The organism is Metabacillus sp. KJ11-3 (genome assembly GCF_055808295.1).
The window spans coordinates 1211099-1268769 of record NZ_CM147865.1 but is presented as its reverse complement, the minus strand read 5'-3'; the positions used below and the strand labels follow the sequence as shown (position 1 = coordinate 1268769).

The window sequence follows — 57671 nt, the reverse complement described above, 5'->3', positions numbered from 1 at the left end:
TTGTCCAATATGAATATGTAAGTCAGCAAAATAACTGTTCATTTATGTAACATCCCTTTTTTAGTCTACTACTTTTTTAAAGCTTCCTTTAATAGTAAGTATTGTACTGCATATGCTGTTTTTGCATCATAAATTTTGTTGTTTTGAATCATTTCTTGAGCTTCCTCTAGTGTTACCTCCAATACCTCAACAAATTCATCTTCATCTAATTCTGCAGCCTCTGTCATTTTCTCTAAATTCTCAGTAATAAATAAATGAACTAATTCATCTGCAAAGCCGGGTGACGTATAAAAAGAAATAAGTGGCTTTAAATCCGCGCAAGTATAGCCTGTTTCTTCTTCCAGTTCCCGTTTAGCTGTTATGATTGGCTTCTCACCCTTTTCAAGCTTTCCGGCAGGTATTTCTACAATCGTTCTCTCTAATGGTTTTCTGTATTGCTCGACCATTAGGATTTTATTTTCAGGGGTTATCGCAATTACAGCCACTGCTCCCGGGTGCTTTACAATTTCTCTCGTACTCGTATTTCCATTCGGAAGCTTAACATCCTCTAAATATAAATCAATGATTCTCCCTTTAAAAATTTCTTTTGAAGCTAGTGTAGTTTCTTTTAAATGATCCATTTTCTCACTCCTGTTCTATAAACTTTCGTATCTTCATACATTCTATCATATCTTAATGGAAGGGAATGGATCCTTGCATGAAAATCTATCGATTGGATAAAGGGATAATTCTAGTTGGAAAAGCGTGGGAAATTCGTACAAAATTAAAAGAATATAGCCATTTGTACGGAACTGTCTATGAATGGATCAACGTTGAAAACAAGCCAACTTCGAAAAGCACTTCACCTTTCCATCTTAAAAAGCATAAGTAAGCATGCCTTAAATACCTATCAAATACCAAACTGTTGACCTTTGGTAAGCTTTATACTACTCTCGATGATAAGAATACTCAAATTTAAGGAGTGGTATTTTTGCAAAAAAGACAACTCGGACATTCAGATTTATTTGTTAGTGAAGTCGGACTTGGCTGCATGTCACTTGGTACGGAAGAACAGCATGCACATTCACTAATTGACCAAGCGATTGACTTGGGTATTAACTATTTCGATACAGCAGATTTATATGATGCAGGTGTGAACGAGGAGCTAGTTGGTAAAGCCATTAAAAATCGTAGGCATGACATCATTTTAGCAACAAAAGTTGGTAACCGTTGGAAAGAGGATCGATCCGGATGGACGTGGGATCCTTCTAAAGCCTATATTAAACAAGCAGTTAAAAGCAGTCTGCACCGTCTTAAAACAGACTATATCGACCTCTATCAACTACATGGCGGGATGATTGAAGATCATATTGATGAAACAATCGAAGCCTTTGAGGAATTAAAACAAGAAGGTGTCATTCGTTACTATGGCATTTCTTCTATTCGTCCCAATGTCATTAAAGAATACTTAAAAAAGTCCAATATTGTTTCTATCATGATGCAATATAGCCTGTTAGACCGCAGACCAGAGGAATGGTTTTCGCTCTTAAAAGAACATAATGTCAGTGTGATTGCACGCGGTCCTCTGGCAAAAGGTCTTCTAACCGAAAAGCCCCTTGAAGAAAAACTGAAATCAGAAAGTTACTTATCCTATTCAAAAGAAGAACTTATACAGGTTTTATCTAAACTCGAGGCTGTGGATCCAACCCATTCAATGACCGGGTTAGCCCTGCAATATTGCTTATTTGATGAGGTAGTAGGCGCAGTTATCCCCGGGGCTAGTAAGGTACAACAATTAATAGAAAATGTGAATGCCGGATCTGCAGAAAGACTATCTTCTCAAGTTTATCATCAGCTTCAAGATCTTACTAAATGTGAAAAATATGAGCAACATCGCTAGAATTTATTTAAATTAAAAGCGGAGCCATATGCTCCGCTTTATTATGGTCTATTTAAAATCCTTCCAAGTTAAAGAACTTTCATTTAAGAGCTCTTCAAAGCTTTTATTTTTTCTCGTTGTTTTCTCTCTGCTATTCTTTGCTGTTCAAGAGCCGCCTCTTTCTCTTCTTGCTCCTTTGATAAATTCTTTTTAACAGACTTTAGCTGCTCTAATAAATCACTGTTTAAGTGATCTGATAATGAGACTGCTTGATTGTCCTTGCTTTTCTTTGATCTTTTCATCTTAGTTGCCTCCTCTTACCGACTGCCTTTATCAAATTATAGTAAATATATTCATGGGGATTCAAGTATATTTTCTTGTGTTCGTCATTTGTATAATTTTTGATGCAATATGACATTTTAAGATGGAGAAAGGAGAGATTTTAATGGCAAAGCAGCGTGGACAAAAAGGGAAGCCGAATGCTGACACAACCAATAATAAAATGGCAGCTGAGGAGATGGAAAAAGCGATTCACCCAACAAAAAGACAAAATTCTCCTCAATAATTAAGAAGACAGGCAACCTTGCTTGTCTTTTCTTATTCTATTCCTGTCAGTAAAATCGTGCTTTTAGTTATGATGCTACTTGGATATAGCCTCATCGTTCATGTACAATAAAGATAATGCTCATTCAAGGAGGTTGCCAAGTGAAAAAAGCTTTTATTCCACTCCTTATTCTTCTATCCTACATATTGATTGTCGGCTTTTTCTTCACAAATAAACTGATGTTTATCAAAAAGAAGGACAATAAGGACATTATTGATCGTGATAGTAAGTTTGGACTTTTTAACCAACAAGATTATGACTCTCTTGATAGAAGAGATTTCTCGATTGAATCTCAATTTGGTTATTCAATTAAAGGTTCTGTTTTTGAGCCCCATGCTACGAACAAATATATGATTATTTGTCATGGTGTTACCGTAAATCGGCTAAACTCTGTCAAATACATGAATTTATTCCTTCAAAAAGGATGGAATGTTCTCATTTATGACCATCGCAGACATGGTGAAAGTGGCGGAAAAACAACCAGCTACGGCCATTATGAAAAATTTGATCTTCAATCAGTTGTTGATTGGTTAAAAAAAGAGGTTGGAGACAACATTTTTTTAGGTGTTCACGGTGAATCCATGGGGGCTGTTACAACACTTCTTTATGCCGGAATGGTTGAAGACGGTGCAGACTTCTACATCGCAGACTGCCCTTTTTCCGAACTCGAGGCGCAACTATTGTATCGACTTAAGGTTGAATTTAACATACCTAGTGTTTTAGTTATGCCAATTGCAAAGCCGTTTGTTCAGCTGCGCGATCGTTACTCCATTAAAGGAGTCTCACCCCTACAAGCTGTTCCAAACATCAAAAGCCCTATCCTTTTTATACACAGTAAAGATGATGATTACATACCTTCAGACATGTCAAAATTACTTTATGAGAAAAAGAAAGGTGCCAAGAAACTATTTATAGCTGAAAAAGGCTCTCACGCTATGTCATATGCAGAAAACCGTGAGGAATACTCTAAGGTCATTGATGAATTTTTTGTAGATATAGGCGTAACAGAAGAAAACAGAGGATGACTCAAAAGTATTATTACTCTTGAGCCGTCCTCTGTTTAACCTAAAACATCCGAAATATTTTCCATGTTTTTTTCCATCCAATGAATAGCTTCATCAATTGTCGGAAATTCTTGTGCTTCAAATGACATTTCATCTTGAAGCAACCATACATCCTTTGTTTCATCATGAACTCCGCCTATTGACCAATGGAGAAGACTGTACGGATGGTTTTCATGTAAAAATGACACCCATGTTTTGTTTAATGCTACATTTTTTATCGCCTTTAATCGATCCTTCATTTTATTCAATCCCTCACTTTACAAGTAAACTCATCCGTGGATTTAGAATTTGTGAAGGACTTTTTAACATGAAGCTGTTGGCTGTTTCATTATAAGAAATGGTGAGTTGTTCATCTAAAAAGACCATTTTGTTTTTTTCTACTAATAGAGGTACGAGATTTGTATCAAGCTTTACATCTCCATGGTCCTCTTTCTCCACTAGCCACATCGCTGTTACCCCGCTCATTACACATCCGCAACCATCTGTATCGTATTTTAATTTTAATAACCTGTCTTTATTGTCATGTAATTTTGGTGTTAACTGTTCTATCGCTTCTTTTGAGAATGTTACTTGCATGATAAAAACTCCTCACTGCATCTTTTGAGCTTAGTGTACCATATGGAGTTTTTTTCTGCATGTTATTAGGTTACAATCATTCAATTTTATCTCTTTGTGTTTGCATCATTTTTTATACTTTTATATTTATCAATACTGTATAACGTTTGGACATTTACAGTAACATCGGAAAGGTTTATGTTTTTTTGTTCTTCTTTATATTTTTTCCAATCTTTCAAGTGATATCGATATGCATGATCCTCTAGTTGAAAAATATCTGCACCTAACTTTTTAGCCGTTTTATACGTTTTTTCTACTTCTTCTTTAATAAGGTTTTCGATTTCTTTCTTTATATTATTTTGGGTAACATGTTGGTCAACACTTTCTTTTATTAATGCCGTTAAATCGACCTCAATATTGTAACTTCCTTTTGCCTTTTCTGGTATCAGCTTCAAATTGGGTTCCAGCAACTCCACAGCTAGAATCTTCCCCTTTTCCGGCTCAAATTCAGTAATAGATCTTTCTGATTTGTTGTTCGTCCAAATAAATCCTGTTAATTCTTGTATTGAAAGCCATCCCTTATATGTTTTGTCCTTGAAAAGATGTGCACCATCGATTACTGCTGCTGGTTCTTTTGTCTTTTCCTTCATCATTAGATCTTTATTTAATTTAATTGAAGGAACAATCGTTGTTTTCGTTTTTTCGTTTAATTGCATAACAAATTCTCTTAGTGAGATAGCTTGAACGGTTGCACTTTGTTTACTGCCTTCATCTGGTTGGTTTAGCCTTGAATATGAAAAAGGAAAATCAAAAATGATCGATGACGTAAAAACATCTTCCAGTCTTTCCTTTGTTATGTAACTCCAGGCTGTTAAACGAACGGTAAAGCTCGAAGTAAATGTATTAAAAGCCTCTTCAAGTTGCTCTGTTGAGGCAATCATGTTCTCTCCAAACAAGACCAAATTTAATTGTTCAAAATTCACTCTCATTTGAATTGTATTAAATATATCATTTAATGCTGTTTCTATTGTTCTACCTTTCCCCTTTGCCATCCAGACTGGAACCGGTTCTGCACTTTTTTGCTGATCTGTTTTTGCTACATTACTAAAATCTAAAAACTGTAAGATTATATGATATTCACCTTCTACATAGTCAACCCCCATCCCTACTGCATAGGCTTGATTATGTATTTCTTTTACATTATGACAACTTGTTAATATCGCTAACAAACTAACCAAAAATAATGCTCTTATCTTCTTCATTACCTGTCACCTTGTCTGGTCGAATCATTTGTGTCCAATTCCGGGGCCCGTTTATCCTTTATTATCTCTGGAAGTTTCACAAAGATTGAAAATAAGTCTTTCCATGTGAGATCTTGATAATAGGATAAATACGGGTAGCCGAAAGATCTGATTGTTGACAAATACATGATAACCGAGATAAAACCAATAATAAATCCAAATATACCTGCAAAAAAACTTAACGCCACAATATATAAACGAACAACAAAAAGATTTCCAGATAACGATTGATTGACTAAAGTAAAACCTGAAATTGCCGTTACTCCTATTACAACGAGCATTGTCGGAGATGTAATACCTCCTCGAATGGCCGCATCCCCTATAATTAACCCTCCCAAAACAGCCACTGTTTGCCCTACTCCCTTAGGAAGGCGGGCACCTGCTTCTTTAAATAACTCAAACATCACAAGCATAAGGATAACTTCAATAAATGATGTAAAGGGTAATCCTATTCTTGAAACCGATATGGTTGCTAATAGTGGTAATGGCAGTTGACCTACATTATGTGTTGTTAACGCTGTAAATAATCCCGGTAAAAAAACGGTAATAAACAAGCCTATTACGCGGAGCAATCTTTCCACAGATGCAAAAATAAAGCTTGTATGCTGATCTTCAGATGTTTTTATTAAAAAGGCCAGATTTGCAGGTGCAATTAAGGCTGTTGGAGCTCCATCTACTAATAGAGAAAACCTTCCTTGATTTAGCGAATCTACCACAAAATCAGATCTTCCTGTGTGATTTACCAAAGGGAACAGAGAGAAAACTTGTTTATCAACAATTAACTCTTCCATTTGTGAACTGCCTGTTAAAACATCAGTTTCGATTTTATTTAACTTCTCTTTAATATTCTTTAATAGCTCTACATTTATTATGTCTTTTATATAGAGAAGCGCTACCTTTGTTTGTGACCGTCTGCCAACTATGTATTCTTCTACAATAAAAGAAGAGGTTTTTAACCGTTTCCTTACTAGTCCAAGATTGACATTAAGTTCTTCAACAAATCCATCTTTCGGTCCTCTCACTGAAACCTCTGTTACCGATTCATCAGGCGATCTTGTTGGTACTTTGCTTATATCATAAAAATAAATCAGATCAATTTCGTTTGTTGTCATCATAAGCTTTCCCGAAAAAATAGAATTGCTCAGATCTTCACTTGTTATATCTTTTTTATCTTTTTTTTGTACCTGAATCAAACTGCTTATGTTTTCTAAAGTTTCCTCTATAAAACACTGATTTACCTTTGGCAAAACAACTTCATCTAGAAATACAGAGTCAACTAATGGTCCACAGTATACTAATAGAAACGTTTCTTTACTGTCACCTTTTTCCATTGTTTTAATGGTGATATCAGAGGATGAAGAAAATAACTGCTTCATTCCTGCCATTGTATACTCCATGTCTGAGTGTTGAAGCACTTTTTCCAACTATCCTACCTCCTCAATCTTCTTTTTTCGATTTTTAATATGCAAGTAGACAAATATGATTGTTATTTGAATAACTAATACTCCTAATGCAATCGGCATAAAATAAACGTAAAGAAGTTCATAAAATGTATTCTGATCAACTCGATATAAACAAAATATAACAAGACAAAGATAGCAGATAATGACGGAATATTCCCCTTTTTCTTTCCTAACTAGCAGTTGATTAGCTAACAAAATGTATAAGCTGGTTCTAAGTACTCCCCCTGAAAGCCATTGATATATAGCAAAAAAATCCACATGTGAAAAATAATTACCTATTGTTAGAATTCTCCACTGTTCAAATGCCGGATACCTAAATTCAGAGGCTTGCAATGGACCGAATTCTGCTATTGCCCCAATTGTTGGTCCGAGCATTAGTCCTATTATAATGCCCCCTACTATGAATAGTTTTCCAATCCCGATTTTGTGTTTATGTATAGAAGGTATAATCAAAAGAATAAACAATTCCACTATAGGAAGTAATGTATATATTAAACCTTGAAATACGGGGGGCCACCCATGCTCAATAAGTGGTAATAATTGTTCATATTCTTTTTTCTTTACATTAACGGTCATAACAAAGAAGCCTAATGCCGAAACAAGCGGCAATAAAATCCCACTTAATATCGCCAAAGACTTAACTCCTGACCTTGTCCCAATGAAGCATAAAAACAAAAATGCAACAACGATTATGCCGTAATTGATATCCGGAATGTATGATATATGACTCCACATGACAATATCTTTTGTCGTTATATACGCTGATAGGAATAGGTACACAATAAGAGGACTAACAAGGAGATAGTATTTTACCGGTGATAGTGTTCTCTTCCATTCCGTCACACTCATTTTTTCCATTAATTTTAATAGCTTGCTTAATCCGAACAGCCAGATGACTGTTGGTACAATCGTTATGATGATTGTCAGCCAAGCATCTCGACCGGTAACAGATAATAAAGCAGGGATGGTTTGGACATGTGCAAATAAACCTATTGTCAGCATCAGCATAAAAACTAATAACGGAAATTTTATTGGTCCCATTTTCTTCCTCACCCACTTTCATCGTTATTATTTGTACTGGTTTTTTTTTCTATACTATGAAGTTGTTATTACATTGGGGAACTGTGTGTTTCAAATGAGGAAACGTCTTTGAAAAGAATATGTTAGGTGAGAAAATGAGTCAGAGGATGATCATAAGGATTCATCCTCTTATTTTTGTTTAACATCAATGATATCGTGAAGAGGTAATGTAAGTTGATTTCCTGATTGTTCATCAACAATTCGTAATGTATGCCGAAAGGGATCTATATAGTGCACATACCCTAAGCATGTATGAAAGAAATGATTTTTATAATAAGTAAAAACAAGCTCCATATGCTCCTCCATCGCCATGCAAATTGTTTCATTAAACTGCTCTAACTGTTGTTCATCAAGCTCCGGTCTTTCTTGATACGTATCTTCTTCAGACCAGTCTCTTAGCAATTTAACATGTTCGGGAAGCATCATCGATGTCCATTTGATATTCCCTCTATCTCGTATCATGATTTACCCCTGCCTTCACTACTATTATTCATTAAATTCTTTTGGATAGCCTAATTGAACCAATGTATTTGCCATCTCTTGATATCCCAAACTATTTGGGTGAATACGATCTCCAGACAAAAGATCTTCTTGCCTATCTTTAAATACTGTATAAACATCAACAACTCTAATTGTTTTTTTGTTATCAAAGCTGCTTAACTGTTGATTAAACAATCGAACCCACCTATCTGCCAATGTGATTTGTGGTAACGGATTGTATAGGTTCAGTAAATACACGATAAATGGTACACCACAATCTTTTTTCAGTTCATGAATTGTCTCCATTATTTTCATCATATTGCTGTGACACTCTTTGACTGATTGTGCAATTTCTGTTTGATCACGTGATTCAATAAAGTCTTTACTTGCTTGGATAAGATCATTTCCACCGGCAGTGATGGTGATGATATTGGCACGATTTATTTTGTCATGCAGTGGTTCACTGCTTACAATCTCCAGTACACCACTACTTTCAATTCCCGATTTTGCAAAGATATTCGTTATCACACGTCTTTCTAGAGTTTTTTCAGTTAATCTCGCATAGCGCCCGACAAATCCGGGTGTTAAAAATGATGCTCCAACTCCGACTGTCAAGGAATCACCTAAAGCCACATATGATAAACACGATTGATTCATTTCCACATGATATCCTCCTTCAAAAGCAAAATACATTTTTATACAATATTCGAAGGAGAGACAAACGCAGCTTTTCCTTTGGTGAAATAGGCGGAAGCCATATCTGCTGATTTCTACCTACGCTTTATGGCCTCCAACAAGCTTCGCGCGATGCTTTGCTGTTCCAGCCGGAGTATAAGATACAGCACGTAAGATAGCATCTGAGCCATACTTATGCCGAATTGAATCTACAACATACCCCAGTGTTCGCTGATTTACACGGTTTGGCCGGAACAAATCAAGCTGCATTTCACAGTCATTCTCAATGTTTGAAAGTGCAATTGAAATTTTTCTCACCGTGTTGTTTGCATAAAATTTTTCAAACAATTGCAGACATGTTTCATAAATATCCATGGTGATATTGGTCGGCTCATCAATTGTTTTAGAACGGTAAAATCCTCCGCCAAACTCATCGCGGCTATATCCAATTCCAAGACTGATTGTTCGGCCTGCCTTTCGATGCTGACGTGCTCTGCGGGCAACCTCTTCACTGATCTCTAATATGACATGCTTTACTTCTTCCGGATCCGGGTAATCACGAAGTAAAATTTGGCTTTTTCCAAAGCTGATTTGCCCTTGCATGATCGGGGCTCCAATTTCAGATAAATCCACGCCCCACGCATGATAGTAAAGCTGGTTTCCCATCACCCCAAACTTCTTTTCAAGCAGCTCAAGAGGATAATTTGCAAGCTGGCCCACATTAGAAATTCCCATTCGGTTTAGTGTTTTTTGTACTCTTGAGCCGATTCCCCACATTTCGCTTAATGGCTCGAGCTTCCAAAGCTTCTTTTTCACATCTTCGTATGTCCATTCTGCCACACCTTTCTTTTTCGCTTCAGTATCTAGACAAACTTTAGCTAACAGCATATTAGGACCGATACCAATTGCGCTTGGAAGGCCAAATTCACGCTCCATGTCATCACGAATTTTTTTCGCAATTGTCTGTGCGTCCCCCCAAATATGTTCCACACCGTCAACTTCAATAAAGCTTTCATCCACACTATAAGTATGAATAGCATCCTTTGGCACATAGCGGTGAAACAACTTTGTTAATTCTGTTGAGATCCTGATATACATCCCCATTTTCGGGTCCACAATGGTGATACGGGGGTCATTTGGTACTTCAAAACGCCTTGAGCCTGTTTTAATGCCAAATTCCTTTTTTAGCCGTGGGGAAGCTGCCAAGACGATGCTTCCCTGCCGATCCGTATCACCTACAACAGCTAAATAGCAAGTTAATGGATCTAATCCCAGTAAAACGGCAGCACAGCTTGCATAAAAGCTTTTCATATCAATGCAAAGAATCTTCCGTTTCGGCAATTGATCGTAGTTTTCAATCATAGCCACTTCCCCTAAATTAGAATATATGTTCGTGTTTATTATATTCTATATACTAAGGGAATATACGTTCGATTTCAATGGTAGTTTTCCCCAAGAAAACGACAAATTTCAATGGTAAGCAAGATCGAAAAACACATACAAAAACGGTATACTACCAATAGTGGGGTGGAAAATGGAAGACAAGATATTAAAAAAGATGCTTAAAAAAGGCTTTCTCCAATACGGCCGAAATCTGGATATAGACCCTCTTTCAGAGAAGGATAACATCTACTTAATACAGAAAATTACAGTTGATAAAAACGAGGAAAGTGAATGGTATGAGGTCGTAGAGGATGTTGTATATAGCTATTTAACGAATCAAGAATAGAAAATAAGAGCCTAATGAGATAGGCTCTTTAATGTTAACAACAAACAAGGATTTGTCTCGAAAAGCTCCCTTTTTTAGCCACACACCGATCTGCAATAGTAAAACCAGCCCTTTCAATTAAAGGGTCAATTGTTTCAGTCGTAATAACAACAACTTTTCCAGCAAATCCCCGTGCACTTTTAAGCATTTCAAACTGTGTTTCCGGCTCTAAAACAGAACAGAGATTATAAGGCATGTCAATAATCGCAACATCATACCTTTCGGTCACATCCCGTATATCTCTTAATAAAACCTTTGCTTTATAACCAAAATGAGCAATGTTTTCACGAGCAGGTCGGGTAACAAGAGGGTTCAAGTCACTTCCTACAATATCAATCCCCATCGATAATGCTTCTATCATCACAGTTCCGGCCCCACAGCAAGGGTCAATGACTTTTGTATCCTCAATCGTTGGAACAGCAATGTTTACGACTGCTCTAGCCACCCGGGTACTCAGGGCAGTCGAATAATTATTAGGCTTTTTTTGATGAAATAACCAAATGGGTTCACTTTTTGTATAATGTCCGAACACCCAGTAATCTTTTACCTTTATAACGGCAAAAAGCTGATCAGGATTTTGTAAATCTACTTGCCCTGATAATTGCAATCCAATTTCCCGTTCAATTTTACGTCTTTTCTCAAAACCTATTTTTTGGAAATCGGTAGCTTGACTATGTTCAATTACGATTACTTTAAACGTCTTTTCAACCTGATAGCCACTCACCTTCTGACCGAGATCTTCTAAACAATCTTCCTTATAAATGACATCAATTCTTTCTTTTATAAACGGACTTCGGCTTGGATTAATTTGCAAGGAGCTTTCTAGTATGTTAGTTCCTGTGTGAAACCCAAATAATGACTGCATTTCTAATTGACATAAAGAAATCTCGTCTTCATGACATGAAAATGTGTAAATAAACATCTGTTTCTGATCAACCAAGCGTTTTCCACCTTTACTGGGCTTTTCTCCTGAGTTAAGACTTGTGTGTCCTAACTTAATACTTTATAAGTCTTCTGCCATTCATGAGCTAATATACTCATCTCCCAAAGGCTCCAATATTGATTTCCTATTTTTCTACATTCACGAAGTAAACCTTCCTTTTTAAACCCTGCTTTTTCATAACAAACAATAGCTGACGTATTAAAGTCAAAAACGCCAAGGCTTACTCGATGCAAATCCAACTGTTCAAAAGCAATTTTCAATACCTCTTTCATCATCAAGTATCCAATCCCTTTACCACGGACACGCTGATCCCCAATTAATACTTTTCCCACTCTCGCAGACTTATGCTCTCTATCAATATTCGTTAAAGCAATATGTCCAATCACTTCTCTTGTTTCTTTTAACAAAACGCTGTAAACAAATGAAGTAGAACGATCTGAATTGGCATTCTCAATGTACTTTTCAATTTGCTGTTCAGTCAACGGAAAGCGAAACGTCGGTCCTGCCCATTGGAGTAGAAACTCCGGTGTCTCAATCCAGCTTATTAGCTGAGGTATTTGACTACGGTTAAAATCGTGTAACTCAATCATAGAAGAACTCCTTTTATATGTAACTTTCCTTATGTAACTGTTGAAAATCAAAAGTTATTTCTTAAAAAACGCATTACCAGCCAGTTTTTCAAACAGCTTTGGCATAATTTGATAGATTGTACTGCCCGCATTCATCCATCCAGGCAAATTTATTTCCCGCTTTGGGGTAAGCATTGAAGCAACGATAATACGCGCAACCTTATCAGGATCAAGCATCCAGCGTTCTACATTTTTCACATAATTTCCTTCCTTATCGGCAATAGTGAAAAAATCTGTTTTAATCGGCCCCGGGTTAACCGAGGTGACGAACACATTGTGTGGCTTTACCTCCATACGAAGACTGTTTGTAAACCCCAATACTGCATGCTTACTCGCAGAATAAAGACTTGATTTAGGTGTAGCAATTTTAGCAGCTTGTGAGGCAATATTAATAATATGACCTCTTCTTCTTTTCACCATTGAAGGCAACACCATCTTCGTACTGGCAATTAAGCCAAACACATTTACTTCAAACATGTTCTTCATTTCATCAAGTGAAGAATGAAGAACTTCATTAAAAATACCGAATCCGGCATTATTGACAAGTACGTCAATTTGTCCAATCTCTGATTCAATGGTTGAAAATACTTGTTGTATCGAGTGAATATCCTGAACATCCAGTAAATAATAGTAACACGATACACCATAATCATTCTGAATCCGTTCAGAAAGTTTCGCTAAAAGCTCTTCTCTTCTCGCCAATAAAACTAAATGTGCCCCCTGTCTCGCACATTCAATTGCAATCTTTTCTCCAATTCCGCCGGAAGCACCAGTAATTGCAACATAGCATCCTTGTAAACGTGCATTCAAATGGATCACCTCTTACCGCTTTAGATAGCATAATAATATATGTATTTTTCATTTGTATCATCGATTTTAATTTGACCGATTTCTTGTAAATAGTCAAGCTGTCCAGTAGTTTCCGACATTATCATCAGAAACTGCTTTAACGTAATTGACAGGTGCAAACATCAAAAACAGTCCTCGGTTTGTCAACAATTTTTGTGTAGTAGTCCCTCTAAAACAATCAACCTTTAAGCCATTCATCTATAACAAAAAACATTCGATAGACATATTTTACAATGAAGACACTCTTTTAGTCATTATATTCAAATAATTTGCAGATCCATACACCTTTAAAAAGCTTGACAAGGACCTGTCCATCACTGCATAATGAATAAAAATTTAATTTAATGTATAGAAAATAAGTTTAGCGTTGATTGGGACTAGTAGAAAAAATGGCGTAATAGAGATTGGAGTTCTAAGGCTGAAAAACTCCATTGCCCACCATTTTTTTGAACCTACCCTAGGAGCTGTTAGGTAAACCTAACCGTATGTCTGCGATAAAGACTTAAAAGCTGGGAGTATGATTCACTCCAATCAAGGTGGTACCGCGGAGCCATTCCGTCCTTATGTTGTAAGGGCGGAATGGCTTTTTATTTTAAACGTAAGGAGCATAAAAATGGATAAAATAGGGTTTATCGGAGCGGGTTCCATGGCTGAGGCTATGGTTGCAGGGCTCATTAAAGGTAAAGTATTTACTGCCGGGCAAATAATAGTGGCAAATCGATCAAATTCAGCAAGATTACATGAATTTTCTCAAAAGTATGGTGTTGAAACAACCCATGATAAACAAAAATTAGTGAAAGATGCATCAATTATTGTTCTAGCCATGAAGCCTAAAGATGTGAAAGCGGGACTGGATGGTGTTCAGCATTTGATCGATAAACAGGTTATTGTGTCTGTATTAGCGGGAATCTCTATCGATACAATTGAAAATATACTTGGAAAAGAAGCAGCAATTGTTCGGGCGATGCCAAATACTTCTGCAGCCATTCTTAAGTCAGCAACCGCCATTGCTGGCAGTCAAAATGTTACACCTAATCAAATGACTAAATGTAAAACTCTCTTCGAAGCAATTGGCATATGTAAAATTGTTGAAGAAAAACAACTTGATGCTGTTACAGGTCTATCAGGAAGTGGTCCTGCTTATATTTACTATCTGGTAGAAGCAATGGAAAAAGCGGCAGTTGACGTAGGACTAGATCCTTTTGTTGCTCGTGATTTAATAGTTCAAACACTACTTGGGGCATCTGAAATGATTGCTGTGTCAGACAAACATCCTTCCCAGTTAAGAAAAGAAGTAACGAGCCCAAATGGGACAACAGAAGCAGGCATCTCCATTCTCAAAGAAAGAAAGGTTGAGGATGCGGTTATTTCATGCATAAGACGTGCTACTGAAAGATCAGAAGAGTTAAAATCCATGTTTTCAGAAGAACTTATATCGTATAAAAAATAGCCGGAGTGCTTACAAAGCACTCCTCATTTATTCCAGTATTGTGTCACTTCTTCAAATTTATCGTTTGATCCCGATCTTTCAGAATACATGCTAAGCATATGCAACGATCCTTATTACTTCCAGAAAGAGCAAGTACCTTTTCTGGTACCGTTATGTTCATACACCAACAAGATTCCTTTTCATCCAAAATTCCACAGTTATTTTCAGCATTACATATCGGACATTTATTCATTTTTTTACCTTTCTTCCATGCTATCAGTATTTTTCCAAAATAAAAGTTGAACATCTTCGTTCTTCCGCAGAAAACTGGCCTTAGTCTCTAAGGAAGAGAATAAATCAAATTCAATAGAACAAGCTAACTATAGTGTTATATTAACACTATTCTTAATGTGGAGGGATCAATTATGAATATGTTATTTAGCTTATTAACTACAATGTTTCTTGCAGGGCATAAGGCAGCTTCAACTTACCGCCATTTACTTACAAGAATAAAAAGTCTGGTTAGTGTGCCTCAGTTTATATAAGCAAAAAATATTCATTACGTATCTCAGGTTTCACATTAACTTAGAACAGGATGGTAAGTACTTTACTGCTTACTATTCCTGTTTTATTTTTTCTCGGCTTCTCATTCTGATCAATAGAATTACACCACCCCCCTCCCTTAAAACCATTAGGAGAAATTAATCAAGCAAGAAACATGCTGAACAGTGCTGCAACTGTTATAATTTTTTCAAACAAAGTATTTATAATGGGAGGATATAAGATGAAGACGAAACTATTCCAGCCTTATCAAATAAAGAATGTTACCCTTAAAAACAGTATTGTTATGTCCCCGATGTGTATGTATTCATCAACAGGTGAACAGGGGTATATAGAGGATTTCCATTTCACACACTATATAAGCCGTGCAGTGGGGCAAGTTGGCCTAATAATGGTTGAAGCCACCGCTGTTACACCTCAAGGCCGAATATCTGCGAAAGATCTTGGAATTTGGAGCGATGACCATGTTCCAGCCCTTCAAAAATTAGTAACAAGAATGAAAGAATACGGTTCAGCAACAGCTATACAGCTGGCACATGCAGGGAGAAAATCGACAGTTGATGGAGAAATTATTGCACCATCATCTATTCCATTTGACAATACATACAAAACTCCGAAAAGCATGACAAAGGAAGACATTAAAGAGACTGTTCAAGCTTTTCAGGATGGAGCTAAAAGGGCAAAGAAAGCAGGCATCGACATTATCGAGATTCATGCAGCCCACGGTTACCTTATCAATGAATTTTTATCCCCTCTTTCTAATAAGCGAGATGATGAATATGGTGGTTCTGAAGATAATCGATACCGATTTTTAAGCGAAGTAATTGATGCAGTGAAAGAAGTGTGGGATGGACCACTATTTGTTCGTATTTCAGCATCGGATTATCATCCCGAGGGATTGGATATAAAAGATTATGAAGGTTACGCAAGTAAGATGAAAGAGCAAGGGGTTGACTTGATCGATGTTAGCTCAGGAGCTGTTGTTCCTGCAAAGATTAATGTATTTCCAGGCTACCAAGTAAGATTTGCTGAAAAAGTTAAAGAAATAGCAGGTATTGCTTCAGGAGCTGTTGGATTAATCACAAGCGGCATACAAGCAGAAGAAATTTTGCAAAATAATCGAGCAGACCTGATTTTTATCGCAAGAGAACTTCTTAGAGACCCGTATTTCCCCAGAACTGCAGCTAAAGAGCTGGGAGAATCAATTGAAGCTCCAAAGCAATATGATCGGGGATGGTAATCACAAAAGAGAGTTGATCAGATTCAACTCTCTTTTCTTATATATTTGAACGTTTTTTTGGAATGTCAATTTGCATGAAATCTGCTGCAATAACAGTTGGCGGAAAAACGGATTTCGCTTCTTCAACTAACGCGTCGAGTTGTTCGGGTGATTGATATCTCGAACTAATATGGGTTAAAACTAATTTTTTCACATTTGATGCTTTAGCGATATTGGCAGCATCTTCTGTTGTAGAATGAAAATAGTCATAAGCAAGATGATGATCCTCTCTTGAAAAAGTTGCTTCATGAATTAATAAGTCGGCATTTTCTGCAAGCTCAATACTTTTATCTGTGTACCGAGTGTCACCAAGAACAGAGATGATTCTCCCTTTTATTGAGGGGCCGATGAAATCACTTCCATGAATAATCAAACCGTTCTCTAATTGAACAGCTTCTGCATTTTTTAGTTTTTGATAAACCGGTCCTGGTCGAATACCGATCTTTTTAAGTTCATCGACAAGTAGTGTTCCCGGCAAATCCTTTTCTATCACGCGATAACCATAGGATTCAATACCATGTTCAATTTTCTTTGCCTTAACTTGAAAGGATGAATCTTCAAAAATAATTCCTTCCTCTACATCTACGAATTCAATTGAATATGTGAGGAAGGTGTGACTAACAGATAAAGCAGTTCTTACAAATTGCTCTGTACCTTTTGGTCCATATATGGTTAACGGTGTTTCTCCTCCTTGAAAGGAACGACTGCTAAGTAGGCCGGGCAAGCCATATATATGATCACCATGCAAATGAGTAATAAAAATTTTTTCAATCTTCCTCGGTTTTATAGAGGTATGTAAAATTTGATGCTGAGTTGCCTCCCCGCAATCAAATAACCATATTTCATTTCTCTCTTCTAATAATTGAAGAGCTATACTTGTCACATTCCGGGCTTTGGCAGGCATTCCTGCACCCGTTCCAAGAAATGTTACATTCACTTGCGCTTTCCTCCTCCGTTATTTTCTTTAAGCATACACGAATGCTGCAAATAGCGAAATAACATCGATTTTATTTTTTCACAAATTCTATAACAAAATCATCACATCATCTTGACCAAATTTAATATTATGTCTAAAATAGACTGAATTATAGAAAGATTTCTACAAAATAGGTGCATAATAGACGATAATTTTTCCATAATCGTTTATAATAAACTATGTAGAAAGACATTATAGGCTATAATGTTTGATTTAAAGGGAAATTACCTTTAAAATTAAGTATTTGTATAGGAGTAATTTCCAATCAGTATAAATAAGAAATTCGATGCCATTATTTATTTTCTTTTTCAACAATCGATTTCAATTCAAAATACTGGTGAAAAAATAAATGTATTAATGACAAAGTGAGGTACGAACGTGAATACACAAGAACATCCTAAATCAGTTATTGTCATCTTTGGAGCAACTGGTGATCTGGCGAAACGAAAATTGTTTCCATCTATTTATCGCCTTGTTCAAAACGAAAAAATCGGTAAAAATTTTGCAGTTGTAGGGGTTGCAAGAAGACCTTGGACCACTGAAGAGTTTCGTAGCAATGTATCAGATTCTATTCAAACATCGATGAAGGAATCAAAAGATTTAGAAGAATTCACTTCTCATTTCTATTATCATCCTTTTGATGTAACAAATCCTTCCTCTTATTTAGAGTTAAACGGATTGTTAAATGAGCTTGATGGCTCCTATCAAACAGAAGGAAACCGTATCTTTTATTTAGCAATGGCACCGGAATTCTTTGGTACAATCGCTCAAAACTTAAAAAAAGAAGGCTTAACAGCTACTCAGGGCTGGAGCAGACTTGTCATTGAAAAGCCGTTTGGACATGATCTACCTTCTGCGCAAAAATTAAATCAAGAAATTCGCGAAGCATTTAACGAAGATCAAATCTATCGTATTGACCATTATTTAGGAAAAGAAATGGTACAAAATATTGAGGTTATTCGTTTTGCCAACGCTCTGTTTGAGCCATTATGGAATAATCGTTACATATCTAATATTCAAGTTACTTCCAGTGAAATATTAGGTGTCGAAGATCGTGGAGGCTACTACGAAAAATCCGGGGCACTTCGAGATATGGTTCAAAATCATATGCTTCAAATGGTTGCCTTACTTGCGATGGAACCGCCAATTAAATTAACAACAGATGAGATTCGAAGTGAAAAGGTGAAGGTACTAAGAGCATTAAGACCTGTGAGTGACGAGCAAGTTGGAGAATATTTTGTGAGAGGTCAATATGCAGCAGGGAAATTTAATGATAAAGAGTTCATTGGTTACCGTGAAGAAGGAAATGTTGATAAAAAATCTGAAACAGAAACATATGTAGCAGGCAAGTTAATGATTGATAATTTCAGATGGGCTGGTGTTCCTTTCTATATCCGTACAGGAAAACGTATGGCTGCTAAATCAACAAAAATTGTTGTACAATTTAAAGATATTCCAATGAATCTTTACTACAACAAAGGTGAAACCGTACCTCCTAACTTACTAGTTATTAACATTCAGCCAGAGGAAGGGATCACCCTGCAATTGAATGCGAAAAAAGATGAATCTGAAGGTGGTTATTCAAAACCTGTTAAATTTGATTTATCAAATAACCTCTATGACGGGATTAATACACCTGAAGCGTATGAAAAACTATTATTTGATTGCATGCGTGGCGATGCGACTAACTTTACACATTGGGATGAAGTTGCACTATCCTGGAGCTTTGTAGATCCAATTTCTGACGCATGGAAAAACGGTAAAGCATCACTTGCAACCTATCCTTCCGGTTCCATGGGACCTAAAGAAGCTGACGAGCTTCTTGAAGAAGACGGTAACCAGTGGTGGCCTGTTAATTAATTAACTAATTGTATTGGAATCGATATCTTATTTTATTACGTATTTTGCCAATTGAGTCCTTGTATTCAATTGGCTTTTTATTTTTTTCTAAAAATTGTGCGAATGAGCTCGTCTATTTGCCTCATACAAAATAAATTCAGTAGAATAAACTAGTTAGTGCAAGAAGCAACCCCTTGTGTCTCCTTAACTTAAGCTATCACATTTGTGATAGCTTCTTTTTATTCCCTCTTACACACGTTTAAAATGGGCGTAGATAACTCTGTACTGTCTTTATCCCCCTTAACCTTAATTGATCCTTATATAGCCCTTAAAAGGCTTATACAGTTCCGCTTGATTTATATTCAATACAAAAAAACAAAGCTCGAATTTGAGCTTTGCTTTTTTAAACCTATTATTTTTCCATCCATTCAGTGTGGAATACCCCTTCTTTGTCAACACGTTGGTAAGTGTGAGCACCGAAATAGTCACGTTGAGCTTGAAGAAGATTTGCTGGAAGTGTTTCAGTACGATAGCTATCATAGTAAGCAAGTGCAGATGAGAAGCATGGTACTGGAACTCCATTTTCAATCGCAACCGTTAAGATTTGGCGAAGCGCGCCTTGGTAACCTTCAACGATTTCTTTAAAGTAATCATCAAGTAAAAGGTTTGCTAATTGTGAATCTTTATCATATGCATCTTTAATTTTTTGAAGGAATGCGGCACGGATAATACAACCACCACGGAAGATCATTGCAATATCACCGTATTTTAAATCCCAATTATACTCTTCTGACGCTGCTCTCATTTGAGCAAATCCTTGAGCATAAGAACAAATCTTACTCATATATAATGCTTTACGAACTGCTTCAATAAGCTCTTCTTTGTTTCCTTCGTATGATTTTGCAGAAGGCCCTGAAAGAATTTTACTAGCTTTTTGGCGTTCTTCTTTCATTGCGGAAATAAAGCGGGCAAAAACAGACTCTGTAATAATTGGAAGTGGTACTCCTAAATCTAGAGCACTCTTACTTGTCCATTTTCCAGTTCCTTTTTGACCGGCAGTGTCAAGAATGACATCAACCATAGGTTTGCCAGTTTCTTCATCTTTCTTCGTGAAGATGTCAGCAGTAATTTCAATTAAGTAGCTATCAAGTTCACCTTTGTTCCATTCTGCAAACACTTCATGAAGCTCGTCAGCTGTTAAACCTAATACATTTTTAAGTAAGAAGTACGCTTCAGAAATTAACTGCATATCTCCATACTCAATACCATTGTGAACCATTTTCACATAGTGACCTGCACCATCCGGACCGATGTAAGTACAGCATGGATCACCATTGACTTTTGCAGAAATTGCTTCAAGAATCGGTTGTACTAAATCAAATGCTTCTTTTTGACCGCCAGGCATGATAGAAGGTCCTTTTAATGCTCCTTCTTCTCCACCTGATACACCTGTTCCGATGAAGTGAATTCCACTTTCCGCCAACTCTTTGTTACGACGTTGTGTATCTGTATATAATGTGTTACCACCATCGATTAAAATATCACCTTTATCAAGATGTGGTAAAAGCTGTTCGATTGTAGCGTCAGTTGGTACACCCGCTTTAACCATTAAAAGAATTTTGCGTGGAGTTTCCAATGATTGAACAAATTCTTCAATGCTGTAAGTTCCAACCACATTTTTCCCTTTTGCTTCAGTTAAAAATTCTTCTGTTTTTCCTGCTGAACGGTTAAAAACTGAGACTGAAAATCCACGACTTTCAATATTTAACGCTAAGTTCTTACCCATTACAGCCAAACCAATAACACCAATTTGTTGTTTCGACATTCCCTTACGTCCCTTCTAATCCTTATAGTATGTAAAACTAAACAAATGAAAAACTCTTCTATCATTTTGTGATAGCATAAAAAGTTTAGTTTTCCGCCAATAACTGCTAAATTGACACATAATTCGAATTATTTCATTTGACTACAACTTTAAAAATACACATTTTTCTGTAACATTTCAAGTGACTTAACTTATGTAATCGTTTTCTATGTAAAAAAATCTTTACTAAAGCTCGTTCCTGGAGTTGGAGATTCTTTTCCCTTTCCTTTGACACCTTTTTTTAATAGCTGTTCTCCATATTTTTGATTAATTTGATCAATAATCGAAAGAATCGGCTCATCCTTTGCGTCTTGTTCATATGAAAAGATGTCTAACTGTTTAACAGCATCATCCTTTTCAACTAGATCTTGTCCCGTAATACCCAATAATCGAATTGGTTCTTCATTCCAATGAGAAAAAAAGAGCTCTGTTGCTTCATGAAATATATCTTCTTCTTCACCGATCGGATTGTTCAGCTTTTTACTTCTTGTTATCGTCTTTAAATTTCCATAACGAATAGTTACAAGTAATTTTGTTGCAAGAACTTCTTTTCGCTTCAATCGAACAGACACTGAATGAGATAATTTTTTCAATACTTCTCTTATTTCATTTTCCTTCGTCGTATTTTTAGCTAAAGTTGTGGAATTCCCTATGCTTTTAAAATCATAAATTGCATTAGGATTAACCTCTCTGTTATCAACACCATTTGCTTTTTGTACAAGTCTTTCCCCGTTAACTCCTAACAGTTTTTTCACCTGCACCTCATTAGCATGAGCTAAATCATAAATAGTATGAACACCAATTGTGTGAAGTCTTTCAGCTGTTTTTCCTCCTACTCCATGCATTTCATGGACTGGTAGAGGCCATAAGGTCTTTTGCATATCTCTTTTTCTTAATATGGTAATCCCGAGTGGCTTTTTCATATTTGAAGCCATTTTAGCTAAAAATTTATTCGGGGCTATACCGATACTACATGGCAACAATAATTCATCAAGTAATCGTTCCTGAATTAACTTCGCTATTTCCAAAGGTCTTGAGCCTTCAAATTTACTTAGATCCATATATCCCTCGTCAATAGAAACAGGCTCAACTAAATGAGTGTATTCTCTGAGTAATTCAAACATCGCTTGTGAGGCTGTACGATATCGTTCAAAATTGGGCTTACGTATGATAAGGTCTGGACAAAGCCTACGCGCCTGCCAAAGTGGCATTGTAGCCTTTACACCTTTGGCGCGTGCTTCATAGCTACATGTCACAATAATTCCTTTTCTCTCTTCCGCATTTCCAGCAATCGCCAAAGGCTTTCCCTTTAAAGATGGATCATATGCCATTTCCACTGATGCATAAAAGCTATTCATATCAACATGCAAAATAATTCTCCGACTTATAACCTGCTCCACAACCCACACCACACTCACATAGTTCATTCTCTTACTAGTCTACCATTTTTTCTGTAAGAAATGCTTTTTAAAAATAACATTAGAAACAACAAAAGCCACTCTACTGGTGGCTCATCATCTCTTCCTTCACAATAGCAAAATGATCAAGGCTTTCTAATAACAGATTCGGGTTAATAATGGTAATCAAACGTTCCTCTAAGCTTGCTACTGCAGAAAAATATTTAGTCGATTGAAATGCACCGACCGTAATTGTCTTTAATTGAATCTCTTCAATATCAATAATTTCTTTTGCTTCTTTTACAATTAATGCTGCTGAAATCTCATCAGATTGAATGACTATTAATTTCACGTCGTTATCAATTGGTATATTTTGATGATAAAAAATCTGATACGTATCAAGGACAGGTATCAGTTCTCCCCTTACCTTTACGACACCTTTCATATAAAAGGGCATATTAGGAATGGTATTTATATCTTCCAATTTCTCAATCGAAATAACATGTTCAATAGGAATTCCATATTCTTCATTACCTGTTCGGAAAACGACTAATTTTGAAACATTCATGTTATCATCTCCTCCATCAATACTTGAGGTGAAATACTAAGACTATCATACTATGAATGTTTTAGTATTTAAAGATACTATTAGTATTTATTCCGGTTTGTCATGAAAAATGGTTACCACTTCCGCCATTCGATCATCTCCTTGTTTTCTAAATGGTGACGAATAACCTCTTCACATACAGAAAAGACTTCTTCAATCTCCGGGGTACTAAATGCTAAAACCCTCATGGATAGTCCTTTTACACTAAGGGCACTAATACCAAATCGCGAGTGTTTTACAGAACGTAATTCTTCACTTATTTTTTCAATTACATTTTCATCAACCTGAGGATGAATCATAAACAATGTTCCGATATGTGTGTAGCCTTCAAGCTGCATCAATTGTTGCAAATTTTCTCCGGGCATCAATAATTGATGATCAAATACTTGTAATTCACCATCAATAAATAGTTTTAGTTTAGAAGAGATCTTCTTATACTGAAATAACTTCCCATCTTCACACCAACCTGGTGTAATAATATCTGTATAATAAAAAATAGATGTTGACTCCATATAGACATTCGTAATTTGAGAAAATTGTGCGTCTTTATATGCTATTAACGGGTCTTGTTTAACAAGTAATTCACTTCCGGCTTGTAAAAAGTAATCCATTTCCTGACGGACACCCAATTGAAGTGACTTGTAAATTTTAGTAGAAGCTTGTGTAGTTAAGGCGAGTTTCGCACCTTCTCCAACAACTACCTCTGTTTTATAGGAGTCTCCATCAACATAACCACCACCAACATGGATAAGCGTTAATAAAGGAAGACCTTCAGGAAGGTATGTTGGTCTTGTAATTTTTAAAACCCCGTCAAAAAAGCTATTGCTTATGACAGAACGGTTATGCTTTTTTTCTACCGTTAACTCCAGGTAGCCGGTATATGTCATGCCTCAAGACCAACTAAAAAGGCCTCTTTGCGTATCCAATCAACCACTTCCTTTACCCCGGTTCCGTCTTTTAGATTTGTAAAAATAAAAGGGCGATCACCACGAGATACTAATGTATCTTTCCGCATCACTTCAAGATCTGCTCCTACATATGGTGCTAAATCAATTTTATTTATAATAAACAAGTCAGATTTAATCATCCCCTGACCACCTTTACGGGGAATTTTCTCTCCCTGGGCCACATCAATTATATAGATGGAAAAGTCGACTAATTCCGGACTGAAGGTAGCCGCCAAATTATCCCCGCCACTTTCCACAAAAATCAGATCAAGATTTGGGTGGCGTTCATTCAATTCATCAATGGCATCAAAATTCATTGAAGCATCCTCACGAATTGCTGTATGTGGACATCCACCTGTTTCAACACCTATGATGCGATCTTCTGGCAGTGCACCATTTTTAATTAAAAATTGAGCATCCTCTTTTGTATAGATATCATTTGTAATAACCGCAACCTCAAGATCTTTCATGAGCTCTCTTGTCAACTTGTCAACTAATAACGTTTTCCCTGCTCCAACAGGGCCCCCGATTCCTATGCGTATTGGTTCACTCATTTTTTTTCATCCTTTCTTCACCTTCATTTTTATGACATAAATAAACGAACAGAAAGCTGTTCATGATGCATTTGGGCTATTTCAAGGCCTGGTGCACCTGCTCCAAAATCTTCTTCATTTAAAACCAAAATGTCATTCACTTTTTCTATTAAGTATGGTTTTAATGTAACTAATATTTTTTGCCCATCTGTCTGGCCAATCGGAATTCCTCTTATTGCGTTTTGAACAAGTGATGAAGTGGTAGCAAAAAGATAAGTAGAAAGCGTTGTTTCTAAATCAATATCCAGTTCAAGACAGACCATTGCAAACACAACTGAGCTGTGTCCACAAACTTGTTTATTTTTGATTTTTACTTGGTACATATTCAAATGCTCATTTGGGAAAAGCTGATTCATGACCTTTACCATTTGTCTGCCAACTCTACGATTACCTTCACGAGTTTCTCTCGCCATCGCAAGTGCATTCAGCTCTTTATCTATCATCCAAACCGAATCAATTTTGTTTGCTTTAATAGATTCATAGACTAACCTGCATGCCAGACCGTCAGTGTATACAAATTGTGCTTGTAAGTATTGTTTTAATGCAGCCAGGAAGGTTTCTTTATCTCTTATTTTATTTTCCTGGATATACGTTTCTAATCCAAAGGAATGTGAAAACGTCCCAGACGGAAAATTGGAATCGCAAATTTGAAGAAGGTGAAACAGTTGATTAGTCATGGGAATGTCCGATATGTTTAAAGGCTTTGCTCATTTTACGTTCTTCTCTTGTGTACGGTACTTCCAACTCTACTAATAATCTTTCTACAAGATAATCATATTGAACAATCATTTCATTTTCTTCAAATTGTGCAGGTAAATGTCTATTACCAAGTTGATGAGCGATTTCTCCCATTTGCAAGATGCTAGTTGGCTTAATGACAATCACATCATCTGCAAGCACACTTATAATGATCGAATTTTTTTGGTCTTGGTATAGAATGTCACCATCTTCCAACTCTTTCCCCTGCTTAAGTCTTATACCAAGCTCTTTTCCATGATCTGTTTTCACACGCTGGATTTTCTTCACTAAGTCATCACTTCTTAAATACACACGTTCTACATGATGTGGAGCTTTTTCCAATTCTTTTACGTTTCCTATAATTTGTTCAATAATCATCTTTTCACCTCAGAATAAAAAATATCGTTGTGCCAATGAAACCTTTTCATCAGGCTCACAAGTAATTAACTCACCGTCAACCATGACCTCATAAGTTTGCGGATCAACTTCAATCGTTGGTGTTTCTCCATTTAACTTCATATCCTTCTTTTTAAGCTGGCGAATATTCTTGACAACACCAATCTTTTTTTCAAGCCCAAGCTCTTCATGTATGTGATTGTCAAATGCAGCTTTTGAAAGAAATGTCATTGATGTTAAATGCTTAGCCTTGCCGAAATTCGCAAACATCGGGCGATATAATACTGGCTGCGGAGTTGGAATAGATGCATTCGGGTCTCCCATCACACTCCATACAATCATCCCACCCTTTACAACTAATTCAGGTTTTGCTCCAAAAAAGGCCGGATCCCACAAAACAAAGTCAGCCATTTTCCCTACCTCTATTGATCCAACATACTCTGAAATTCCATGTGTGATAGCTGGATTAATCGTATATTTGGAAATATATCTTTTCGCTCTTGCATTATCATTTTCTTCACCTTCAACAAGTTTCCCACGTTGGCGCTTCATCTTATCTGCTGTTTGCCATGTTCTTGAGATGACTTCACCAACTCTCCCCATTGCCTGAGAATCAGAGCTAATCATACTAAAAACCCCTAAATCGTGAAGAATGTCTTCAGCTGCTATCGTTTCTTTTCGAATACGTGAATCTGCAAAAGCCAAATCCTCTGGAACCGAAGGATCTAAATGATGACAGACCATCAACATATCTAAATGTTCCGCTATCGTATTAACTGTAAATGGGCGCGTCGGGTTTGTTGAGGAAGGAAGTATATTTGGGTACGATGCCGCCTTTATGATGTCTGGGGCATGCCCCCCACCGGCACCTTCCGTATGGTATGTATGAATGACACGTCCATCAATAGCCTTTAATGTATCCTCCACAAAACCACCTTCGTTAAGGGTATCGGTATGTATCGCGATTTGAACATCATATATATCAGCAACTGATAATGCTTTATCTATGTTTGATGTCGTTGTTCCCCAATCTTCATGAAGTTTAAGTCCAATTGCCCCTGCTTGAATTTGCTCAATTAAAGCCTCTTCATTAGAAGAGTTACCTTTCCCGAGAAAACCTAAATTAACCGGAAACTCATCAGCTGCTTTCAGCATTTGGTGAATGTTCCATGCACCAGGCGTGCAAGTTGTCGCATTCGTACCGGTTGCAGGACCAGTTCCACCTCCGATCATCGTTGTAACACCTGATTCAATCGCCGTCCGGATTTGTTGAGGGCAAATAAAATGAATATGTGCATCAATCCCCCCTGCTGTAACAATCAGCCCCTCTGCAGCGATTACTTCTGTAGAAGCTCCTATGACAATATCAACATGATCCATTATAAGAGGGTTTCCAGCCTTTCCAATCGATGTGATCATTCCCTCTTTAATACCGATATCCGCCTTGTATATTCCTGTATAATCAAGAATTAGAGCATTCGTTACAACAAGGTCAACAGTTTCTTTCCTTGTTGCTAAAGGATGTTGTCCCATTCCATCGCGTATGACTTTACCACCACCAAATTTCACCTCATCACCGTAAGTCGTATAATCCTTCTCTACTTCAATGAAAAGTTCCGTGTCTCCTAGTCTCACCTGGTCGCCAACTGTTGGACCAAACATGTCTGCATATTGATGTCTCGACATACGAAAGCTCATATCTACACTCCTTTATCTAGTGCATCATTTGTTAAATTATTAAGTCCGTAAACTTTTCTTTCTCCCGAAAAGGAAATGAGCTCGATTATTTTTTTATCACCAGGTTCAAACCGAACAGCCGTACCTGCCGGAATATTCAATCTTTTTCCATAGGATTTCTTTCGATCAAACTCAAGTGATCTATTAACCTCATAAAAATGAAAATGGGAGCCAATTTGAACAGGACGATCACCATTGTTTATTACTCCCAGTTTCATCGGTTGTTTTTGTTGATTACAAAGGATGGGTTCTTGTTTGAGCTTAAGCTCACCAGGTATCATTTTTCCACACTCCTAACTAAAAACTATTGTATTGGTTCATGAACGGTCACTAACTTTGTTCCATCCGGAAACGTTGCTTCAACCTGTATGTCATGAATCATCTCCGGAATACCCTCCATCACATCATCTCTCGATAGGATTTGACGGCCATACTGCATTAGTTCTGATACTGTCTTACCATCACGGGCTCCCTCTAATACCTCATAAGTTAAAATAGCGATAGCTTCCGGATAATTAAGTTTTAAGCCTCTATTTTGTCTCCGCCTGGCTAAATCTGCCGCAACAACAATCATCAGTTTTTCTTGCTCACGAGATGTAAGCTTCATCGTACCTACCTCCTTATACCGCTAAGTGCCTTTGAAGATCCTCTTCTTTTATTTCATCACAGCTTCCACTCATCACCATTCGCCCTCTATCAAGTATATAAAATTGATCCGCACAGGATAATACTGCATCTAAATTATGTTCCACCAGCATAACCCCCATCTCTTTTTCCTTAGCAATTTGAACAAGAACATCTTGAATCAACTGAACAATAGAAGGTTGAATCCCCTCCATCGGCTCATCTAATAGCAATAGCTTCGGATTTGAAATTAAGGCTCTAGCTATAGCCAGCTGTTGCTGTTGCCCTCCACTTAGATCCCCGCCTTTTCGATCAATCATTTCTTTTAAGACCGGAAACCATGTAAAAATTTCCTCAGGTATGGTTGTCGAACGTTTAGATTTAGGTAATGCTTCCATTCCTAGTAGAAGATTCTCTCTAATCGTTAGATCAGAAAAGATGTCCCTACCTTGTGGTACATACGCAATTCCTGATCTTGCACGATGTTCCGGTCTTTCCTTTTTTAGTTTTTTCCCTTCATACTGAATGTTTCCACCCTTAATAGGCAACAAGCCCATCAACACTTTCATTAAAGTTGTTTTCCCTACACCATTACGTCCAAGAAGACCTACAATCTTCCCTTTAGGCACTACAAAATCTACATCCCTTAAAATAATGGTCTCATCATATCCCGCTTGCAGGTGTGATACGTGAAGCATTTTATCCGCTCCTTCCCAGATATACATTTTTCACTTCTTCATTTTCCTGAATATCCTTCATCTCACCCTGACAAAGTACCTTCCCTTCATGCATAACCACCACTTGAGTAGAATATTTCCGCACAAAATCCATATCATGCTCCACAATTAAAACAGAACATTCTTTTGAAATTTCTAAAATTAATTCACCTGTTTTTGTTCTTTCTTCACCAGACATTCCTGCGATCGGTTCATCTAATAATAATAAAGTCGGTTCCTGTATTAATTGCATTCCGATTTCCAGCCACTGCTTCTGCCCATGTGATAAAGATCCGGCTTTTTCATGTCTAACTTCAAATAATCCAATTTTCCTTAACATCGTATTAATTTTGTCTTTTTGTCCATCTGTCAATTTCGCAAAAAGAGTTGAAAATAATTTTTTCTTTTGTTTCATAGCAATTTCTAAATTTCCGAAAGGAGTCAGGTGTAAAAAAATACTTGGAGCTTGGAACTTACGAGCAATGCCTGCTTCAACAATTTTTTGCTCTTGAAGTTTTACTAATGAAATCTCGTCTTTAAAGGTAATTTCTCCTCCTGTAGCTCTGGTTTTTCCACAAATCACGTCTAATAACGTTGTCTTCCCGGCGCCATTTGGACCAATTAAAAACAAAACTCCGCTGTTTTCCACATCCAAATTAACTCCTTGCAAAGCCTTAAAGCCCGAAAAATCAACAACTACATTATGACACGAGAGTATCGGCTTCACTTTGTTTCGCCCCCTTTACCTTCTCTTTTTTAGAGAATTTCATTCTCAATTGTTCAACTAAACCAGCTAAGCCATTTGGTAAATATAGAACAACAATTAAAAATAATGCACCTAGGAAGATCGTCCAGAAATCCGGATATGATTCACTCAAAAAGCTTTTGGCTGTGTTTGTCAAAATAGCACCAATCGCGGCACCTAAAATGGAATAACGACCTCCAATTGCAACCCAGAGGACCATTTCAATTGAAGGGATGATCCCCATCATTTCCGGGGTTATAATGCCAACTTGTAAAACAAAAAGTGCTCCGGCCACTCCTGCAAATGCTGCTGATAATGCGTAAATAAACACTTTATAAAATGTAGGATTATACCCGAGGAATCGAAGGCGGTTTTCCCCATCCCTGATCGCTATAAGCAATCGTCCAAATCGAGACTTTGTTAATAATAGTGCAACCCCCATAATGATGGCTAGTAAAGCAACTGTTACAAAATATAGTGTTTGCTTTGTAGTTGGGTCTGCTAAAGGCACTTGAAAGACTGTAAAAAAGTTCGTCAATCCACTTGTACCGCCGGTAATGTGTTGTCCGCCGATAAATAAAGTAACAGTTACCACCACAACAGCTTGAGAAATTAGCGAAAAAAATACTCCCTTAATACGATTTTTAAATGTAAAATACCCGATTACAACAGCAATGATAAACGGCAACAATACCGCTGCCAATATCGCAAAAATAGGATTTTCAAACAACGTCCACACAAAAGGTACTTCGGTAATCCCGTTCCATTCCATAAAATCCGGGATACCTGAAGGTGATGCTTCAAGCTTTAAATACATAGCCATACAATAAGCACCTAACCCGAAAAAAACACCATGACCCAGGCTTAAAATACCTGTGAACCCCCATATCAAGCTTATTCCAACCGCGATCATTGCAAAGCATAAAAACTTTGCCAACAAACCCATTCTAAACTCGGAAAGAAGCAATGGAGCTACAAGTAACATGAGGAAAAAGACTCCATAATAAGCCCCTTGGCTATATTTTTTAATCATATTGCACCTCCGTTAGTCTAATGCACGAACCTTTACATTGACGAGACCAGTTGGCTTCCACTGTAGGAAAATGATAATAAATGCAAAAACAATTACTTTTGCAATTGTTGCACTAGTAGATAGCTCGACAAATGTACTTAAAACACCTAACATAATAGCTGCCAGGATTGTTCCTTTTAATTTTCCAACCCCACCTAATATAACAATCATAAAAGCATCTACTATATATGCTGTCCCAAGCGTTGGACCAATTGAACCAATTAACGTTAATGAACAACCGGCAATCCCGGCAAATCCACTTCCGAGAGCAAAAGCTGTACTATCTACCCTTCTAGTTGAAACTCCCAGACAAGACGCCATATCACGATTTAACGTTACTGCTTTCATTCTTCTTCCTGATGAGGTCTTATATAAATAAATAAACAATAAAAGAATACTAATGAGTACAAGAGCAATAATAAATAGACGTTTGTAAGGAAAAGTAAGTCCAGCTATAGCAAGGCCTCCATTTAACCAATCTGGAGCTACAACCGCAACATTTGGTGCACCAAAAATCGACCGGGCTGTTTGCTGTAATATAAGGCTGACTCCCCAGGTTGCCAGCAGGCTATCAAGTGGTCTTTCATACAGAAATCTTACAATTGTTTTCTCCATAATAAGACCAATAAGTGCGGCAACTATAAAGGACAATGGTATGGCGAGAAGAAAATAATAATCAAATAAAGGTTTCGGAAGATATTGAACAAACACTTGTTGGAGTACATATGTTGTGTATGCTCCAATCATGATAAATTCTCCATGAGCCATGTTTATAATATTCATAAGTCCAAAAGTGATCGCAAGACCTAGTGCAATCAATAATAAAATCGATCCTAGGCTTAGCCCGTTAAATAATTGTGAAATAATAATCGACAAGGATTTTTCCTCCTTTACTGTGAAGATAACAGGTAAGTATGACAATTGATGAAGTCAGATTATCCTTTGAGGACATGCATCATTTCTCCGGCCCTATTTCGCTTGTTACCTTCTTGTCATTTTAGATACCTAGCCAATCTAACAAGCTAGGTATCTATTACATTACTTATTCTTGACTTAAACCTTCAGCCCAGTCATACGATTTTAAGTATGGATCAGGCTTTACTTGCTCACCTGAGTTCCAAACCTCTTTGAATAGACCATCTGCCTGAATTTCTCCGATTCGGACAGTCTTATAAATATGCTGTGTTTCACCATCAATTTTCACAACACCACCAGGTGCTTTGAATTCAATTCCTTCAGAAGCTTCTTTAACTTTTTCCACTTCAAATGACCCAGCTTTTTCAACTGCCTCTTTCCATAAATAAACAGCAATATAAGCAGCTTCAATCGGGTCACCTGTTACTCGGTCTTCACCGTATTTAGCTTTATAATTTTCTACAAATGTCTTGTTTTCCGGTGTATCTGTTGTTTGGTAATAGTTCCAAGCAGCATAATGACCTTCTAATACATCTGTACCAATCCCGCGTATTTCTTCTTCAGCAACACTTACTGACATAACCGGAATATCTTCTGGAGTTATCCCTGCATCTTTAAGTTGCTTAAAGAATGCAACATTACTATCTCCGTTTAACGTATTAAAAATAGCATCTGGTTTTTCGGCTTTAATTTTGCTAATAATTGTGTTGTAGTCTGTGTGTCCAAGAGGTGTATATTCTTCAGCAACTACTGTTCCGCCTTTTGCTTTTAATTGTGCATTTACAATTTTATTTGCTGTACGAGGAAATACATAATCAGATCCTACCAAGAAAATATTCTTCCCTTGATTTTCTAGCATCCAGTCAATTGCAGGAACGATTTGTTGATTTGTTGTAGCCCCTGTATAAAAAATATTTGGAGATTGTTCCATCCCTTCATACTGAACCGGATACCATAGTAAACCGTTATTTTGTTCAACAACTGGAAGCATCGCTTTGCGGCTTGCAGATGTCCATCCGCCAAAAATGGTAGCTACTTTATCTTGTTGAAGAAGTTTTCTAGCCTTTTCAGCAAAAGTAGGCCAATCAGAAGCACCATCTTCAACAATTGGTTCAATCTGCTTTCCAAGTACTCCTCCTGATGCATTAATTTCCTCAATGGCCATTAGTTCTGCATCACGTAAAGAAACCTCACTTATTGCCATTGTTCCGCTTAACGAATGCAAAATGCCGACCTGAACTGTATCACTTTCAGTACTCACTGTTGCTGATGAATCACTTGTGTCATTTCCTGAAGATGGTTCACTCGTTTGGGCTGCACAAGCACCAAGCATAAATACAGACATCACCATCGCTAAAAAACCTTTTTTCATTTTCAACACAACAACACTCCTTTTTTGCATTCTTTACAATAAACGTCATAAATACCAACTCTTTATGTAAGAAAAGTTAACATCTATATAATCAAATTATACATTTTTCTCCTAACTTAACAATATTTTTTTGAAAATTTTTAAAATTTTTTATTGTAAACGCTATTAATTTTGTTCGTTATATCCGCTTTCGTTTGTGTTAAATACAGCTTTTATGGGAAACTTTTTAATTGTTAGATTTTATAACACGAATAAAAAGGCTATCTATAATCAGATAGCCTCAAGTCGAGTTATTTTCCTATAAACATTTGTGTCCAGTGATGTCCATTAGAGTCATAACCAATTCCAATATGCGTAAAATCTTTACTTAAAATATTCTTTCTATGCCCTTCACTATTCATCCAAGCTTGAACTACTTCTTGTGCTGATCGTTGTCCTTGAGCAATATTTTCCCCAGCCGTTTTATACGTTACACCAAAATCCCTCATCATATCGAACGGTGAACCGTAGGTTGGACTCGTGTGTGAGAAATAATTATTTTGTCGCATATCTTCCGATTTTTTCTGAGCAACACCGCTTAATTGTGTGTCAGCTTTAAGAGCTGGTAAACCATTCTTTTTTCTTTCAGCATTTGTTAAGTCAATGACCTGTTGTGCAACTTGACTAACACCTTGAGCCTGAGACTCATCTTTCTTTGGTGCTTCAGCAGCTGGTTGTTGTTGTTGAGGTTGAGCTGGTTGAGCTGGTTCTTGTTTTTGCTGCTGATCAGTTGCTTGCTCTTGTTGCTCAGCAGGAGCTTGATTTTGCTGTTGTTGATTATTTTGCGCTTGTTGTCTATCAGTAGGTGCTTGCTGTCTGTTTGCTGACTGTTGTTGCTGTGATTGATATTGCTTTGTAATTTGATTACCATATTGTAGAGCTTGCTGCTTTTGCTGATCAATAAATTGTCTTGCCTGCTTTTCAGCTTCTTCTTTTGAATTTGCTTTTATAAATTTATATTTAGCGTCTTGGACAGCAATGGCTCTTGTATGTGGATAATCTTTACTTGATAACTCTGTTTTTGAACTGGATATTGTCATACCATTTGGATCTTTCGTTAGCATCCGGTCTGGTACATTACTGAAATCATCATCGTTCATGTTGTTGTCAGGATTTCTCGTATCGATATCCCGAGCAAGCGGACCATAGTTACGCCCATTGTAATTTACATTTTCTGCAACATCAACATTATCTCTATATTCACCATCTAATGCACCTTCATTGTTGTTACACGCTACTAGACCAACAATCATTACACTAGTTGCAACTAATCCGAATTTCTTTTTATCAACACAAACCCCTCCTTTTATAAAATCACCTACCCTTTTATTTTCTTTCTTTTTCTTAAAAGTATTGATGGTAATAATCTTGTGAAATGGAGGAATTCATACATTTTGGGTAATAAACACCAAAAAGACTGTCTCATATAAGACAGCCTCTTGTTTTTATGGTTGTGCCACTTCTTGAATGATAGCCAAAACTAGTTCAGCTGTTTTCTCAAGTTCTTCAATTGGCATTTTTTCGTTTGTTGTATGAATTTCTTCGTACCCAACAGCTAAATTGACAGTTGGAACCCCATTCCCCGCAATGACGTTTGCATCACTGCCACCACCACTTGTTTGAAGCTCACTTTCACGACCTATTTTAGCTGCAGCTCGTTTTGCCACCTCAACAACATGATCGCCATCACCAAATTTAAATCCAGGGTACATAACATCCACTTCTACTTCAGCTCTTCCACCCATTTCAGAGGCAACACTTTCAAATGCTTCTTTCATTTTTTTTACTTGTGCTTCCATTTTTCCCGGAATAAGCGATCTTGCTTCAGCTAAAATATGAACAAGGTCACAAACAATATTCGTCTGTGTCCCACCCTCAAAACGACCGATGTTCGCTGTCGTTTCGTGATCAATTCTGCCTAATGGCATTTTTGCAATAGCCTTTGCAGCGATTGTGATAGCAGAAACACCTTTTTCCGGTGCTACACCGGCATGTGCAGTTTTTCCATAAATCGTCGCTTTTACTTTGGCTTGAGTTGGTGCAGCTACAATGATTGTACCTACTTTACCATCACTGTCGAGCGCATATCCATATTTGGCAGTCATAAGGCCAGGATCTAGCGCTTTAGCACCTACAAGCCCTGACTCTTCACCAGCAGTAATCACAAATTCAATTTTACCATGTGCAATATTTTGTTCCTTCAGGGTCTTGATTGCCTCAAGCATAGCCGCTAGTCCAGCCTTATCGTCTGCACCTAGAATTGTCGTTCCATCTGTCACTACATACCCATCTTTAATGCTAGGTTTGATGCCTTTACCTGGAACAACTGTGTCCATGTGTGATGTGAAATAAATAGGATCGATATTTTCAGTTGTTGCTTCAAGTGTACAGATTAAGTTTCCAGCTCCATGACCTGTTGTTTTCATGGAGTCATCTTCAATCACTTCTAAGCCTAGTTCTGTGAATTTAGTTTTAAGTACTTTTGCAATCTCTGTTTCAAATTTTGTTTCCGAGTCAATTTGAACAAGCTCTAAAAATTCATCAAGTAATCGTTGTTTATTGATCATCATTCATTACCTCCAATTAAATTAAAGGGGAATATTCCCATGTTTTTTTGCTGGTCTACTTTCTTTTTTGTTTTCAACATGTCGAGAGCTTGAATAAGCTTTATTCTAGTATCTCGCGGATCAATGACATCATCGACCATTCCTTTACTTGCTGCAATATAAGGATTTGCAAACTTTTCTCGATACTCTTCAATCTTTTGGGCTCTCGTTAATTCTGGATCAGAGCTTTCCTCAATTTCCTTTGCGAAGATAATATTAGCTGCACCTTGCGGACCCATTACTGCTATCTCTGCGTTAGGCCAAGCAAAAACAAGATCTGCTCCTATTGATTTGCTATTTAATGCAACATATGCACCACCATAAGCTTTCCGCAGAATAACTGTTAATTTCGGAACAGTTGCTTCAGAGTATGCATATAAAATTTTCGCACCATGTCTGATAATTCCACCATGTTCCTGTTTAACGCCCGGAAAGAAACCTGTAACATCTTCAAATGTGATTAGCGGGATTTGGAATGAGTCACAAAAGCGAATAAATCTAGCCGCTTTATCAGAAGAATCAATATCTAAACCCCCTGCCAAATACTTCGGCTGATTACAAACAAGGCCAACGACCTCTCCCTTTATCCTCGCTAATCCAATCACAATGTTTTTGGCAAAGTTTTTATGTATTTCAAAAAAAGACCCTTCATCAACCACCTGTTCAACAACAAGGCGAACATCATACGGACGAACAGTATCAAATGGAATGAGTTCCGTTAAATCCGGGCGATAATCGGATTCCCCACTATACTTAGATACAGGTGGCTTTTGTTCATTATTTTGTGGTAAATAACTTAATAAATTTCGTACTTTTAATAAGACGTCTTCTTCAGAAACTCCTGAAAAATGGGCATTACCACTAATTGTATTATGTACATTAGCTCCACCTAAATCCTCAGAGCTTATTTTTTCACCGGTTACCGTTTCTATCACTTTTGGTCCTGTAATAAACATCTGACTTGTCTTTTCCACCATAAATACAAAGTCAGTAATAGCAAGCGAGTAGACCGCTCCACCAGCACAAGGTCCAAGAATGACAGAAATTTGGGGAATTACTCCTGAATAGATCGTATTTCGGTAAAAAACTTGTCCGTAACCATCTAATGATACCACACCTTCCTGGATTCTCGCACCGCCCGAGTCATTTAGACCGATAAAGGGTGTTCCATTTTTTGCGGCAAGGTCCATTACAGCAGCAATTTTTTTTGCATGCATTTCTCCAAGCGCTCCACCAAAAACAGTAAAATCCTGTGAAAACAAATAAATAGGTCTTCCATTTACTTTACCATACCCGGTAACAACACCATCGCCAGGACCCTTTTTAGAAGAAAGTCCAAAATCATTGCATCTATGCTCGATAAAAGGATTTATTTCCACGAAAGATCCCTCATCAAGTAATAGGTCAATTCTCTCTCTCGCTGTTAGTTTTCCCTTTTCGTGCTGTTTTTCTACTTTTTTGTCCCCTCCTCCAAGCTCCACTTCACGTCTTTTATCATATAATTCATTAATTTTGTCATAGATATCATGATTCATCTCGATCACCACCATGGCTTTTTTCACATAACTCAACTAATACATTTTTAGCTGCTTTAGGATGGAGAAACGCAATTCGGTTATTAGCTGCTCCTTTTCTTGGAACTTCATCAATAAGCGGAATGCCGCCTTTTTTTAGTTCTTCCAACCGAATAGAAAGATCATCCACTCCGAATGCTATATGATGAATCCCTTCACCTTTCTTTTCCAAAAATTTAACTATTGGGCTATCAGCTGACATTGGTTCGATTAATTCAATCTTTGTATCTCCTCCAGCTGATAAAAAAGCAACCTTTACCTGCTGAGATTGCACCTCTTCCATTCCCAAAAAATGTAGTTGTAAAATATCTTTATAGAAAAACAACGCCTCTTCAATTGAATGCACAGCAATACCGATATGATCAACTTTTCTTACCATTGGTAACATCCACTCCCTTTTTGTAAACGTTATCAAGATATAATAATCTTCTCTTTCTTCAAAAGAAATCCCTCTATTTTTGACGAATTAATTTCATATTTTAACGGTTGTCCGATCGATCCATTCACGATAGAATAATACTTACAAGGAGTGAAGAAAAATGTCCCGTAAAACACAAAAAGTTGTTGTTTATTTAATGATTGGAGTTATGCTGATTACGACCTTACTTGCAGGCGTTTCTGTTTGGTTTTAGGAAATATTCATCTCCATTTCTAATGCAAAATGGTTATAGCAAATTTCACTTAATAAGAGCCTTCGTTTTACTTATACGATCTAATATAAAGTTTTAGACTATCCGAGCATTCAAAAAAGAGCCTGACCTCAATTTATTAATGAGGTGCAGACTCTTTTTGTATTGCTCCATTTTCGATAGCCAGCTGTTCAAACGATCGCTTAGAATTTGTAATGAAAACTTTAGTACCTAGAGGAATATTTTCATAAATAGCTTCCACTTTTTTATTTTGCAATCTTACACAGCCCTGTGTAACATAGGAGCCTATTGATTTATCATTGTTTGTCCCGTGTATTCCATATGTTCGTCCATCTGTTCCTTCAGCATCAAACCCAATCCACCTGGTCCCAAGCGGATTTCTTTTGTCACCGCCAGGAATGTCCTTCTTACGATAATATGGATCAACTGCTTTAACTGTTACGGTAAATTCCCCTTCAGGAGTAAGCTCTTCTGTTATACCAGTCGCTACTTGATAGATCTCTTTTATTTCATTTTCATGCACAAATGCCATCTCATTTTTTTGTTTATTAATAATGAGATAAGGATCACCAGGAATGGGATTTTCTCCAAGAGGCCAAATTGGGGATTGAAAGATAAAAAGAAAAAGAATCAAAAACCTCATGACATCAGCATCCTTTTTCTCTTAATATGATCACTACTTTAAGGTTCCATTCCTTTAAAATGACTTTTAATAATAAGATATTGCTCCATCTCTCTTATAAAATGATACAAAGCTGCTCTTGCTTCAAATTCCTCTCTGGTTTTCGGTAAATCCATTTCTTCAAAAGACTTCTTCATGTTAAGTAGCTGGACTAAAAACTTATGAGCAGTATTGCCCGGATGGATATTTACCTTAAGTTCATGTAGAAAGTCAGCAATCATTTTACTTTGCTCGACCGCAATATGTATAGATGTAATACTTGGAATGACGCGTTCGATAATTTCAAATTGTTTTTCTCTCATTTTAAAATAGTGATAATATGAATTTTCATGACGTAAAAAATGATTTTCCACATCACGAAATGCCAATGTTTTTGCCTCATTTATCAGCTGTGCAGTTATGGTAATTTCTTTTCCATCCCATTTTCTATCCTTTTGAATCAAATAAAGTTCAATTTCATGAAAAATACTTGCTAAATTATCTTCAATTTGAATTTGATAGTTTTTTAATTTCTTGTCAACACTCGGCATATACAAATTCATCACTAGTGCAATCCCAATCCCTATTGTCACTAGTAAAAATTCATTCCCGATTACTTGAAAGGTTATGTGATTTGTACTAAATAGATGAAAAATAACGACTGTACTTGTTACAATGCCTTGAGTTGCTTTTATGATGACAGTAGCAGGTATAAATATTAATAATAATAAGCCTATAATTAACGGATGATAAGCAATTCCCTCAAAGAAAATAAAAGAAAAAACCATGGCAAGCGAACAAGCTAGAAATCGTTCCCACGAACTCCTGAGGGATTTCTTCTTTGTCACTTGTATGCATAAAATGGTGATAATTCCTGCAGATGTATAATACTCCAAGCCGATAAACTGCGCCAGTATAATCGAAATCGTAGTACCTAAAGCAGTTTTTGCCGTACGGTAACCTATTTTGAACATAAAAAACTCCTTAACATATCATTCTGTTGAATAGTTTACACTAATAAACAAGAAAAGATTAGAAAAACTTGGCTTGTCGCCAATTCCTCATGGCGAAAGTGTTAGTTTTTCTTATACTATCATCCATTAATTGTATATACTTTTTGATGGTACGAAAAAAGATGATCAATATGACCACCTTTTTTCAAGTATATATCTTTTTAAAGCATCTTCTCTAAGAATTCCTGTGCACGTTTTGTCTTTGGTGCAGTGAAGAAATCACCAGGAGGTGCGTCTTCTACCAATAATCCTCCGTCTAAGAAAAGAACTCGATCTGCGACTTCTTTTGCAAAGCCCATTTCATGTGTAACAATTGCCATCGTCATCCCGGTTTGCGCTAAATCCTTCATTACTTCCAGAACCTCTTTTACCATTTCCGGATCCAGTGCAGATGTTGGCTCATCAAATAACATAACATCCGGATTCATTGCAAGTGCTCTAGCAATAGCGACCCTTTGCTTTTGTCCTCCGGATAAACGATTAGGATATGAATCAGCCTTTTCTAGAAGACCTACTTTTTTCAATAAATCTTTCCCTTTCTCCTCAGCTTCTTGTTTGGAGAAACCCTTAACCGTTATTGGTGCATACGTAATATTATCCAGTACGGTTTTATGAGGAAAAAGATGAAAATGCTGAAACACCATTCCTACATTTTGTCTAACTTTCGCAATATCTGTTTTACGATCCGTTATATCGATACTATTGATATAAATTTTACCATCAGTAGGTTTTTCTAATAGATTCAAGCAACGTAAAAAGGTTGATTTCCCTGAACCAGAAGGACCAATGATAGCAATTACCTCACCTGAAGCAATTGTCGTTGATATTCCTTTTAATACGTCTAATTTTCCGTATGATTTATGCAAATTGTCTACTTTAATCACTTCGTCTCATTCTCCCTTCTATTCCTTTACCAAGAAGTGTTAAGAACATGACTAATAGATAATAAATTAATCCTGCAAAAATTAATGGTGCAAAATAATTATAAGAATCTGCCCCCACTTGATATGCTCTTCTCATAATATCTTGTACACCGATCACCGTTACAATAGCGGATTCTTTTGTTAGTGTAATAAATTCATTCATTAATGCAGGCAATATGTTTTTAAATGCTTGTGGTAAGATAATGTCCTTCATCATTTTTGAATACGGAACACCTAATGCCATTGATGCCTCTTGTTGACCTTTATCTATTGCATTAATTCCAGCACGAATAATCTCTGAAATATATGCCCCCGAATTTAATGTAAAGGCAGCAACTGCAGCTGGATATGGGTCTATTGGAAACCCAAGAATTTGCGGTAAACCAAAATAAATAATCAATAATTGCAGAACTAGAGGAGTCCCTCTGAAAATAGAAGTATACGCATCTGCAATCCACATTAATGGTTTAATTCGACTTATTTTAAATAAAGCAAGGATAATTCCCCACACAAATCCAAGCAACAATGATAAGACAACAATTTTTAACGTTACCCAGATTCCCTCAAGAATAAAGGGAAGTGAAGGAACAATTGAAGAAAAATTCAAAATATCCATTTCCTTCTCTAACTCCTTTCCATTTCAATAATTAGTTCTGATAAAAGAAACTGTCATCCATAAAAAAGGGCTGACTCAAGCTTAAGGGAATCCCTTCTGAGTTAGCCTCTCTCTATTAATTCCAATTTACCCTTATTCCTGCCCACCGAACCATTTTACGATTAACTCGTCAAGCTCGCCGTTTTCTTTCATTTCATTTAGCGCTTTATTAAACTCTTCTGTATATTCGCTTCCTTTTTGGAATGCAATCGCTGAACCAGCTTCTTCAGCTGAATCAAGTGTAAATCCTGTTAATTGATCATCTTTTGAAAAATAACCTTCAGCCACTTTATCTTCAATAATAGCAGCGTCAATTCGGCCTGATTTCATTTCTTGAACTAATTCAGAGATTTTATTGCGATTTTCAATTTTTACATTCACTTCTTCTGAAATTTCAGTTGCTTTTTCTTCTTGGATAGATCCTAATTGAACTCCAATTGTTTTACCTTCTAATTCTTCAACTGTTTTTATTTCTTTGTCTTTAAGTGAAACAATCATGTGTTTTGCATTATAGTATACATCTGAGAAATCTACATTTTCTTCACGCTCTGGTGTTGGTGTCATACCTGATAGAACGATATCAATTTGTTTTGCTTGTAATGCAGGAATCAAACTATTAAAATCCATATCTTGAATTTCAACTTCATATCCTGTTTTTTCTGATAGAGCATTTACTAAATCAATATCAAAACCAATGATGTCACTGCCTTTTGCCGTATCAATATATTCAAAAGGAGGATAATCAGCAGATGTTGCCATCTTCAATACTTTTTTGTCCTCTCCTTCTGCACCAGATGAAGTATCATTTCCTTCCTGCTCAGCTGTTCCGCAAGCAGCTAGTAAACCTACAACTAATAAGCTTATAATGAATAACGAAAGTTTCTTCATTTTAGTTTCCTCCTATAATGTATTATCTTTTTAGTATTATCTACATATGTACGATAATCTATCTAATATTTATTCGATAATTTGTATTTTATCACAGGTTAATATTTATGCAATCAATATTTATAAAAATGTATTTATAAAAATATTTCGATGATTAAAACTTTTTCAAAAAAGTGAATAAACCCGCAAAAACATTGTATATATTATCCAAAAATAAAGAGACATGTGACGAACACCATGTCTCTTTGACTTTTTTCATGTACTATACCTCTTCACAATATTCGTCAAAAGCTGATTGCAACTTCGCTACAACTGACATCGGATCATGACCTTCAATTTCATGACGTTCAACCATTGTCAGCAGCTTTCCATCTTTCAATAAAGCAAATGATGGAGATGAAGGCGGGTACCCTGTGAACATTTCACGCGCCCTTGCAGTTGCATCCTTATCTTGTCCTGCAAATACAGTAACCAGTTGATCAGGGCGTTTGTCATAATGAACAGCATGTGCTGCTGCTGGTCTAGCGATACCGCCGGCACAACCACACACACTGTTAACCATTACAAGTGTTGTTCCTTTTTTATTCAGTACCTCATCAACCTCTTCCGGACTTGTAAGCTCTGTATAACCTGCTGCAACGATTTCTTTACGAGCTTGTTGCACAATATCATTCATAAATAAATTAAAATCCATGTTCAAAAAAATCTCTCCTTTATCATCAATAAACCTATTTTACCAAGCTTTCTATTAAATGAGCAAATAGATCGCTTATCGTTTATGTTCTATATACATTTGTACTAATTCCAGCGCAGTCCTGCTCACATGTTTCGTCCCTGTTATAACCGTTTGTTCAGCTAAATGAAGCTCTTTTTTTATAAGCGGTTGATCGTAAAAATGACGAAATAACTCTTGTTTGATTAGGTCATGAAGCCAATTTAACTGTTGTTCACTGCGTCTTTGATAAAAAAGATTGCTTTTTTTTGTTTGTTTCTCAAAGTCTTTCACGATTTCCCATATGTCCACGACCCCTGTTCCCTCCAATGCGGAAGCAGTAACAGCCCTTGTTTCCCAGTCTTTTGTATAGGATGTTAAAAAGTGAAGAATAGAGTTATACTCACTTTTAGCTTTGTTAGCCCTGGACATATTTTCTCCATCTGCTTTGTTCACTACAACTAAATCTGGTAACTCCATAATTCCTTTTTTCATCGCTTGTAATTCATCACCGGCTCCAGTTAATACGAGTAGAAGGAAAAAATCAACCATTTCCCGTACAACAAATTCTCCTTGCCCTACCCCCATCGTTTCAACAAGAATTATATTATATCCAGCGGCTTCACATAAAATAATCGTTTCTCTTGTTTTCCTACTAACTCCACCAAGATTTCCACCGGAGGGAGAGGGTCTTATATAAGCATTTGGATGCTTCGATAATCTCTCCATCCTCGTTTTATCTCCCATTATACTCCCTTTAGAAACTTGACTTGTGGGATCGATCGCAAGAACCGCTACACGGTATCCTTGTTCACAGAGATATATTCCGAACGAGTCAATGAACGTACTTTTGCCTGCACCTGGTACACCTGTTATTCCGATACGAATTGTAGAATTGTTTTTCTGAAGCAATGATTCAATTATTTTTTGTGCTTTCTCAAAATGTTGCTTTGCATTGCTTTCTACCAATGTGATAGCTTGTGCTAGTAAACCTCGGTCTCCTTTTTCAATTCCTGCTATAAGCTGTTCTATTGGAGTGTCCGTTTTTTTCTTTACGAACTTTTTCATTCGCCGACTTCCTCATATCCAAGTCTTTCAAAAATTTTGTTTATTACTTTTGTGGCTGCAACAGGGATGACAGTTCCTGGTCCGAAAATTTCTGCAGCTCCTTTATCCGTTAATTCTTCATAATCCTGGTATGGGATTACTCCGCCAATAATGACAAGTATATCTTCCCTTCCAAGCTTTCTTAATTCATCCACTAATTGCGGTAATAACGTTTTGTGACCTGCGGCTAATGAGCTCATGCCCACCACATGAACATCATTTTCTACAGCTTGTGCAGCTGTTTCTTCAGGTGTTTGAAAAAGTGGACCGATATCAACATCAAAGCCTAGATCTGCAAATGCTGTTGAGATTACCTTTGCTCCTCTATCATGGCCATCCTGACCCATTTTTGCGATTAAAATCCTAGGCCGTCTTCCTTCAAGTTGATAGAATTGATCCGTTAATTCTCTTACTTTCTTTATTTCATCTTCATTCGTAAATTCGGAACTATACACACCACTAATTGTACGTATCATCGCTTGATGACGTTTTGAAACCTTCTCAATCGCGAAGGAAATTTCACCCAAAGTGGCCCTATGTCTTGCCGCTTCAACAGCTAATTCCAACAAATTCCCCTTTTTGCAGCAGCACAATTTGTTAATGCCTGCAGTGCCTTTGTCACTTTTCTATCATCTCGATTTGCTTTTACTTGCTTAATCTTTGCAATTTGCTTATTTCTTACTTCTTTATTATCAATTGAAAGTATATCGATTGGTTCCTCTTGCTCTAACTTAAATTTATTTACGCCAATGATTGCTTCTTGACCTGAATCAATTTTCGCCTGTCTCCGGGCAGCAGCTTCCTCAATTTTCATCTTTGGCAATCCTATTTCAATTGCCTTCGTCATCCCGCCCAGTTCCTCAATTTCTTTCATATGCAGCTTCGCTCTCTCGATTAAAGAATGGGTGAGTGATTCAACATAATAAGAACCACCCCAAGGATCAATCACATCACAGATCCCGGTTTCATGTTGAAGATAAAGCTGTGTGTTTCGAGCGATCCTTGCTGAAAAATCAGTTGGCAATGCAATTGCTTCATCTAATGCATTGGTGTGAAGAGACTGGGTATGCCCCATTGCAGCTGCATGGGCCTCGATACACGTTCGAACAACATTATTATAAGGATCTTGCTCTGTTAAGCTCCATCCTGATGTTTGAGAATGGGTTCTTAAGGCTATTGACTTAGGATTTTTCGGTTGAAATTCTTTTACAATCGATGTCCATAAGAAGCGGGCTGCCCTCATCTTTGCTACTTCCATGAAGTAATTCATTCCTATTGCCCAGAAAAATGACAACCTAGGGGCAAACTGGTCAATATCCAGACCGGCTTTAAGACCGGTACGAATATATTCAAGGCCATCTGCAAGTGTATAAGCAAGTTCAAGATCTGCAGGTGCTCCCGCTTCTTGCATATGGTAGCCGGATATACTAATGCTATTGAATTTCGGCATATTTTTCGATGTATATTCAAAAATATCACCTATAATTTTCATAGACATATCAGGTGGATAAATATAGGTATTCCGAACCATATATTCTTTTAAAATATCGTTCTGGATTGTGCCAGTAAGCTTTTCTATTGGAACTCCCTGTTCTTCTGCTGTCACGATGTAAAAAGCCATAATAGGTAATACCGCACCGTTCATTGTCATAGAGACAGACATCTCATCTAATGGTATGCCATCAAATAATTGCTTCATATCTAAGATTGAATCGATCGCGACACCTGCCTTTCCAACATCTCCAGTTACCCGTGGATGATCAGAATCATAGCCCCTATGTGTTGCCAAATCAAACGCAACAGATAGCCCTTTTTGTCCCATCTCTAAATTTCTTCGGTAAAATCTATTACTTTCTTCTGCTGTTGAAAATCCGGCATATTGTCTTATCGTCCATGGCCGATTCACATACATTGTGGAATATGGACCTCTTACAAAAGGCTCTATCCCAGGAAAAGACCCTAGGTGTTGAAGAGAAATTAAATCATGTTCATCATAGTGACTCTTTATGTTAATTTGTTCATTTGTTAAGTAGGTTTCATTTTTTGTATTTTGTTCTTGTTTAAATTGAACGAATGGAGAATTAGATAGATCACGTCTTTTCATTCTTTACTAACCCCCAAAATATTATGGATGTTTAGTATAAATTGATAGATATCATCATGCAAAGAAATCACACCAGATAGGTTGAGGTTATCTGTCATATCTTCCTCATTCCCCATGATATAAATGTAGAGGGATGGATTATCTTTCCTTAACTGCTGAATATAAGCGGAATCTACAACTTGAACATCTTCTTTTTTACCGCATAGAATAACAACTTGTAGGTTAGGTAAAGCTCTTAGGTCATCCCAAGAGGTAAGTTCAAATTCAATTCCTCCTGCTGCTAAGATTCCACTAATTTGATCAAGGCTTGGCTTATAGTTCTTTAACTTTCCAAATGTAATGATTCCAACTTTAACAAGACGACCCTGTTCTTTTGCTTTTTCAGCCTGAAAACGAAGCCTCTCAAAATGCTCAACTAATCTTTGACATTGAATAGGGTTAATTTGAAGTTTTTCTTTTTGATCGTCACCTTTCATTGTCGGAACTCTTTTCTCTTTATCAATATAGGTTAACACTTCCTGGAATGAAGGCCTAATCTCAGTTAGATTCTTGGGAACTTTACCTTTTTCTTCCTTCTTTACTGTTACTTTTTCATTTGTTAAAGCATATGCATTAGTTCCGATTACTAGTTTATCTCTTTTATTTACTACCGTCATTCGTTTTTCCCTCATCTTCTCGAGCTCATGCTGAATGGTTCCCTGTTTTAATTGAGGTAAAAACCCTCCATCTTGGTCAATTTCTTTTATTTTCTCCCATGCTTCCATCCCTAGTTGTTTCGTTATTGTTTCAACATAATAAGAGCCCGCAGATGGATCAACAACCTTTGATAGTAAACTTTCTTCATTCAATATAAAATATGTGTTCCTTGCTATTCTTTCTGCCAGAATACTAGATTGATTTAACACATGATCAAAAGGCAAAATTGTTATCTCATTCACTCCAGCAAGAACTGCAGAAAAACTTTCTGTTGTTGAGCGAAGCAAGTTGACATGAGCATCAAATGCGGTTTTGTTAAAGGTTGTTGTAATAGCATGCAGGTTAACTTTAAGCTCTTGTGCACTTCCACCAAATGCTTGAACAATCGAAGCCCATATATCCCTTGCCGCTCGGAACTTAGCGATCTCCATAAAAAAATTTGATCCAACACCAAGTGAGATCGTTAATGAGTTCTCAATACTTTCAAATGGAATCCCCCTATTTATAAGCTCATTTATGAGATCAATCGCTTGTGAAAAAGTAAAAACTAACTCTTGAAGTGCATTTGCTCCCGCTTCACTATAGATATTTCCTTTTATTAATAGACATCGAACATGTCCTTCATTTGCGGCAGACCATTTCATCGTATCAGCCAAAAAATCCAGTTTAGTCCCAAGTGAAACCTGAGCTTCCCCTTCAAGTAAAAGCTCCTCATAAGGATCAAAGCTAATCGTTCCAAAAACATGTTTAAATTGATGCTGCATTTTTTGGTGGTGAAAGAACAAAGGCGTAAACCCTATGTTTTCTCCCACATCAATAAAAACAATATCCTCAGTCCAATTTAATGAAGAAAAAGCATCAACTATATCTTGTTCTCTTTCTATATAATCAATATTTGTCATATAGAAGGAGTGTTGACCTCTTTTTTTGCGTAGATTATTTTTTCTTTTAAATCTTGGGGATCTTTTGCTGATATTAATTGACTGATTTTTAATTGATGATCTTTTCCTTTTAGATGTATTCTACTAGTTACATTATGATCTAAATCTAATTCATCGTATAACGCTTTGATCACTATTCCTTCATCAGACATTTTCATTAAATTTTCTATAGGTTTGCCTCTTAATGATTTTTCCACTTCTTTTTCCCAAGCTTTATGTTTATCCCTAGTTACAGATGCTCTCTGTTCCTCCTCCATATTGCACCTCCAAAATGGAGGCCCACCCCCTTTGAACTTTTACCTTATATCATATTATGCGAGCTTCCTTGTAGATAATTACTTTACAAAAATCGCAATTACAGTAAAAAAGTATACGCTTACATTTATTTATAATCTTATTCTATTATAATTTCCTCATCACAGCAATGAACATTCCTATGTTTTTCAGTTACATTACTATTAAAAAAAGTAACCGAAAGATCGATTACTTTTTTTGATGTGTTAATAAATTGATGTTGTTTCTTTAGATGTATGCTCAAGAATCTCTTTGACTCTTGAAAGGAAACGACCGCTTACTAATCCATCAAGAATCCTATGATCTAAGGACATACATAAATTCACAATGTCTCTTACTGCAATCATCCCATCAATAATAACTGGACGTTTCACAATGGATTCAACCTGAATGATTGCTGCTTGGGGATAATTAATAATTCCCATTGATTGAACAGATCCAAATGAACCAGTATTATTAACTGTAAAAGTACCTCCCTGCATATCTTCTGAGGTTAACTTTCCGTTTCTTACCTTGTATGCTAAATCAGTGATATCTCTTGCAATTCCTTTGATTGTTTTTTCATCTGCATGTTTTATAACAGGCACATATAAGGAATCCTCAGTTGCAACAGCAATTGATATATTAATATCCTTCTTTTGAATAATTTTATCTCCCGCCCACATTGAGTTAATTTGCGGGAATTCTTTTAAAGCTTGTGCAACAGCTTTTACAAAGAAGGCAAAAAAGGTTAGATTAAATCCTTCATTCTTCTTAAAATCATCTTTTATTGAGTTTCTATACTTAACAAGCTCAGTCACGTCCACTTCCATCATCATCCAGGCATGTGGAATTTCATGTTTACTTCTTACCATATTTGCAGCAATTGCTTTTCTTACACCTGTTACTGGTATTTCTCGATCACCTGTTTGAGCTGTATCTGGTGCTGAGACTTTAGAAGATTTTATTTGTGCAGGCATTTCTTCTTTTGCAGCTGGAGCAGGTATTGAGCCTGATTCAATTATTTGTAATAAATCTTTTCGTGTAATACGTCCACCCGCACCGGTACCATTAACTTGTTCAAGATTTATTTCATGTTCTTGTGCAAGTTTTAGGACTGCAGGGGAATATCTTTTTTTGTTTTGATTATTTTGGGGTGATTCACTTAACTGTTCATTTTGTTCTTTTATTTTCGAAGGTTGATCTTTTATTTCTATTGACTCACCCTCAACTTCGATGTGGCAAATAACATCTCCAACATCTAAAGTGTCTCCTTCATTAGCAATAAGCTCCTTAATGACACCGCTAAATGATGAGGGTACTTCTGCATTAACCTTATCTGTCATGACCTCTGCTAACGGGGCATACTTTTCTACCTTTTCACCAACAGAAACGAGCCACTTACTAATGGTACCTTCTGTCACACTTTCCCCTAACTGGGGCATTTTAATTTCTTCTATAGCCACAATGGAACCTCCTCGGTTAAAAGGCTTTTCTACAAATTATTAAAACTCAGCTAATTTACGTATTGCTTCCTCAACTTTATCGGGATTCATCATAAAGAATTTTTCCATCGTTGGAGCATAAGGCATCGCTGGTACATCAGGACCTGCTAGTCTCATAATTGGAGCATCCAAATCAAACAAACAGTTTTCTGCTATAATAGCTGAAACTTCACCAATAATACTTCCTTCTTTATTATCTTCTGTGACAAGTAATACTTTACCAGTTTTGGAAGCTGCTTCAATAATTGTTTCTTTATCTAACGGGTATACTGTACGTAAATCAACTACATGAACAGAAATACCATCATTTGACAAACGTTCAGCAGCTTGAAGAGCAAAGTGGACACATAACCCATACGTTATAACAGTTACGTCATCTCCTTCACGCTTCACATCTGCTTTTCCAATTGGCAATACATAATCATCAGTTGGTACCTCACCTTTTATTAAACGATATGCACGTTTATGTTCAAAGAAAAGTACCGGGTCATCATCACGTATCGCTGCTTTTAAAAGCCCTTTGGCATCATATGGTGTTGACGGAATAACAATCTTAAGTCCTGGTTGATTCGCGAACATCGCTTCGACTGATTGAGAATGATATAATGCCCCATGCACACCACCACCAAAAGGTGCTCGAATAGTTATAGGACAACTCCAATCATTGTTCGATCGATACCTAATTTTAGCCGCCTCTGAAACGATTTGATTGACAGCAGGCATAATAAAATCAGCAAATTGCATTTCTGCTACTGGTCTCATTCCGTACATAGCCGCACCAATACCAACACCAGCGATGGCTGATTCAGCAAGCGGTGTATCTATTACGCGAGCTTCACCGAATTGGTCATACAGACCTGCAGTTGCTTTAAAAACGCCACCTTTCTTGCCAACATCTTCGCCTAATACAAAAACATTTTCGTCGCGCTCCATCTCTTCACGCATTGCCATTGTAATGGCTTCAATATACGATATAACAGCCATATTTTCTCCCCCTACTCAGCATACACATATTTTAAAGCGTGATTTGGATCCGCATATGGAGCCGCTTCTGCATATTCGGTTGCCTCATTTATAATTGTCATTATGTTATCGATGATTTCTTTTTCTTTTTCATCTGTTAAAATTCCAAGTGATGTTAAATACTGGGCAAATGTTAACACCGGATCATTTTTCTTTGCTTCAGCAACTTCGTTTTGCTCCCGGTAACTTCGATCATCATCATCACTAGAATGTGGTGTTAATCGATATGAGATTGTTTCAATTAAGGTAGGACCCTCTCCGCGACGTCCCCGATCTGCTGCTTCTTTTACAGCCCGATACACTTCAAGTGGATCATTACCATCTACAGTTTCACCGTGCATTCCATATCCAATTGCTCGATCTGAAATTTTTTCGCATGCAACTTGCTTATCATAAGGAACAGAAATAGCATACTTGTTATTTTCACACATGAAAATAACAGGCAGTTTATGAACTGCAGCAAAATTAGCTCCCTCATGGAAATCACCTTGATTTGATGATCCTTCACCAAAGGTCACAAACGTAACTAAATCTTTTTTTTGCAGCCTCCCTGCAAGTGCGATACCAACCGCATGTGGAACTTGAGTTGTAACAGGTGAGGATCCGGTGACAATTCTATTTTTCTTTTGACCGAAATGTCCCGGCATCTGTCTTCCACCCGAATTTGGATCCTCTGCTTTTGCAAAGCCTGAAAGCATGAGGTCTTTTGCTGTCATACCAAACCTTAAAACAACTCCCATATCTCTATAGTAGGGAAGCACATAATCTTCTTTACGGTCTAGTGCAAAAGCTGCTCCCACTTGAGCTGCTTCCTGTCCTTGACAAGAAATAACAAATGGAATTTTACCAGCACGGTTTAAAAGCCACATCCGTTCATCAATTTTTCTTGCTAACAACATTGTTTCATACATATTTAATACATCTTCATCAGTAAGGTTTAACATTTGATGACGATTTTCTGTCATTTGTATACCTCCTAGTTTAAAAGCGTAAGCGCCCGTTCAGTAACCATGCCTCCGACATGCACTTACACTTTACTATTAAAAGTGGATAGCTTTGCCATCAACGGCAAGTGCTGCTTCACCAATTGCCTCTGATAATGTCGGGTGTGGATGAATGGTGTGTGAAATCTCCCACGGTGTGGCATCAAGAACTTTCGCAAGACCTGCTTCAGATATCATGTCTGTAACATGTGGTCCAATCATATGAACTCCTAAAAGGTCATCTGTTTCCTCATCAACGACAAGTTTAACAAAACCATCAACTTCACCAAATACAAGTGCCTTCCCAATCGCCTTAAAAGGAAATTTACCAATCTTCACTTTATGCCCTTTTTCTTTCGCTTCACCTTCAGTAAACCCTAAACTCGCTGCTTCAGGCGAGCTATAAATACATTTGGATATCAATGAATAATCCATTGGAATTGGATTTTTACCTGCTATATGCTCCACGGCAATAATCCCTTCCTGTGAGGCTACATGAGCTAACTGTAACCCGCCAATAACATCACCAATTGCATAAATGTGAGTTTCCTTCGTTTGATAAAACTGATTCGTGTTTATAAAACCTTTTTCTAGCTGAATATCTGTATTTTCAAGACCAATTCCCTCGACATTTGGGTTTCGCCCAACAGATACGAGCATAATATCTGCTGCAAATTCTTTTTGTTTACCCTGATACTCAGCGTGAATGGTTACACCATTTTCCTTGTTAACTGTCTCCGGTAATACCTTTGTACTTGTATAAATGTTTACACCTTTTTTTGTCATTAATCGAGTCATTTCTTTTGAAATTTCTACATCTTCTGTCGGAAGGATGCGGTCAGCATATTCACATAGAGTCACACTAACTCCAAAGTCTGATAGCATTGAAGCCCATTCAATACCGATTACACCACCTCCAACAATGATCACTGATTTTGGTAGGGATGTTAATTCCAGAGCTTCATCAGAGCTTATAATCGTTTTGCCATCAATTTCTAGTCCACCAAGACTTCTTGGCCTTGAACCCGTAGCAATAATGACATTCTTAGGAATAAGCATTTCATTTTCCTCTCCATTGTTCATCTCAACCGAAATCGTACCGGGCATTGGAGAGAAAATGGATGGGCCAAGAATTCGACCGAATCCTTCATAAATATCAATTTTACCTTTTTTCATTAATTGCTGAACACCTTGATGCAATTGATCAACAATGGCTTGTTTTCGCTCTTGTACCTTCAAAAAATTCAGCTTAACATCGGATGTTTCTACACCGAATTGATCACCCTTTTTTGCAGTGGTGAAAACTTCTGCACTTCTTAATAATGCTTTACTAGGGATACACCCTTTATGAAGACAGGTTCCTCCAAGTTTCCCCTTCTCCACAATCGCTGTTTTAAGTCCAAGCTGTGAAGCCCGAATTGCAGCAACATAGCCACCGGTACCTCCACCAAGAATAACCAAATCGTAATCAGTAGCCACTTTCATACACTCCTTCATTTGTAGGAAGCAACAAATATTTTTTATAAAGAACACCTGTTGTTCTACTTCTTTTCTACCATTTCTTTATGCCAGCAAGGCTAAGGTGTCCGATGTTGTTATAACAGTTAAAAAACCTTTGACACCATTTTCTCATTCGGATAATGTTTGGCTTCCTCTTCTTTTCTTAATACTCGGAGTGCACCTTCAGCTAACGCCTGCAGCTCATTTTCACCTGGAAACACATAAACATCTGCAATCCAATCAACATATGATGAAATCTTATTAACAAAGGTTTTTCCATATGCTAATCCCCCAGTTAATACGATTGCATCAACCTTACCTTTTAAAACTGCACTTGCAGAGCCAATTTCTTTTGCAATTTGATAGGCCATTGCATTATAAATTAATGTTGCTTTTTGATCCCCTGCTTTAATCATTTTCTCTACCTTTGTTGCATCATTCGTTCCTAAATATCCGACTAATCCACCTTGTCCTACAAGCTTCTTCATCATTTCTTCCCGGTAAAAGTCTCCAGAATAACACATTGCTACAAGGTCCCCTGCCGGTACAGTCCCCGCTCTCTCGGGACTAAATGGTCCATCACCATGCAAACCGTTATTTACATCAATAACACGACCGTTCTTATGAGCACCAACAGTGATGCCTCCACCCATATGAGTAATGATTAAGTTTAAATCTTCATATTTTTTATTGAGATCTGCCGCCACTCTACGTGCAACTGCTTTTTGATTTAATGCATGAAAAATACTTCTTCTTTGAATAGAGGGGATACCTGATATTTTCGCGATTTCTTCCATTTCATCCACAACCACCGGATCTACGATATAAGCTGGGATATTTAGGGCAGCAGCAATTTCAAAAGCTATAATGCCACCTAAATTAGAGGCATGCTGTCCAGCAAAACCTTTTCTTAAATCCTCAATCATCTCGTCATTAACTGTGTATGTACCGCCCTCAATTGGACGAAGGAGTCCGCCGCGGGCACAGACCGCATTTAATTTGGAGATGTTAATCCCTTCTTCATCTAATGTTTCAAGGATGCTTTGTTTCCGAAATTCGTATTGATCGATAATAGTCGAAAACGTATTAAGTTTTTCAGCATCATGCCGAAGTGTTTTCTCAAATATAGATCTTTTATTGTCAAACACACCAATTTTTGTTGAGGTTGAACCTGGATTTATGACAAGTATTCGATATTCATTGCTCAGCAATTGGCCAAAACCTCCGTAGTTATTCATTCATTTTATTTATTACTTCGTTATGTACAGCTTCTTCCCTGAGGTTTTTTGAGACAAAGATTAATGCACTGAATTAACCTCAACAAAATGGCTTCCGGTCATTTACGTGAATTAATTGTACTAATTGTTAAGGTTAATTCCCTAATTTTGTTCATTATTAAGATCTTCGACTTAATATATGATGACCGTTTTGTAAAAATTGGCTACGGGAGTTTCTCATTCTCTCAATTCTTTCTTCTGCTAAGCGATCAGCAGCCTTGTATGTTGGAATACCATCCCGTTTTGCTATTTCAATAACCCGTGAGATATTATTGTAGATTGTTTCCACTTTTTTGAGCGCTCTTTCACTATTGTAACCATACAATTCATCAGCTACATTGATTACACCACCTGCATTAATAACATAATCAGGTGCATACACTATTCCCAACTCATGAATTAATTCACCGTGCTTTGTATCTTTTAATTGATTATTTGCCGCACCCGCAATAACTTTTGCTTTTAATTGGGGAATCGTAACATCATTTATTGTTGCTCCCAATGCACATGGTGCATAAATATCGCAATCAACACTATAAATATCGTTCGGTTCAACAGCCTTAGCATTAAAATCTTCTACAGCTCTTCGAACAGCTTCCTGATTAATATCTGTTACTATTAATTTTGCTCCCTCTTCATGGAGATGCTTGCAAAGATTATACGCAACATTTCCTACACCTTGTACTGCCACAACTTTTCCTTCAAGAGAATCTGTACCAAATGCTTCTTTTGCAGCAGCTTTCATCCCCCTGTATACTCCAAAAGCCGTAACCGGCGAAGGATTACCCGATGAACCAAATGCAGGAGAAATACCTGTTACATAATCTGTTTCCTCATGAATGAGATCCATATCAGCAACAGTAGTCCCAACATCCTCAGCAGTAATATAGCGACCATTCAGTCCCTGAATATACCGGCCGAATGCTCTGAACATTTCTTCATTTTTATCTTTTCTAGGGTCACCAATGATAACTGTTTTTCCGCCTCCCAGATTTAATCCTGCGGCAGCATTTTTATATGTCATCCCACGAGCAAGACGAAGTGCATCCTCTATCGCTTCTTCTTCTGAAGCATATGTCCACATTCGTGTTCCACCTAAGGCAGGGCCTAATGTTGTATCGTGAATAGCAATAATGGCTTTTAATCCTGATTGTTTATCTTGGCAAAATACCAATTGTTCATAGTCATATTGCTCCATATATTTGAAAATTTCCATGATGTGCTTCCTCCTAAGGTTTTACTTTTCTGAAGAACATAAAGCCAATGCTAATGAATATAGTTTACTTTCAGAAGTGTCAGATCGGCTTGTTAGGACAATTGGAGCTTTGGCTCCCGCGATTACTGCTCCCACCTTTGCTTTCGAAAAATAAATCAATGATTTATAGAGAACATTTCCTGCTTCAATACTCGGAACCAAGAGGATGTCAACTTGCCCTGCAACCTCACTTTTGATTCCTTTATGTTGTGCCGCAAGAAGAGAGACTGCATTATCAAGTGCTAAAGGGCCATCAATCACACAATTTTGAATTTGACCTCTCTTATACATCATTGTAAGCGCTGCTGCGTCAAGGGTTGCTTTCATAGATGGATTAACAACCTCTACAGCTGCGATTGCTGCGACCTTTGGTACAGATACTCCGATTGATCGCGCAACATTTACAGCATTTACAACGATCTGCTCTTTTTGTTGTAAATCCGGTTCAATGTTCATTGCAGCATCTGTTACAAAAACCGCTTTAGAAAACCCTGGTATGTCAAACATAGCAACATGTGATAAAACTCTTCCAGTCCTTAAGCCATATTCCTTATTTAAAACAGCCTTTAAAAGAATGGATGTTGGAATATGACCTTTCATAAGAACTGATGCCTCATTTTGATGAACAGCTCTTACCGCAAGCTCTGCAGCTTGTTGTTGAGAGCGAGATTGAATGATTTGAACCATTTCCTTTTTAATTCCTTTTTTGTCCAACAAAAGTTCAATTTCATCCTTTTGGCCAAAAAGCATAAAATGAGCTAAATCACGATTAATTGCCTCTGCTACCGCCTCTATGACCTCTTCATCCTCAGCTGATGCCACAGCTACGCTTTGACCTTTTATTTTTGCTGCTTCTATAAGCAGGTTTTCCAACTTCATTCTCATTCATTTCCTTCCAAAACATCAATTTGACCATCAACTAATTGTCTCTTAAATATAAGCAAGAAGTATGCCAAAAAAGTCCTTGTCCCATTTTAAGTCGAGTGATTAAATAAAAAAATCTTAAAAACCACATTTATGTATGAAAAAAAGAGTAGAAAAACCGTGGCTTGCCGCTATATTCTATTTGCGAAAGCCATAGCTTTTCTCATGTATGATCCACTGATTTCTTACATTTTCAATTTGTGCATAGAAAGAATTCATCATTTATCCTTCTTTATCATATAACGATCATGCACCTTTTTGCAAACTATGAATTCTATTGCATGCTATTGTTTGCAAGATTATACTTTTCCATTTTATAATAAAGACTTCTTAATGAAATTCCTAAAGCTTTTGCTGTCTGTGTTCGATTATATTCATGAAACTCCAAAGATCGTTTTATAACATCTGCCTCAACTCGTTCAACCGCCTCAGCAAGTGTTTCTTCATTATTATGGACAAATGCTTTATTTTCTTGTACTTTTCTTTCATGTCGAGAAAGTTGAAGCACTGGAATATGCTTTTCACTTATCGTCGTTTCATGATATTCCATAAAGATAATCGCTCTTCCGAGGACATTTTCAAGCTCCCTAACATTTCCAGGCCAATGATACTGAATAAGCTGATTGGTAGCCTGTGATGTTAAGCTTTCAATATTTCTTCCATAGTCTTGATTTAATTTTCGAAGCAAACGTTCACATAATGCCGGTATATCTTCCTTACGATCTCTTAATGGTGGAATGGAGATTGGATATCGATTTAGTCGATAATATAAATCCTCCCTAAAGCTCCCTTCAGCCATGGCCTTTTCAATATTTACATTTGTAGCTGCAATTACACGTACATTTACAGCAATTGGCTTAGTTCCTCCAACCCTGACAATTTCATTTTCTTGCAGTACCCGTAATAGCTTTGCCTGCATATTAGCTGAGAGCTCACCTATCTCGTCTAAAAAGATACTTCCATTATTCGCTTCTTCAAAGAATCCCTTTTTTCCGCCTCGTTTAGCTCCAGAAAAAGCCCCCTCATCATAACCAAACAGTTCACTTTCAAGAAGGTTCTCAGAAATCGCGGCACAATTAACTCGAATAAACTTATTGTACTTCCTGTCACTTGCATTATGGATTGCATGGGCAAATAGCTCTTTTCCTGTTCCCGATTCCCCTCTCAGCAAGACAGTAGCAGGTGTTTTGGCTCCTAATTTCGCTTGTTCAATTGCCATTTTCATTTCGTCACTTACACCAATAATATCTTCAAATGAATATTTTGCTTCTAACGTTCGAATGATT

58 protein-coding genes and 3 pseudogenes (2 of these 61 running past the window's edge) are annotated in these 57671 nt (G+C 37.0%); 8 read left to right on the top strand and 53 right to left on the bottom strand.

The features are described from left to right. Both AC0L8O_RS06565 and AC0L8O_RS06560 read right to left on the bottom strand, forming a co-directional pair. Positions 1–42, bottom strand: the start of a protein-coding gene (locus AC0L8O_RS06565) for a TIGR00375 family protein (RefSeq protein ID WP_473447037.1). It extends 1125 nt beyond the left edge of the window; only the first 42 of its 1167 coding nucleotides appear in the window; the start codon lies at positions 40–42; its stop codon lies beyond the left edge, outside the window. 26 nt (positions 43–68) lie between these two features. Then, on the bottom strand, positions 69–620 hold the full coding sequence (locus AC0L8O_RS06560) for an NUDIX hydrolase (RefSeq protein ID WP_473447036.1): 552 nt from the start codon (positions 618–620) through the stop codon (positions 69–71). 77 nt (positions 621–697) lie between these two features. Between AC0L8O_RS06560 and mciZ the strand changes: the two genes are divergently transcribed. Further along, positions 698–871, top strand: coding sequence for a Z-ring formation inhibitor MciZ (mciZ, locus tag AC0L8O_RS06555; protein WP_473447034.1), 174 nt, complete (start codon positions 698–700; stop codon positions 869–871). Positions 872–970: 99 nt separating this feature from the next. Further along, positions 971–1879 (top strand): aldo/keto reductase, encoded by a 909-nt coding sequence (locus tag AC0L8O_RS06550; RefSeq protein WP_473447033.1) that lies wholly within the window; start codon positions 971–973, stop codon positions 1877–1879. A gap of 48 nt (positions 1880–1927) precedes the next feature. On the opposite strand, the pseudogene AC0L8O_RS06545 reads toward AC0L8O_RS06550, so the two are convergent. Beyond that, positions 1928–2160: pseudogene (locus AC0L8O_RS06545) on the bottom strand (YqkE family protein). Between the two features lie 403 nt (positions 2161–2563). On the opposite strand from AC0L8O_RS06545, the gene AC0L8O_RS06540 reads away from it, so the two are divergent. Then, positions 2564–3487: an alpha/beta hydrolase gene (locus tag AC0L8O_RS06540; RefSeq protein WP_473447032.1), complete on the top strand. Its 924-nt coding sequence runs from the start codon at positions 2564–2566 to the stop codon at positions 3485–3487. A 35-nt stretch (positions 3488–3522) separates the two neighbouring features. On the opposite strand, the gene AC0L8O_RS06535 is transcribed toward AC0L8O_RS06540, so the two are convergent. From AC0L8O_RS06535 to AC0L8O_RS06500, 8 genes are all read right to left on the bottom strand, one after another. Continuing rightward, positions 3523–3765 (bottom strand): DUF2552 family protein, encoded by a 243-nt coding sequence (locus AC0L8O_RS06535; protein ID WP_026558916.1) that lies wholly within the window; start codon positions 3763–3765, stop codon positions 3523–3525. Between the two features lie 13 nt (positions 3766–3778). Beyond that, entirely contained in the window at positions 3779–4102 is a 324-nt protein-coding gene (locus tag AC0L8O_RS06530; protein WP_026558915.1) for an iron-sulfur cluster biosynthesis family protein, read from the bottom strand. Between the two features lie 86 nt (positions 4103–4188). Next, positions 4189–5343, bottom strand: a complete 1155-nt coding sequence (locus AC0L8O_RS06525; RefSeq protein ID WP_473447031.1) for a Ger(x)C family spore germination protein — start codon at positions 5341–5343, stop codon at positions 4189–4191. Further along, positions 5343–6797, bottom strand: coding sequence for a spore germination protein (locus AC0L8O_RS06520; RefSeq protein WP_473448726.1), 1455 nt, complete (start codon positions 6795–6797; stop codon positions 5343–5345). The genes AC0L8O_RS06525 and AC0L8O_RS06520 overlap by 1 nt, the downstream gene beginning before the upstream one ends. A 9-nt stretch (positions 6798–6806) precedes the next feature. Next, positions 6807–7886 (bottom strand): endospore germination permease, encoded by a 1080-nt coding sequence (locus AC0L8O_RS06515; RefSeq protein WP_473447030.1) that lies wholly within the window; start codon positions 7884–7886, stop codon positions 6807–6809. A 168-nt stretch (positions 7887–8054) separates the two neighbouring features. Beyond that, complete coding sequence (locus AC0L8O_RS06510) at positions 8055–8387, bottom strand: YolD-like family protein (RefSeq protein ID WP_473447028.1); 333 nt, start codon at positions 8385–8387, stop codon at positions 8055–8057. Positions 8388–8411: 24 nt separating this feature from the next. Continuing rightward, the gene (locus AC0L8O_RS06505; RefSeq protein ID WP_473448723.1) at positions 8412–9062 is read right to left on the bottom strand and encodes a GDSL-type esterase/lipase family protein; all 651 of its coding nucleotides are present in this window, start codon (positions 9060–9062) and stop codon (positions 8412–8414) included. A 117-nt stretch (positions 9063–9179) separates the two neighbouring features. After that, positions 9180–10442 (bottom strand): Y-family DNA polymerase, encoded by a 1263-nt coding sequence (locus tag AC0L8O_RS06500; RefSeq protein ID WP_473447027.1) that lies wholly within the window; start codon positions 10440–10442, stop codon positions 9180–9182. A gap of 172 nt (positions 10443–10614) precedes the next feature. On the opposite strand from AC0L8O_RS06500, the gene AC0L8O_RS06495 reads away from it, so the two are divergent. Continuing rightward, positions 10615–10809, top strand: a complete 195-nt coding sequence (locus AC0L8O_RS06495) for a YqzH family protein (protein ID WP_026558909.1) — start codon at positions 10615–10617, stop codon at positions 10807–10809. Between the two features lie 34 nt (positions 10810–10843). Here the strand turns inward: AC0L8O_RS06495 and AC0L8O_RS06490 are convergent, their stop codons facing one another. Genes AC0L8O_RS06490 through AC0L8O_RS06480 form a run of 3 tightly spaced genes read right to left on the bottom strand, consistent with a single transcriptional unit; the run spans position 10844 to position 13230 of the window. Continuing rightward, positions 10844–11788 carry a TRM11 family SAM-dependent methyltransferase gene (locus AC0L8O_RS06490; RefSeq protein WP_473447026.1) on the bottom strand — a complete coding sequence of 315 codons (945 nt, stop codon included), beginning with the start codon at positions 11786–11788 and terminating at the stop codon, positions 10844–10846. 50 nt (positions 11789–11838) lie between these two features. Further along, positions 11839–12381 carry a GNAT family N-acetyltransferase gene (locus tag AC0L8O_RS06485; RefSeq protein WP_473447025.1) on the bottom strand — a complete coding sequence of 181 codons (543 nt, stop codon included), beginning with the start codon at positions 12379–12381 and terminating at the stop codon, positions 11839–11841. Positions 12382–12435: 54 nt separating this feature from the next. Further along, positions 12436–13230 carry an SDR family NAD(P)-dependent oxidoreductase gene (locus AC0L8O_RS06480; protein WP_473447024.1) on the bottom strand — a complete coding sequence of 265 codons (795 nt, stop codon included), beginning with the start codon at positions 13228–13230 and terminating at the stop codon, positions 12436–12438. 646 nt (positions 13231–13876) lie between these two features. Between AC0L8O_RS06480 and proC the strand changes: the two genes are divergently transcribed. Next, complete coding sequence (gene proC, locus AC0L8O_RS06475; protein ID WP_473448720.1) at positions 13877–14719, top strand: pyrroline-5-carboxylate reductase; 843 nt, start codon at positions 13877–13879, stop codon at positions 14717–14719. A 43-nt stretch (positions 14720–14762) separates the two neighbouring features. On the opposite strand, the gene AC0L8O_RS06470 is transcribed toward proC, so the two are convergent. Next, positions 14763–14951, bottom strand: a complete 189-nt coding sequence (locus tag AC0L8O_RS06470) for a cysteine-rich CWC family protein (protein ID WP_473447023.1) — start codon at positions 14949–14951, stop codon at positions 14763–14765. 531 nt (positions 14952–15482) lie between these two features. Between AC0L8O_RS06470 and namA the strand changes: the two genes are divergently transcribed. Then, positions 15483–16499, top strand: a complete 1017-nt coding sequence (gene namA, locus AC0L8O_RS06465; protein ID WP_473447022.1) for an NADPH dehydrogenase NamA — start codon at positions 15483–15485, stop codon at positions 16497–16499. A 37-nt stretch (positions 16500–16536) separates the two neighbouring features. On the opposite strand, the gene rnz is transcribed toward namA, so the two are convergent. Further along, positions 16537–17475 carry a ribonuclease Z gene (gene rnz / locus AC0L8O_RS06460; RefSeq protein ID WP_473447021.1) on the bottom strand — a complete coding sequence of 313 codons (939 nt, stop codon included), beginning with the start codon at positions 17473–17475 and terminating at the stop codon, positions 16537–16539. 417 nt (positions 17476–17892) lie between these two features. Here rnz and zwf point away from each other — a divergent pair, with 417 nt between their 5' ends. After that, positions 17893–19374: a glucose-6-phosphate dehydrogenase gene (gene zwf, locus AC0L8O_RS06455; protein ID WP_473447020.1), complete on the top strand. Its 1482-nt coding sequence runs from the start codon at positions 17893–17895 to the stop codon at positions 19372–19374. Between the two features lie 391 nt (positions 19375–19765). Here the strand turns inward: zwf and gndA are convergent, their stop codons facing one another. The 19 genes and pseudogenes from gndA to mce form a co-directional block, all read right to left on the bottom strand. Then, on the bottom strand, positions 19766–21178 hold the full coding sequence (gene gndA, locus AC0L8O_RS06450) for an NADP-dependent phosphogluconate dehydrogenase (protein WP_216774283.1): 1413 nt from the start codon (positions 21176–21178) through the stop codon (positions 19766–19768). 206 nt (positions 21179–21384) lie between these two features. Then, positions 21385–22626 carry a DNA polymerase IV gene (locus AC0L8O_RS06445; RefSeq protein WP_473448717.1) on the bottom strand — a complete coding sequence of 414 codons (1242 nt, stop codon included), beginning with the start codon at positions 22624–22626 and terminating at the stop codon, positions 21385–21387. Positions 22627–22717: 91 nt separating this feature from the next. Further along, positions 22718–23182 (bottom strand): chemotaxis protein CheW, encoded by a 465-nt coding sequence (locus tag AC0L8O_RS06440; RefSeq protein ID WP_473447019.1) that lies wholly within the window; start codon positions 23180–23182, stop codon positions 22718–22720. A 113-nt stretch (positions 23183–23295) separates the two neighbouring features. Beyond that, complete coding sequence (locus AC0L8O_RS06435; RefSeq protein ID WP_473447018.1) at positions 23296–24108, bottom strand: urease accessory protein UreD; 813 nt, start codon at positions 24106–24108, stop codon at positions 23296–23298. Further along, on the bottom strand, positions 24105–24722 hold the full coding sequence (gene ureG, locus AC0L8O_RS06430; protein WP_473447017.1) for an urease accessory protein UreG: 618 nt from the start codon (positions 24720–24722) through the stop codon (positions 24105–24107). Before ureG ends, AC0L8O_RS06435 begins: the two co-directional genes overlap by 4 nt. Positions 24723–24751: 29 nt before the next feature. Continuing rightward, positions 24752–25438, bottom strand: a complete 687-nt coding sequence (locus tag AC0L8O_RS06425; RefSeq protein ID WP_473447016.1) for an urease accessory protein UreF — start codon at positions 25436–25438, stop codon at positions 24752–24754. Beyond that, the gene (gene ureE, locus AC0L8O_RS06420; protein ID WP_226526556.1) at positions 25431–25877 is read right to left on the bottom strand and encodes an urease accessory protein UreE; all 447 of its coding nucleotides are present in this window, start codon (positions 25875–25877) and stop codon (positions 25431–25433) included. The genes AC0L8O_RS06425 and ureE overlap by 8 nt, the downstream gene beginning before the upstream one ends. A 9-nt stretch (positions 25878–25886) precedes the next feature. Then, positions 25887–27593: an urease subunit alpha gene (gene ureC, locus AC0L8O_RS06415; protein ID WP_473447015.1), complete on the bottom strand. Its 1707-nt coding sequence runs from the start codon at positions 27591–27593 to the stop codon at positions 25887–25889. Positions 27594–27595: 2 nt separating this feature from the next. After that, the gene (locus tag AC0L8O_RS06410; RefSeq protein ID WP_473447014.1) at positions 27596–27913 is read right to left on the bottom strand and encodes an urease subunit beta; all 318 of its coding nucleotides are present in this window, start codon (positions 27911–27913) and stop codon (positions 27596–27598) included. Positions 27914–27936: 23 nt separating this feature from the next. Then, on the bottom strand, positions 27937–28239 hold the full coding sequence (locus tag AC0L8O_RS06405; protein ID WP_078432683.1) for an urease subunit gamma: 303 nt from the start codon (positions 28237–28239) through the stop codon (positions 27937–27939). Between the two features lie 13 nt (positions 28240–28252). Beyond that, positions 28253–28954, bottom strand: coding sequence for an urea ABC transporter ATP-binding subunit UrtE (gene urtE / locus AC0L8O_RS06400; RefSeq protein ID WP_473447013.1), 702 nt, complete (start codon positions 28952–28954; stop codon positions 28253–28255). Position 28955: 1 nt separating this feature from the next. Then, complete coding sequence (gene urtD, locus AC0L8O_RS06395; protein WP_473447012.1) at positions 28956–29699, bottom strand: urea ABC transporter ATP-binding protein UrtD; 744 nt, start codon at positions 29697–29699, stop codon at positions 28956–28958. Continuing rightward, positions 29674–30747 (bottom strand): urea ABC transporter permease subunit UrtC, encoded by a 1074-nt coding sequence (gene urtC / locus AC0L8O_RS06390; protein WP_473448714.1) that lies wholly within the window; start codon positions 30745–30747, stop codon positions 29674–29676. Before urtC ends, urtD begins: the two co-directional genes overlap by 26 nt. Before the next feature lie 15 nt (positions 30748–30762). Further along, positions 30763–31665: an urea ABC transporter permease subunit UrtB gene (gene urtB, locus AC0L8O_RS06385; protein ID WP_473447011.1), complete on the bottom strand. Its 903-nt coding sequence runs from the start codon at positions 31663–31665 to the stop codon at positions 30763–30765. 166 nt (positions 31666–31831) lie between these two features. Beyond that, a complete protein-coding gene (urtA, locus tag AC0L8O_RS06380; RefSeq protein WP_473448711.1) occupies positions 31832–33076 on the bottom strand; it encodes an urea ABC transporter substrate-binding protein in 1245 nt (414 codons plus the stop codon). A 290-nt stretch (positions 33077–33366) separates the two neighbouring features. Continuing rightward, positions 33367–34368: a CAP domain-containing protein gene (locus AC0L8O_RS06375; RefSeq protein WP_473447010.1), complete on the bottom strand. Its 1002-nt coding sequence runs from the start codon at positions 34366–34368 to the stop codon at positions 33367–33369. Between the two features lie 192 nt (positions 34369–34560). Beyond that, positions 34561–35682 carry a M20/M25/M40 family metallo-hydrolase gene (locus AC0L8O_RS06370; RefSeq protein ID WP_473448708.1) on the bottom strand — a complete coding sequence of 374 codons (1122 nt, stop codon included), beginning with the start codon at positions 35680–35682 and terminating at the stop codon, positions 34561–34563. Positions 35683–35703: 21 nt separating this feature from the next. Further along, positions 35704–37256, bottom strand: a pseudogene (locus AC0L8O_RS06365) (acyl-CoA carboxylase subunit beta). Further along, on the bottom strand, positions 37246–37674 hold the full coding sequence (gene mce, locus AC0L8O_RS06360) for a methylmalonyl-CoA epimerase (RefSeq protein WP_473447009.1): 429 nt from the start codon (positions 37672–37674) through the stop codon (positions 37246–37248). Before mce ends, AC0L8O_RS06365 begins: the two are co-directional and overlap by 11 nt. Before the next feature lie 160 nt (positions 37675–37834). On the opposite strand from mce, the gene prli42 reads away from it, so the two are divergent. Then, entirely contained in the window at positions 37835–37927 is a 93-nt protein-coding gene (prli42, locus tag AC0L8O_RS06355; protein WP_156931818.1) for a stressosome-associated protein Prli42, read from the top strand. Positions 37928–38063: 136 nt separating this feature from the next. On the opposite strand, the gene AC0L8O_RS06350 is transcribed toward prli42, so the two are convergent. From AC0L8O_RS06350 to AC0L8O_RS06265, 18 genes and pseudogenes are all read right to left on the bottom strand, one after another. After that, entirely contained in the window at positions 38064–38588 is a 525-nt protein-coding gene (locus tag AC0L8O_RS06350) for a L,D-transpeptidase (RefSeq protein ID WP_473447008.1), read from the bottom strand. 38 nt (positions 38589–38626) lie between these two features. Beyond that, positions 38627–39580, bottom strand: a complete 954-nt coding sequence (locus AC0L8O_RS06345) for an aromatic acid exporter family protein (RefSeq protein ID WP_473447007.1) — start codon at positions 39578–39580, stop codon at positions 38627–38629. A gap of 200 nt (positions 39581–39780) precedes the next feature. Next, entirely contained in the window at positions 39781–40503 is a 723-nt protein-coding gene (locus AC0L8O_RS06340; RefSeq protein ID WP_445088103.1) for an amino acid ABC transporter ATP-binding protein, read from the bottom strand. Then, positions 40496–41158, bottom strand: a complete 663-nt coding sequence (locus AC0L8O_RS06335) for an amino acid ABC transporter permease (RefSeq protein WP_026558879.1) — start codon at positions 41156–41158, stop codon at positions 40496–40498. The genes AC0L8O_RS06340 and AC0L8O_RS06335 overlap by 8 nt, the downstream gene beginning before the upstream one ends. 132 nt (positions 41159–41290) lie before the next feature. Next, positions 41291–42085: a transporter substrate-binding domain-containing protein gene (locus tag AC0L8O_RS06330; protein WP_473447006.1), complete on the bottom strand. Its 795-nt coding sequence runs from the start codon at positions 42083–42085 to the stop codon at positions 41291–41293. Between the two features lie 262 nt (positions 42086–42347). Next, positions 42348–42785: a BrxA/BrxB family bacilliredoxin gene (locus tag AC0L8O_RS06325; RefSeq protein ID WP_026558877.1), complete on the bottom strand. Its 438-nt coding sequence runs from the start codon at positions 42783–42785 to the stop codon at positions 42348–42350. 69 nt (positions 42786–42854) lie between these two features. Next, on the bottom strand, positions 42855–43865 hold the full coding sequence (gene meaB / locus AC0L8O_RS06320; protein WP_473447005.1) for a methylmalonyl Co-A mutase-associated GTPase MeaB: 1011 nt from the start codon (positions 43863–43865) through the stop codon (positions 42855–42857). Continuing rightward, positions 43862–46008 (bottom strand): annotated as a pseudogene (gene scpA / locus AC0L8O_RS06315) (methylmalonyl-CoA mutase). The gene meaB and the pseudogene scpA overlap by 4 nt, the downstream one beginning before the upstream one ends. Further along, complete coding sequence (locus AC0L8O_RS06310) at positions 46005–47606, bottom strand: methylmalonyl-CoA mutase family protein (RefSeq protein WP_473447004.1); 1602 nt, start codon at positions 47604–47606, stop codon at positions 46005–46007. The pseudogene scpA and the gene AC0L8O_RS06310 overlap by 4 nt, the downstream one beginning before the upstream one ends. Continuing rightward, positions 47603–47902 carry a hypothetical protein gene (locus tag AC0L8O_RS06305; protein WP_473447003.1) on the bottom strand — a complete coding sequence of 100 codons (300 nt, stop codon included), beginning with the start codon at positions 47900–47902 and terminating at the stop codon, positions 47603–47605. Before AC0L8O_RS06305 ends, AC0L8O_RS06310 begins: the two co-directional genes overlap by 4 nt. 243 nt (positions 47903–48145) lie before the next feature. Beyond that, positions 48146–49384: a dihydrolipoamide acetyltransferase family protein gene (locus tag AC0L8O_RS06300; RefSeq protein WP_473447002.1), complete on the bottom strand. Its 1239-nt coding sequence runs from the start codon at positions 49382–49384 to the stop codon at positions 48146–48148. 39 nt (positions 49385–49423) lie between these two features. After that, positions 49424–50407, bottom strand: a complete 984-nt coding sequence (locus tag AC0L8O_RS06295) for an alpha-ketoacid dehydrogenase subunit beta (RefSeq protein ID WP_078432666.1) — start codon at positions 50405–50407, stop codon at positions 49424–49426. Between the two features lie 11 nt (positions 50408–50418). Then, positions 50419–51411 (bottom strand): thiamine pyrophosphate-dependent dehydrogenase E1 component subunit alpha, encoded by a 993-nt coding sequence (locus tag AC0L8O_RS06290; protein WP_473447001.1) that lies wholly within the window; start codon positions 51409–51411, stop codon positions 50419–50421. A gap of 75 nt (positions 51412–51486) precedes the next feature. Then, the gene (gene lpdA, locus AC0L8O_RS06285; RefSeq protein WP_473447000.1) at positions 51487–52908 is read right to left on the bottom strand and encodes a dihydrolipoyl dehydrogenase; all 1422 of its coding nucleotides are present in this window, start codon (positions 52906–52908) and stop codon (positions 51487–51489) included. 125 nt (positions 52909–53033) lie between these two features. Beyond that, a complete protein-coding gene (gene buk, locus AC0L8O_RS06280) occupies positions 53034–54140 on the bottom strand; it encodes a butyrate kinase (RefSeq protein ID WP_473446999.1) in 1107 nt (368 codons plus the stop codon). A gap of 184 nt (positions 54141–54324) precedes the next feature. After that, positions 54325–55422, bottom strand: a complete 1098-nt coding sequence (bcd, locus tag AC0L8O_RS06275; protein ID WP_473446998.1) for a branched-chain amino acid dehydrogenase — start codon at positions 55420–55422, stop codon at positions 54325–54327. A gap of 21 nt (positions 55423–55443) precedes the next feature. Continuing rightward, positions 55444–56340: a phosphate butyryltransferase gene (gene yqiS, locus AC0L8O_RS06270; RefSeq protein ID WP_473448705.1), complete on the bottom strand. Its 897-nt coding sequence runs from the start codon at positions 56338–56340 to the stop codon at positions 55444–55446. 319 nt (positions 56341–56659) lie between these two features. Then, positions 56660–57671, bottom strand: the final stretch of a protein-coding gene (locus AC0L8O_RS06265; protein ID WP_473446997.1) for a sigma 54-interacting transcriptional regulator. It continues 1061 nt past the right edge of the window; 1012 of the gene's 2073 nt are visible here — the last part of the coding sequence; its start codon lies beyond the right edge, outside the window; the stop codon is at positions 56660–56662.

What these genes read in the sequence shown, in the direction of transcription:
- AC0L8O_RS06560 (WP_473447036.1), bottom strand. Translation starts at nt 620, where the DNA reads ATGGATCATTTAAAAGAAACTACACTAGCTTCAAAAGAAATTTTTAAA.
- mciZ (WP_473447034.1), top strand. Translation starts at nt 698, where the DNA reads ATGAAAATCTATCGATTGGATAAAGGGATAATTCTAGTTGGAAAAGCG.
- AC0L8O_RS06535 (WP_026558916.1), bottom strand. Translation starts at nt 3,765, where the DNA reads ATGAAGGATCGATTAAAGGCGATAAAAAATGTAGCATTAAACAAAACA.
- AC0L8O_RS06530 (WP_026558915.1), bottom strand. Translation starts at nt 4,102, where the DNA reads ATGCAAGTAACATTCTCAAAAGAAGCGATAGAACAGTTAACACCAAAA.
- AC0L8O_RS06525 (WP_473447031.1), bottom strand. Translation starts at nt 5,343, where the DNA reads ATGAAGAAGATAAGAGCATTATTTTTGGTTAGTTTGTTAGCGATATTA.
- AC0L8O_RS06515 (WP_473447030.1), bottom strand. Translation starts at nt 7,886, where the DNA reads ATGGGACCAATAAAATTTCCGTTATTAGTTTTTATGCTGATGCTGACA.
- AC0L8O_RS06510 (WP_473447028.1), bottom strand. Translation starts at nt 8,387, where the DNA reads ATGATACGAGATAGAGGGAATATCAAATGGACATCGATGATGCTTCCC.
- AC0L8O_RS06505 (WP_473448723.1), bottom strand. Translation starts at nt 9,062, where the DNA reads ATGAATCAATCGTGTTTATCATATGTGGCTTTAGGTGATTCCTTGACA.
- AC0L8O_RS06500 (WP_473447027.1), bottom strand. Translation starts at nt 10,442, where the DNA reads ATGATTGAAAACTACGATCAATTGCCGAAACGGAAGATTCTTTGCATT.
- AC0L8O_RS06495 (WP_026558909.1), top strand. Translation starts at nt 10,615, where the DNA reads ATGGAAGACAAGATATTAAAAAAGATGCTTAAAAAAGGCTTTCTCCAA.
- AC0L8O_RS06485 (WP_473447025.1), bottom strand. Translation starts at nt 12,381, where the DNA reads ATGATTGAGTTACACGATTTTAACCGTAGTCAAATACCTCAGCTAATA.
- AC0L8O_RS06470 (WP_473447023.1), bottom strand. Translation starts at nt 14,951, where the DNA reads ATGAATAAATGTCCGATATGTAATGCTGAAAATAACTGTGGAATTTTG.
- namA (WP_473447022.1), top strand. Translation starts at nt 15,483, where the DNA reads ATGAAGACGAAACTATTCCAGCCTTATCAAATAAAGAATGTTACCCTT.
- gndA (WP_216774283.1), bottom strand. Translation starts at nt 21,178, where the DNA reads ATGTCGAAACAACAAATTGGTGTTATTGGTTTGGCTGTAATGGGTAAG.
- AC0L8O_RS06440 (WP_473447019.1), bottom strand. Translation starts at nt 23,182, where the DNA reads ATGAATGTTTCAAAATTAGTCGTTTTCCGAACAGGTAATGAAGAATAT.
- AC0L8O_RS06435 (WP_473447018.1), bottom strand. Translation starts at nt 24,108, where the DNA reads ATGACATATACCGGCTACCTGGAGTTAACGGTAGAAAAAAAGCATAAC.
- ureG (WP_473447017.1), bottom strand. Translation starts at nt 24,722, where the DNA reads ATGAGTGAACCAATACGCATAGGAATCGGGGGCCCTGTTGGAGCAGGG.
- AC0L8O_RS06425 (WP_473447016.1), bottom strand. Translation starts at nt 25,438, where the DNA reads ATGACTAATCAACTGTTTCACCTTCTTCAAATTTGCGATTCCAATTTT.
- ureE (WP_226526556.1), bottom strand. Translation starts at nt 25,877, where the DNA reads ATGATTATTGAACAAATTATAGGAAACGTAAAAGAATTGGAAAAAGCT.
- ureC (WP_473447015.1), bottom strand. Translation starts at nt 27,593, where the DNA reads ATGAGCTTTCGTATGTCGAGACATCAATATGCAGACATGTTTGGTCCA.
- AC0L8O_RS06410 (WP_473447014.1), bottom strand. Translation starts at nt 27,913, where the DNA reads ATGATACCTGGTGAGCTTAAGCTCAAACAAGAACCCATCCTTTGTAAT.
- AC0L8O_RS06405 (WP_078432683.1), bottom strand. Translation starts at nt 28,239, where the DNA reads ATGAAGCTTACATCTCGTGAGCAAGAAAAACTGATGATTGTTGTTGCG.
- urtE (WP_473447013.1), bottom strand. Translation starts at nt 28,954, where the DNA reads ATGCTTCACGTATCACACCTGCAAGCGGGATATGATGAGACCATTATT.
- urtA (WP_473448711.1), bottom strand. Translation starts at nt 33,076, where the DNA reads ATGAAAAAAGGTTTTTTAGCGATGGTGATGTCTGTATTTATGCTTGGT.
- AC0L8O_RS06375 (WP_473447010.1), bottom strand. Translation starts at nt 34,368, where the DNA reads ATGATTGTTGGTCTAGTAGCGTGTAACAACAATGAAGGTGCATTAGAT.
- AC0L8O_RS06370 (WP_473448708.1), bottom strand. Translation starts at nt 35,682, where the DNA reads ATGATCAATAAACAACGATTACTTGATGAATTTTTAGAGCTTGTTCAA.
- mce (WP_473447009.1), bottom strand. Translation starts at nt 37,674, where the DNA reads ATGGTAAGAAAAGTTGATCATATCGGTATTGCTGTGCATTCAATTGAA.
- prli42 (WP_156931818.1), top strand. Translation starts at nt 37,835, where the DNA reads ATGTCCCGTAAAACACAAAAAGTTGTTGTTTATTTAATGATTGGAGTT.
- AC0L8O_RS06350 (WP_473447008.1), bottom strand. Translation starts at nt 38,588, where the DNA reads ATGAGGTTTTTGATTCTTTTTCTTTTTATCTTTCAATCCCCAATTTGG.
- AC0L8O_RS06345 (WP_473447007.1), bottom strand. Translation starts at nt 39,580, where the DNA reads ATGTTCAAAATAGGTTACCGTACGGCAAAAACTGCTTTAGGTACTACG.
- AC0L8O_RS06335 (WP_026558879.1), bottom strand. Translation starts at nt 41,158, where the DNA reads ATGGATATTTTGAATTTTTCTTCAATTGTTCCTTCACTTCCCTTTATT.
- AC0L8O_RS06330 (WP_473447006.1), bottom strand. Translation starts at nt 42,085, where the DNA reads ATGAAGAAACTTTCGTTATTCATTATAAGCTTATTAGTTGTAGGTTTA.
- meaB (WP_473447005.1), bottom strand. Translation starts at nt 43,865, where the DNA reads ATGAAAAAGTTCGTAAAGAAAAAAACGGACACTCCAATAGAACAGCTT.
- AC0L8O_RS06310 (WP_473447004.1), bottom strand. Translation starts at nt 47,606, where the DNA reads ATGACAAATATTGATTATATAGAAAGAGAACAAGATATAGTTGATGCT.
- AC0L8O_RS06305 (WP_473447003.1), bottom strand. Translation starts at nt 47,902, where the DNA reads ATGGAGGAGGAACAGAGAGCATCTGTAACTAGGGATAAACATAAAGCT.
- AC0L8O_RS06295 (WP_078432666.1), bottom strand. Translation starts at nt 50,407, where the DNA reads ATGGCTGTTATATCGTATATTGAAGCCATTACAATGGCAATGCGTGAA.
- AC0L8O_RS06290 (WP_473447001.1), bottom strand. Translation starts at nt 51,411, where the DNA reads ATGACAGAAAATCGTCATCAAATGTTAAACCTTACTGATGAAGATGTA.
- bcd (WP_473446998.1), bottom strand. Translation starts at nt 55,422, where the DNA reads ATGGAAATTTTCAAATATATGGAGCAATATGACTATGAACAATTGGTA.
- yqiS (WP_473448705.1), bottom strand. Translation starts at nt 56,340, where the DNA reads ATGAAGTTGGAAAACCTGCTTATAGAAGCAGCAAAAATAAAAGGTCAA.